Raw genomic sequence first — 57671 nt, 5'->3', positions numbered from 1 at the left:
AGCGCGTCGTGGACGTTGCGCAGTGTGCGGTCGGGGTGAGTCCGCGAGGGCGCCATCTCCTCCACGCTGCTGCTGCGCCGGCTGCGCTCCGGGTCGAACAAGAATGCCACCTACACCGCCTTCCGCGAGGTCGGACGGGCCATCCGTACCATCCAGCTGCTGCGCTACCTCTCCGACGCCTCGCTGCGCCGCAGAGTGACGGCGGCGACGAACAAGGTGGAGGCGTTCAACAACTTCTCGAAGTGGGTCGGCTTCGGCAACGGCGGCGTGCTCGCCGACAACGATCCCCTCGAGCAGGAGAAGGCCGCGAAGTTCAACGCCCTGCTGGCCAACGCGATCATCTCCCACAACGCGCTGGGCATCGCCGAGATCGTCCGCCGGCTGCAGGGCGAAGGAGAGAAGGTCGACCCGGAGGACCTGGCGCAGGTCTCGCCGTACCTGACCGAGCACATCCGCCGCTTCGGCGGATACTCCACCCACGAGCTCGCCGACGAACCCGACGCCTACGACCCGCACCTGGACGTCGACTTCACCCCGATCTGCGGCGACGGCCCGCCGACCGACGGATTCAGCCAGGCCGCGCGTGAGCCGGCCAAGGGCCGGGTGCCGAGCGGGCCGGGCGCGTGTCGGCGAGCACCTCACGGTGCCGTGGCACCGCGTCCGAGGGCTGATCGCGGGAACCGGGTTGAGGTCACAGCAATCGGTCGACCAGCCCGTCGATGTAGTCCGGGGTGAGCGGGCCCATGCCGAACAAGACGCGGATATACATCGGGGCCAGGATGTGGTCCAGCACGTCGAACGCGTCGGGTGCGTGCTCGCCACGGTCGCGGGCGCGATCGAGCATGGACTGCAGTTGCCGCATGCGTTCGGCGCGGAGGTCGTCACCAGCCTGCAGGCCCTGCTGACCGTTGCTCGACAGGGCGACGGCTAGGTGCAGCACCGCCGGGCCGTCGGGTCCGGTGATCTCGCGGGCCACGTTGGCCGCGTAAGTGCGCAGGTCGCCGGCCAGGCTCCCGGTGTCGGGCATCGGCGACTGCGTGTTGAGGCGGGTGAGCGCCACGTCGGTGAGCAGGGTTTCCAGGCTGCCCCACCGGCGGTAGATGCTGCTGTCGGCTACGCCTGCGCGGGCTGCGACGTCGCCGACGGTGAAGTTGCCGTAGCCGCGCTCGCTGATCAGGTCGGTGACGGCCTGGTGCACCTGCGCGCCGACGCGGGCGCTGCGCCCGCCGGGCCGCCGGGCTCGCTGTCGCTCGTTCATACCCCCCACCTTAACGCAGTCAAGACTTGCGTTTGTAGGGCGAGCCTCCTTACAGTCTCCTAACGCAGTCGCTGACTGCTTTAGAGCGCTCAGGTGTATCGCCGCCCGCGTCGACCGTGGCCGGGCGCAACTACCGATTTAGGGGGATCCCCATGGCTGCATCGCATGCGACCGTAGGCAGTCGATCAAACCGGGCCGTGCTGCTCGCGGTGACCTGTCTAGGCCAATTCATGGTCCTGCTCGACAACACGATTGTTGGAGCGGCGCTGCCCGATATGCAGCACCGGCTGCACACTCAGCTGACCGGTCTGCAGTGGATCGTCGACGCGTACGTACTGCTGGTCGCCATGCTGCTGCTGTCCGGCGGTGTCTTCGCCGACCGGTTCGGCCGCAAGCGGGTGTACCTGACCGGCGTGGCGGTATTCACCGCCGCGTCGCTGCTGTGCAGCCTCGCGCCCTCGGTCGGCTGGCTGGTCGCCGGCCGGGTGCTGCAGGGCATCGGGGCCGCGGCGCTGAGCCCTGCCTCGCTCGCCCTGCTCGCCGCCGCCTATCCCGTGCCGCAAGAACGAATCAAGGCGATCGGGCTGTGGGCCGGATTCAGCGGAATCGGTCTGGCCGCAGGCCCCGTGGCCGGCGGCGTGCTGACAGAAGCCTTCGGCTGGCCCGCCATCTTCCTGGTCAATCTACCCATCGGCGTGGTCCTTCTGCTGGTCGGCCTGCGCTACCTCGGCGAGTCCCGCAATCCGAGCGCCCCCGCGATCGACATCCCGGGCACGGTGTTGTCCGTTCTGGCGGTGGGGGTACTGACCTACGGGCTGATCGAGGGTGGTGCCCGCGGCTGGACCTCACCGGTCATCCTGGGCAGCTTCGCCGCCGCGGTGATCCTCCTCGCCGCCTTCGTCGCCGTCGAAGCGCGTCGCTCCGCACCGATGCTGCCGCTGCGGCTGTTCCGGCAGCGCCTGTTCACCGTGTCCAACACCGCCATGGTCGTGGTGGGGTTCGCGCTCATGGGCTCGTCGTTCTTCTTCTCCCAGTTCTTTGTCTACGTCCAGGGCAGCTCGATCCTGCGAGCCGGTCTGCAGACCCTGCCGGTATCCCTCGCCATGGTGATCGTCAGCCCGTACGCGGGCCGGCTCGCCGCCCGGTACGGCTTCCGAATCGTGGTTACCACCGGCCTGGCCCTGGCCGGCCTGGGCCTGCTGGCGCTCGGTATGGTGCACGCCGACACCGGCTACGGGAACGTGTGGTGGCGGCTGGGACTCGCCGGCATCGGCTTCGCCCTGGCCATGTCCCCACTGACAGGCGCCGCCATCCAAGCAGTCAGCCCGCAGGAAGGCGGCCTCGCATCAGGCATCAGCAGCACCACCCGGCAGATCGGCGCGGTGCTCGGCGTGGCGGTACTCGGAGCCATCGTCCGCACCCGGCAATCCGGCGGCGCCTCCTTCGAGACCGGCCTCAACAGCGCCTTCCTCGCTGCCGGCACCGTCACTTTGGCCACCGCCGTGTTCACCGGCCTGTGGCTGGCGAGTTCCAAGCCCGCGGAAGGCCCCGCGGCGCCGCAACGTTCCACCGAGCCAGATGCGGTCACCACCTCGAACGAGGCATCCGCGAACAGCCGTTGACAATAACAACCGCCTTGGCCGGGAGAAGCGGCTGCGCGCCGAGGGCGTCGACATCGCCATGCCGCTGCCGAGGACCCCTGGGCGAACGCTACTTCCAGGTCACCGACCCCAGCGGCGTGATCGTCCAGTTCATCGAGTGGGTCACCCCGCCCAGCCCCGAGAACACTCTCGCCGCCGTGTTGCGCCGAATGCGGCAGACAGATGCGAACCCTCCAGCGCCGCGGCCAGGACTGGTACTGCTGGAACTGCGGACCACAGCCCGAGCCGTGTGCTGTCTGCGGAAACACCCGCCGGATTGCGTCACGCGACCGGGCCGGGCGGCCACGATGCGACAAGTGCCCGGACACCGACGGACGCGACCCCATCGCAGTGATCGGCGCCCTGATCGCCGAACTGGACCCGCAGGCCGGACAGGAGATGATCGCCGACGCGGTCCGCCGATCGGCACCCCGCCCTTCCTACCAGCAGAAACTCGCCTGGACCCTGGAAACCAACCCCGCCTTGCTGACCGGGGACGGCCACCTCGCACCCCACCGCGCGATCCTCCGGTTGATCGACCTGCTGCACGAGGCCGACGTCGCCGGGATCGTCCGGCCGTCCTGCCCCGGCTGCCACAGAGTCGTACGCATCGACAAGCCCCTCAACGGGCAGCGGGTCTGCCGCACCTGCATCGCCCACTCCCGTATCGAGGAACGCTCACGCTGCGGAGCCCACCGCGACCCGGCCACCCGCGACGACCACGGCCGACCGCTGTGTCCGAACTGTCTGGTCAACGACCCGGCGAACCTGGAGCTCTGCATCAACTGCGGCAGACGAAAGGTCGTGAGCACACGCACGCCGGACGGTCCGCTCTGCTCAAGCTGCCCCGCCCTCACCATCACGACCTGCAGCATCTGCGGCCAGAAGAAGCCCTGCGGCACCTCCCGCACCACAGGCAGGCCATGGTGCCCGGACTGTCAGCGCCGCTCGGCATCATGCTCGGCCTGCGGAGGATTCGCGGCGATCGTCTCCGGCACCTTCGCCGAGCCTCTTTGCGCGGACTGCACCACATCCGAGGTCTGGCACACCTGTCCCACCTGCACCGATCCCGACTACCCGCACCCCGGCCAGTGCGCTCGCTGCCTCATCAACCGACGCCTCAACGAACTGCTGGGTCCCCCGTCCGATGCCCTTCACCCCGGCCTCGAAGCCCTCCGGTACAACATCGCCACCACCGAACACCCCGTCACCGCCAGGCGATGGCTGAACAAGCCGTCCGTCTCCCCAGTCCTGTCCGACCTCGCGGCCGGCCGACGAGCCCTGACCCACGAGGCCCTCGACGAACTGCCCGACAACCCGCCCCTCGCCCACCTCCGCCAAGTCCTCGTCGGTGCCCTGCCCGAGCGCGACGAGTACATGGTCCGCCTCGAACGCTTCCTCACCAGCCTTCTCGCAGACCAGCAGGACCCCGAACAACACAAACTCCTGCACCGGTACACGATCTGGCACCTGGTCCGGCGGCTTCGCCGACGCAACAACGGCCGCCCATCACCTCGCAGCAGTTCATATCCGCACGTCAACGCACCCACGCGGCCGTCGCCTTCCTGACCTGGCTGACGGCCCACGACCTCGCACTGGAGACCTGTCGGCAGGCCGATCTCGACCGGTGGCTCACCGACGACTCCGCCGCCTACCGCCAGACGGCCGGGCACTTCATCCGCTGGGCTCGCACCAACAAGCTCACCACCGTCCACGTCCCCGCCGTCCGCTGGAACGGCCCCACGCAGCCACTCGACGACGAACACCGCTGGAACGTCGCACGCCAGCTCCTGCACGACGACACCCTCAAGCCCGAAGACCGCCTCGCCGGGCTGCTTCTCCTCCTCTATGCCCAAGGCCCATCGGCGATCCACCGGTTGATCACCGAGGACGTCGAGGTCGGCGCTCAGGAAGTACGTCTCCACCTTGGCAACGCACCCGTCCACCTGCTCGAGCCCGTCGCCGAACTGGCCCGAGCAGTCGCTGCGAACCGCAAGGGCCACGCAACCATCGGCGCTCTGACGCCGTCTCCATGGCTCTTCCCCGGCGGCCAGCCCGGACGCCCGATCAGCACCACACAGTTGACCCAGCGCCTGAACCAGCTCGGGATCCGGCCCAACCAGGCCCGCAGCACCGCGCTCATCCAGCTTGCCACCGAGATTCCCGCCGCGATCCTCGCCCGCACCCTGGGCATCCACACCGACGTCGCCGTCGCCTGGCAACGACTCTCCGCCGGCGACTGGGCCAACTACGCCGCCGAGGTCAGCCGCCGAACCAAAGGACCTTGATCACGGCGGGCATGTCAGACCCCTCTGACATGCTCCCTCTCATGTCGCACGAACCCGCCCTCGACCTTGTCCAGATCACCGACCCACACAACGTCACCCCGGAACTCCGGCAAGAGCTGATCGACTGCTGGATCGCTGTCACCAACGCGGGCGGCGCCGCCGGATTCCCCTTCCCTCCTGTCGCTGATCACGACGTCACACCTGTCGCGGACAAGCTCCTCGGCCGACTCGACCCGCAGCAGAGTCGACTCCTCGTCGCCAAGGCCGACGGCGTCCTCGCCGGATGGGTCATCCTCAACCGCGACCCCTACCGGCTCATCGGGCACTGGGGCACCATTCACCACCTCCAGACCCACCCCGACTGGCGCGGACGAGGCATCGGCGCCGCCCTCGTCCACGAACTCCGGAAGATCGCCCGAGATGAGCTGGGGCTGGAACAGCTGCATCTCGCTGCCAGGGGAGGCGAGGGGCTGGAGGACTTCTACGGACGGCTCGGATGGCGCGAGACCGGTCGCTGGCCCGGAGCCCTCCGGCTCGCACCCGACGACACCCGCGACGAGGTCCTCATGGTCCTCGCCCCACTCTGATCACAGAGGCATTCAGACAGTTCCACTACCCGACGTCACCATTAGAGCCGTTCACCGCACTGCAGATCGACTACTTGATGGACTTGCTGGACAGCGAGGAGACCCAAGCGGTCGAGGCGCTGATCCGCACCGTGGCCGAGCAGGGCGGACGGACGCTGACCAGCGTGGCTCGTCCGGGCGCCGGCCTCCAGGCGGGGGGCAGCGCGTGAGCGCGGGAGGGCGCGGCGGGCGCCAGGCGGCCATGCCCCCGAGCGACTTGCAGCCTCCGGAGCGGTTGCTGGAAACATCGGGGGGCACCGCAGTGCGCGTCATCGAGGAGTCAGGTGCCCGCTCGCGGGTGTTCGACTTCGCCGACATCCACGACCCCAACGGGAAGCGGGTCGTGATCGACGAAGGGCTGCAACGCTGGTTCGCCTCCGCCTTTGCGGAACGCACCTCGACACGTTCAGGCGTGAAACGGATGAGGGGCGCAGAGGGGATCTACGCGGTGCTGTCCTGGCTGGCCCGTTATTTCGCCGCCCAGAGTCCGGCTGTCCGGGGACCGGGCGACGTCACCGCGGCGCACGTGCGGGCGCTGTGGGCACACACGGAAGGGCGCAACGCCATCTCGCAGGTCAGTCACCTCCATCGTCTCCGGCAGTTGTGGCGCGATGATGACCAGCTGTCGAAGGAGGTGCGAGATGCTCTGTACGGCGAGCGGCTGCCCGAGGTGACGGAGGTTTCTGACGTCCCGGCGTACGACGACAACGCCATGCAGCGGATCACGGTTGCCCTGCGGCATGACATTCGGATGGCGCGGGATCGCATCCGGGCCGGCCAGGACCTCCTGGTCCGCTACCGGTCCGGGCAGGTGGGTTCCGGGCATCCAGAGCACAAGCTCGGCATGTTGCTGGACTCTTTTGACCACACGGGCGATCTTCCACGCACCCCCGGGGGCACCTTGGTGAAGGTGGTGTGGGCGCTCGGCGGTGCCCAGGAGATTACTCGACGGTTGTGCCTGACCTCGCGGGAGTTGACGGCGTTCTGCCTGTTGTTGACGGCATTGACCGCGGAGAACTTCGGCACGGTGGCGGCCTGGCCCGCTGCGCATTACCGGCCGGATGGCGGAGTCGAGGGGGTTCCCCAGGTCGCGCTGATCGAGGCGTCCAAGCCCCGGCGCGGCCCGGAGCGTGAGCACATGGTGACACCCGTGGAGGATGTGCCGGAAGAGCTGGCGGTTCTGCTGGTCGCCGATGACCCAGAGCCCCGGCTGTTTCGCTCACCGCTGCGGGTCTATCAGCTGCTGCTGGAGCTGACTCAGCTCGCTCGACACCACGGTGAGCACGGCTTGGCCCTCGCCGGATTCCGGGCGACGCAGGCATCAGGAGCGAAACGATGGACGCGTGGGGCCGATGCCAAGAATATCGCTCGCTGGTCCGCTCAACACGGGTTTCCAACTGAGGAGCCCACGAAGGAAGGGGTCGAGCCGGTAGAGGCCAGGCGGTTGCGGCAAACCGGCATCGAGCGCAAGCGGCGCCCAGTGGCACACACCCGCGCCACCATGAACGACCACTACCTCGCCCGCAGCGAGGACGTCGCCATCCAGTCCCGCGTCGTCGTCGCGGACGCACTGCGCTCCCAGGTGGCCGCCGCCCGCAAGCGACGCAGCATTGCTGTGCTGCCGGCCACGCTGGTTGCTCGGGCGGCCTCCGATCTGGAGGGTGCTGCCCGTGACGCCGACCTGGATCATGCGGTCCTTCAACGCCTGGTCTCCGGTGAGCAGGACACCGTGCTGACTGGGTGTACCGACCACCTCAGCCGTCCGGGGGCCGTCCCGGGCGAACCTTGCGCAGAATCGTTCCTGGCCTGCCTGGGGTGCGAAAACGCGCGTGCCCTGCCGCACCAACTTCCTCTGCAAATAGCGGCCTTGGACCACATGACCGCCTTGAGAGTTCACGCAGACGCGGCGACGTGGAGAGCGCGATACGCGGTGCACCACGAACGACTTGAGGATTTGGTGGGCCAGTACCACAAGTCCGAGCTGGACCAGGCGCGGCAGCGTCTCACAGAGCAGCAGTCAGAAATGATCAATGCCCTGATGGCCGGCCGGATGGATCTGCGATGACCACCTTCCATAATGCTGCGGCCACCTTGCCGTCGCTGCTGCGCGATCTCGCGGACAGAGTAGTGCTCCACGCCCAGTCCCTGCGGCATGGAGCCGACCGCGCGGCACTGTCGCGGGTCAAGGATCCCACCTGGTCGCTGGCGGAAGCCCAACCGGACCAGCACACCCAGCCGATCATGCTCCACTGGTCGACGTACCCCGCCGTGCTGGAATGTGACTTCAAGGTCTTCACCCTGGCGACACTTGATAGTCCTTACCCCCCGCCCTGAGCCGGCGCACCGTGATTGGCCAGGCGAGCACGTCCACGGTGCACCTGTGGTTCAAACGCCTTCGCGTTTTCGCGACCTGGCTACATCATCGCGGCATCGATCGGCTCTACGAAGTGACCGACCGCGATCTCGACCTGTACCTGGATCACGTCCTGTCCATACAGGCCAGTACGAACACGCGCCGTCAACTCCTTGGCGCCGTACGCGCCGTGTGGGCCTATGCACCGCAGCTGCCGCCAGAATGCCGTATGTCCGCCGCAGAGCCCTGGCAGGGACGCACCCCGGGCAAGCTCGCTGAGGACATCCAGACCGGCCACGGCAACAAGACCGTACGGATCGCCGCGGACACGATGACCCCTCTGTTGGACTGGGCCCTGCGGATCGTCGAAGACATCGGCCCGGATGTCCGCGACGCCTGGCGAGAATTCCGTCAGCTGTACACGGGAACCCACCCCGGTCAGGCCCGGTTCGCCGGGCTGCCGCGAACCGAACGCCTGAACCTCTTCCTCCGGGATGCACACCACACAGGCGTCGCACTGCCAGGTGACCCCGACAACCCCGGCGCGATCGACTTCAAGTACCTGGCCTGTCTCCTCGGACTTCCAGCGCTGTCCAATTCTCTGTCCTGCGGCGATCGTTCGATTGCCGAAGCCTCCGACGTTTCGGTGGACAAGGACTTCTTTATCGGCAGTGTCACTGGCCAGGTCGACGGGCGCCCGTGGAGAGACAAGCCGATCACCGTGTCCGAACTATCCAACCTTGTCTGGGTGGTGACCGCAGCATGCTTCGTCATCGTGTCCTATCTATCGGGTATGCGGCTCGGGGAGGTGGCCAATCTCCGCCGCGGCTGCCGTGCGGAAGATCCCGATTCCGGAGAATTGCTGTTGCTCGGACACCGCGGCGAAGGCCACGACCGCACCGCCGCGGAGTCACAAAGGCCGGCCAGCCGTCCCTGGGCCGTCGTCTATCCAGTGCATCAGGCAATCGACCTGCTGGAGTCGCTCCACGAAACCGACTCACTCTTCCCCACCCGCCTGCCCGCAACCGGCGGCCGCAAGAGTCGAGCGGGCGCCCTCACCTGGGACTCCACCAAGACCAACCGTGAACTGCAGCGGCTCCAGGACTGGGTGAACTCCACCTTCACCCCCGCCGATGGCGGCTCCGCGATCCCCCCGGATCCCATCAAGCACCTGCATGCGTCGCGTTTCCGCCGCACGCTCGCGTACTTCATCGTGCGCCGCCCCCGTGGCCTCATCGCCGCTGCCCTGTAGTACGGCCATCTCAAGACGAAGGTCACTCTGAATTACGCCGCCCAAGGCGACGATTCCTGGCTGGATGACGTCGCGGTGGAGCGACTGGAGATGGTCCTCGAACAATCTGAGGACGACTGGACCCGTCTGGAGGAGGACCACGAGCACGTCAGCGGGCCAGCCGCCGCCGAGTACCGACGCCGATCGGCAGGCGCCGCGGCCTTCCTCGGCCGCACCGTATGTGCGCAGGCCAGTGTCAGGCGACTCCTTGAGCAAAGCGACACCGACATCCACCACGGCGAAGCCATGACCTGCGTCCATCGTGCCGAAACCGCTGCTTGCCGCAAGGAGAAGCTGCTGCTGGGGCTGCCCGCCGACGACGGGCCCGACGAATCGCTGTGCCGCAGCACCTGCGCCAACCTCGCCTACACCGACCGGGACATCGCTGAACACCGCATGCGATTGACCGTTCTGGAAACCGAAGCCCGTGATCCGATGACTCCACGTCCGCGCCGGGACCGAGCTGCCGCACAAGCGGCGCAGATCTGCGCGGTGATCGAGCAGCACGAGACGTCGCGTCCGGAGCTCACGCACATGGAAGGCGGTCAGGTCGCATGACGCGAAAGAACCGAGACCGGGTAACGGAACGCGAGGAAATACGCGCCGCCGCAGAACGCCTTCTGGCTGGGACACCCCTGCGTTCGCCCGCCGGAAAGCTCACGGGGACCGAGCTGATCGCCGAGTGCGGGCTACGGCGCGACGTCGTCTACGGCGATCACAAAGAGCTTGTGGACGAGTTCCGGGCGCGGGCCAGGGCACAGAACTTCACTCCGCAGGTCGTCCAGAGCATGGCCGAGGAGAACATCGTCCTGCGCGAAACCCTAGCGAAGATCAAGAGGGAACTCGCGGCAGAGCGAGAACGGGTTCACGCCCTTGTGCGCGCCGCCACCGAGCTGTCCCTGGAGCTAGAGCAGACCCGCGAAGAACTCGCAGCGGCTCAGCAGGTCACCCGGCTTCCGGGGGCACGAGGAACTGGGCGAGTGCACGGCTGAGGACGGCGCAACGTCCTCCGATAGCCCGCCTTCGTCTCCCTGCGGAACACACCCCGTTGGTACCTTCCCTCCGAATTTGTCTCCGATCGACTCAGGACGGGCATTGCCGCCTGGTTGGCTGGCTCGGGAGATACTCTGCCTGTTCCCCTGCGGTGAGGTTCCGGCCGACTGCCTCACAGATCTTTCTGATCGCCCGCGGTTGGTCAGGGAGATCCACGTCCCACAGACGCACCGTGCGGCTTTCCATTTCAGCCGTAGCGAGGGTGCGGCCGTCCGGGCTGAACGCCACTTCCCACACGGCGCGGGTTTGATCGGTGAGGCTGGTGCGGGTGTGGCCGGTGGCCGTGTCCCACAGCAGCACCGTACCGTCCCTGCTGCCGCCCGCCAGGGTACGACCGTCCGGACTGAACGCCAGCGGAACGCCACGGGTGATGGGGCCGGCAGGGACAGTGAGGGTGGTGCGGGTGCGGCCAGTGTCCGTGTCCCACAGCCGCACCGTACCGTCGTCAGTGCCGGTGGCCAGGGTACGACCATCTGGACTGAACACCACCGAAGTACCCCAGTTTCCTTCGTCGGTGAAGATGGTGCGGGTATGGCCGGTGTCCACATCCCACAACCGCACGCCGTCCTTATCGCCGGTGGCCAGGGTGCGGCCGTCCGGACTGAACACCACCGACCAAACGTCGCGGTTATGGGCGGTGAGGGTGGTGCGGCTGCGGCCGGTGGCTGCATCCCACAGTCCCACCGCGCCGTCGTCACTGCCGGTGGCCAGGGTACGACCGTCTGGACTGAACGCCAGCGGCACACCACGGAAGCCGTAATCGCCTGGGACGTTGAGGGTGGTGCGAGTACGGCCGGTGGCCACATCCCACAGCTCTACGGTGCCGTCCTTGTCGCCGGTGGCGAGGGTGCGGCTGTCCGGACTGAACGCTACAGACAACGGACTGCGAGAGACGGCGAGAGTGGTGCGGGTACCGCCGGTGGCCGCATCCCACATGCGCGCCCCGACCCAACTGCCGCCCGCCAGGATGCGACCATCCGGGCTGAACGCCAGCGACCACGCGCCGCCGGGGCTGGTTAGGGCAGCGCGGGTATGGCCAGTGGTCACACCCCACACCTCTACCGTAGCGCCGTCGCTGGCGGCGAGAGTGCGGCTGTCCGGACTGAACGCCATCGACCGTGACCTGCGGGCAGGGGCGGTGAGAGTAGCGAGAGCACGGCCGGTGGCCTCGTCCCACAGCCGAACCGTGCCGTCCTTATCGCTGGTGGCGAGGGTACGGCCGTCCGGACTGAAAGCCACCCCGTCCTTGTCCTTGGCGTTCCCGGTGAGGGTGGTGCGGGCGCGGCCGGTGGCCACATCCCACAGCCGCACCGCTTCGTCCTCGTTGCTGGTGGCGAGGGTACGCCCGTCCGGGCTGAACGCCATCGACAGTGCGTTCCGAGGGTTGCCGGTGAGGGTGGTACGGGTGCGGCCGGTGGCCACATCCCACAACCGCACCGCGACGTCGTTGCCGCCGCTGCCGGTGGCGAGGGTGCGACCGTCCGGGCTGAACGCCACAGGCGACTGGCTGCCGGTGAGGGTGGTGCGGGTGCGGCCGGTGGCCACATCCCACACCCGCACCGTGCTGTTGACGCCGCCGCCCGCCAGGGTGCGACCATCCGGGCTGAACGCGACCGACAACACGAAATCGCCGGTCTGGTTGGCGAAGAAGGTTCGGGTGACAACTCCCGCATTCACATTCCACAGCTTTACCGTGCCGTCTTGGTAGCCGACGGCGAGGGTACGGCCGTTCGGACTGAATGCCACCGAGTACACGCTGTTCTCAGCGCCGTCGGTGCCGTCGGTGTGGTCGTTGAGGGTGGTGCGGGTGCGGCCGGTGGCCGCGTTCCACAACCACACCGTGCCGTCGTCACTGCCGCCGGCCAGGGTGCGACCGTCCGGACTGAACGCTGTCTGCTGAATGTCAATGTCGGTGGGGTGTGCGGTGATGCGGTGTTTGAGGGGGATAGCGGCGGCTGCGTAGAGGCTTTGGCTGGCTTCCTCTGTGTGGCTGGTGCGATAGGCCTCGATAGCGAGCAGGGAAGCTAGGTCGGGGTTCGTGCCGATGAGAGCGCTGGACTGGGCGGCGAGCTGTCGGGACAGAGCCCGTTGTTGTGCCTCGACGGCGGTCTGGCGTTGCCAGAAGGCCAGACCGGCGGCGATGAGGGCTCCGATGAGCGCGCCGACCAGGATGATGTTGAGGCGTCTCGTGCGGCGCAGAGCGGCTTGTTGGCTCCGCCGACTGGCGTCGACGAACTCCGTGACATCGCTGGGTAGTCCGCGCTTCCGGGACCAGTCCTCTCCCTCGGCAAGGTCGGTGCCGTGCAGTAGGTCGTCAGGGTCGTGGTGTTCACGCCAACGGGCGCGCTGTCCCTCGGCGCGGTGGAGCCAGGTGTGGAACTTGTGGTCCAGGGCCACCCACTCGCGTAGATCGCCCCAATCCCTGATGAGGATGTCGTGGATGAGTTCGGCGACCACACCGACGGGGGGAGGCCCGGGGTCGCGCGCGTGAGTGGTGATGATCCGGTGGCCAACGAGCGCGTCCAGTACTGCATCAGCAGTGTCGCCAGCGGCTGGATCCGCTTGGTCGGTCGTATCCGTGGCGAGGTCGCGCAGCGTGTCGAGGGGAACTTGCTGACGAGTAGCAGGGACTTGGCGAGCGGGATCGGCAGGGTGTACCAGGGCAGTGAGGATGCGGCGGGCGGTGGCCCGATGGCTTGAGGGCAGTTTGTTGACGGCGTCGTTGGACCATCTGGTGAGGGCTCCGGTGATCTGACCGACGCGTTCGTAGGCGGCATGAGTGAGAAGACCATCAGTGCAGCGTTCGGGCTCACACAATTGCTGCAGGGTCAGTTGCAGAGGCGTGAGCAGGGTGGCGGGCGCTGTTCCGGTGGCGGCCCGTGGATCGGCAGCCAGGACGTCGCGGATGATGCGCTCGGTCAGTCCTGCTTCGATCCGTAGGCCGACGGCTCGGGCGGGTCCGGTGATGATGGCGCGCAGGTCTTTTCTGCTCAACGTGGCGGGCACGTTGAGCAGGCCGGGAGCGGCGGCCTCCAGGAGTTCCGGGGCTCGGGCGGCGAGGTGCGGATAGAAGTCATCCCGCATGATCAGGATGACCGTGGCCGCCACCGGGGCCTTGACCAGTGACGTCAACTGTTCGAACACCGTCTCCGGGGTGTGGTCGGTCGAGTCCGTTTCGCCCTGCTGTCTTGTCTGCGTGGGCTGAGAGCTTCCGGAGCGGGCGAGGAGCTCTTCGAATTGGTCGATGACGAGCAGGAGACGCTCACAGGCTGGGTTGGCCGCCAAGCGGTGCTGCACGGCGGTGACAAGGCCGTCGGTGGCGGCGCCGGCCAGGCCCTGCCGTTCCAGCTCGACCGCCAGGTCCTCTCCGGGGCGGGGAACCAGGATGGTTTGCCACCGGTCGCTGCCCGGCAGCTCTGCGAGTCCAGGGAGTTCAGGCAGAACGCCGGCTTGGATCAGTGAGGACTTGCCCGAGCCTGACGGGCCCAGGAGCAGTAGGGTGCGGCGCTGCCCGGCCAGCGAAGCCACTACGGCGTTCTTGGCAGTGTCGCGGCCGTGGAACCAGGCCGTGTGCTCGGCAGTGAGGGGCTCTAGGCCCCGGTACGGGCACACCTCGCGCACGGTCAGGTCAGGCCACACCCGACGCAGGATCTGCGTCGGAGTCGCGTAAGCGATGTCCTGGCCTCGCAGGTGCTCGTCGGGCGCGGTGATGGCGGTGACCATGCCGATCACCAGACCAGTGACGTCGTCGACGACCGGCCCACCGCTGAATCCCCGGGTTAGATCGTTGGCCGCGGTCAGCTGTAACAACAGTCTTTCACCGTTGTCATCAGCCACATAGTGATCGCCATGCTCGCCGTCACCGCCCTTGGACAAGAGGTCGCCGGACAGTGCGTAGCCGAAGTGTCCCGCGGGTGGGGCTTGGTTGGGAAACCCGAAGCAGCGCACCCGGTGCCCCTGACACCCGGCAGCGGACCCCAATCCCAGGCCATGCACCGCTGACGGTGCGTCCCGCAGTCGGATCACCGCGACATCATCGCCTTCTGGGGCCCGCCACGGCTCGGCCAGCACCTCTCCTTCGGCCTGCGGAGCCCCCGCCGCCTGCGGAAACCCGAGCCGTACGATGTCGCCAGGCCCGAACCCGGCATCCCGCACCACATGCGCGCAGGTGAACACCATGCCTTCAGCGATCAGGAATGCCGCTCCGGCCACCTCGCCCTTGGTCGACAACACCTGTGCAACCGCTGCCTGCATTTTGCGGCTGGGCTCATGGCTGGGATGTAAAGCTGCAATATCCTCCGACACCCCGCGAGTCCTCCTCGTTCCGCGGAATCAGCGGGCCTCGTTGTCGGACTCGCGCTGCCAGGCCACAGTCACCTTCAGGTGGCAACTCGCCTCACTTCGGGCAATCACCGCACCCGCCTGAGTTGCGATGTCCACCCCGAACTCGATCTCCACCGAGTCCGGTCCCGCCTCCCGCAACTGTTGCACCGCCAACCGAGCCATCTCCGTGACCGGACGCAGAGCTGCCTGCATACTCAGCGGAAGCTCACGAATCGCGTCGCCGACTCGCCCAGCTTTCACCGGCCCCTCGGACACGTCCGGCGCTTCGACCAAGATCGAGCTGCCATCTTCCAGTGCAAGACGTGCAAGACTGCGCACTAGCCCACCCTTCCCCGTTGAAATCCAGCTGTCCCAAGGCTATCTGGTCGCGCATCAGATAATGCGCGGCTTGGAACAACCTGCACAGCCCCTTCCTGCGGCGCATAGTCGCACCGTCGAAGACGGTGCGAACCGCAGGTGATGTGCCCGATCAGGGGCAAAGGAGGGATCGGGGCCGACAGGACTGTGACGTTCTCTCCCAAATGACGCGGCCGTTCGAGGAGACGGGCGTTGTGCGCCTCCAGTTCGGCATTGCGCAGGTCAGGTCCAGATCTGGTAGGAGGCGCCGGCCCAGATTCACGACCGTGATCTTGCCGTCGGCGAGCTCGTGCAGCCCGTGCATCAGCCGCTCGAACGCCTCCATCAGCGCGCGGTCGATTTCCGTGAGCGCACTCTGCCGCCAGCGGAGAGCCGGTCGAAGGTGTGCCGGATGCGCAGCCGTGTCTCGTCGTTCACGTCGGCCTCGCGCCTCCCTTGGTGTCGTCCATGGTGAAGTCCCGGTAGACCTGGTCGTGGACTCCGGCCAGTGCGTTCTCAACCTTGGACAAACCAAGTACTACAGCGGCAGACCACGTGACTGGTGATCGATTGTGTCGTCGAGCGATCACGCTGATGAGCGTGACCGAGGAGCAAGCCGGTAGGTGCGGAGCTGAGTTGGTGGCTTTTCTGGGCGGGTCAATCCCTTGTTGGCGCGGCCTGAGCCGCGGGAGATGTTCGCGGAACTGTTCGAGGGGCTGGTGTCGGTTGTGCGGCGGAAGAACGTGTGGACGATCCCGTCGGCGCGGCCATGTCACACCTTCGCGGATCCAGAAACCAGCCTGACGTCCTGGCCCCGAAGGGAAGATCCTGACCGACCGGCTCTAGGGCGTGTATCGGAAGTCCGTGGGGACGCCCCCCCGACCTGGCGTTTCGCGTGATGGTGACATCCTTGGCCGGTGTTCTCATCCGATCATGCGGGCGCCGTGTTCTTCGATGTCGATGGCACCCTCGTCCCAGGCACGAGTTCGTCGGTCTTTCTGGCTGGCTTCCTTGGCCATCGGGACGAGTTGGCCAAAGCCGAGGACGCCTACGCCTCCGGTGCCCTGGACAATCGGCAAGTCTCCGAGCTGGATGCCGCAGGCTGGGCAGGGGTTCCCGAAAACCAGGTCTCTGGCTGGCTCGACGGGCTTCCCTTGGTCTCGGGCATCACAGAGACCGTGGCCTGGTGCCGACGGAACGGGTTGGTGCCCGTGCTGGCAACCCTCGCCTGGTCGCCGGTCGGCAGCTACCTGACTGACCGCTTCGGCTTCCACGCGTTCAGCGGACCTCGGCTGGAGACCACCGACGGCCGGTTCACGGGCCGGGTCGCCCGTCACTTCGACGAGTACGACAAACGAGATTTCGCCCTCACGCAGGTGCGAGAGTTCGGGTTGACTCCCCGCTCGTGCGGGGCCGTCGGAGACAGTCGCTCCGACCTCCCACTGTTCGCATCCGTCGGGTTGAGCGTGGCGTTCAACGCCTCAGCAGGAGCCCGGGCGGCAGCGACCGTCACGGTGGACGACGACGACCTGCGAAACGTGCTTCCCGTCTTGAGTCGCTTGGTCACAACCACTCGTTGATGGCCGCGACAAGGACGGTCGCCTCGTAACGAACCGCGAGCTTGTCGTATCTCGTAGCCACGGCCCGGTGTCTTTTGAGGCGATTGATGCCGCACTCAACCGCGTGCCGAGCCTTGTAGTCCTCCGGGTCGAACTTCGGCGGACGGCCGCCGCGGGAGCCCAGCTTCTTTCGGTTGCGGGCCTGGTCAGCCTTGTCCGGGATGGTGCAGCGGATGCCACGTCTGCGTAGGTAGGCGCGGTTCTTCCGGGAAGCGTACGCCTTGTCGGCGCGCACCCGCCTGGGACGCGTGCGCGGTCTGCCTGGCCCCGGTCGGGGCACCCTGATGCGGCCCAGGACGACCTCGAATTGCGGGGAGTCCCCGCGCTGCCCGGCGGTGATCACGATGGACATGGGCTTCTGCCCCTGCTCGACGGCCAGGTGCAGCTTGGTGGTCAGACCGCCGCGCGAGCGCCCGAGGCCATGGTCGTCGGGCTCGATGGCGACGCCGCCGGGCGGCTCCTTCTGCAGGTCCCCCTTTTCCGCGCTCCGGCGGCGTGCTGGTGAGCCCGGCAGACGGTGGAGTCGATGTTGAGGTCCCAGGTGATCAGATCCCTCGCATCGGCCCGGGCCTGGAGCTGAGTGAAGATGCGATGCCAGGTGCCGTTGCGCTGCCAGCGGCGGAACAGGTCGTACGCCCGGCCCCACGGCCCGTACACGGTGGGCATGTCCCGCCATGGGATACCAGTACGGACCCGGAACCGTATGCCGTCGATCAGTTGCCGCCTGGTCCATATCGATGGCCGGCCGGGCTTCTTGCCTTTCGGCAACAACGGCTCCAGCACGGCCCACTGCGCGTCCGTTAGATCTCCACGTGCCACAAACCAAGATCATCTCATGTCCAAGATCCACTTTCGATACACGCCCTAGGTGCAATACCGGTGATTTAGGTCTTTTCCGGGAGGTCGGGGCTGGTTTGGTGGGTCCGACGAGGGTGATGACTGGGGTGTCCAGCCTGGGCTGGTTGTTGTGTTCGGTGCGTTTGAGGGCCCAGTTGGACATCTTGCGTTTGATGACACGGGGATTGGAGCGTAACCGCCTTGGTTCCAGGAGCCGTTGACCGATTTCAAGCAGAGTCTGTGCGAGGGCCCGCGTGAGTCGGGAGGGGGGAAAAACCCGCCTGGGCGGTGACCTGGCGGCGGACAACGCGCACGGCGCGCGTGAAAGAGATCCGGTCCGGATCGTGTCCCTCCTGTCGTGCGGCTCCGTGCATGAGGTCCCGCACGGCATGGTGAACGAGGAGGAACGCGAAGATCTCCTGCTCGGCCCCGGCCGGGTGCTGGGAGCGCAAGACCAGCCGTGGCCCGCCCAGGTGGGTCTTGATCTCGTCCAGCGTGGTCTCGATCTCCCAGCGTTCGGCGTAGAGCGCGGCAAGTTCCGCCGCCGGCGCAGTGTCCGGGTCGAGGAGGGTGGTGACCAGCCGGTAGACGGTGCCGTCCTTCCCGCGTGGGCCAAGGGTGTACTCGATGACGCGGACCCGGGCCGGGTCGGCCCGCCGGTTCTTGTCACGGGCGGCGACGATCTCCGACAGGTAGGAACCATCGGGCAGCGACTTCACCACAGGCAGCACCGCGTTGCTCTTGACCCGCCAGAGCAGGTCGGCGCCGGTTGCCGCGGCGGCCCGCCACAGGTCGAATCCGAGGAACCCGCGGTCGGCCATCAGCAGCATCCCCCCGGCCAACGACGAGAACAGGCGCCCGGCCAGCACGGTCTCGTGCACCGCCAGCGGACCGACCTCGGCAGCAAAGACCGCATGAGTGCCGCACTCGACCAGAGCCGCAACCCTGGCCTGCGGATACGCACTCCTGCCCTGACCACGACCCGTCCCCGGACGCCCGAAAGACCCGGCATTCACCACCGTGTCCGGCAGATCGAACGTCGTCCCGTCCACAGCAACCAACCGCAGCCCCCGAAACCACGCGCCACGCGACCCCGGGACCGCCACCGGCCGACACACCCGGGCGAACAACGCCTTCAACACCTCCGGCCCCAGCCGCAGCCGCGCCCGCCCAATCGCTCCGCTCGTAGGCACCCGCCACCCCTTTGCCCAGCGGCCCTGGCGCTCCAGACCCTGCGTGAGAAGACGCCCGACCTCCTCATACCCCTGCCCCGAAAACAGGCACATCGCCAGCACGAAATACACCACCACCCGAGCCGGAAGCAGCCGCTGGCGCTGCTCAACACGCCCGCACTCCGCCACCACCTCGTCCACCAGATCCGGCGTAAACGTGCGCGTTAACACTCCGAGAGCGATGCGATCCGAAAACCGCTCGCCCCCGACCGACTTCACCTGTCCCGGCCTTGGCACACTCAACACAACGAACCGACACCCTCAAAGTCACCGGTATTGGCCCTAGGTGGAGATCGCCCGATGCCTCAAGGCGTGCCACCATCTCCGCCCGCGCGGCGGCGCAGTCCGCCGTCACAGGTTCCGCATGCCGTGCCGCGGGAGGTGGAACCGGGCGCCCTGCTGCACGGGCGCCGGTCTTCTCCGGGCGGCCGACTGCGGCGCGCGGCCGGCTCACGCTGCTCCTCTCCACTCGGCAGCGCAGGTCAGCGGCCCGGTGCTCGGTGGTTGCCGGAGGCCACGGTGATCCCGGGCCGGGCGAGGACGATCTTGCGGGGGCCGCCGTACAGGGGGTGGTGGGTGAGGTGCGCGCCGAGGGGAAAGGCGCGGTCCAGCACCAGCCCGCCCACCACGCAGTGTCTGGTCTCCTCGGCTAGGGCGCGGGGCGGGGTACTGCTGGAACTCGTCGGAGTTGGCGAGCAGGTGCCAGCGGCCCGGCCTACTCGCGCGGGGCTTCGCGGAGTTTGGTGTTGGTGTGCTCGTGCCACGGCCCCGCGCTGGCGGTGCCTTCAGCGACCGGGGAGCACCGGCGATTCTCACGACTTCTACGATCACCGGGAACGGGCACGCGGCCGCCCTTCCGTGCACTGAGGCCTGCCCTGAGAGGCAACGGCTCAGAGCCGTACGACCTCCCCAGCGATGCCCCAGGCCCGGCTTCCTCACCCTCCACCGACGTCGGTGCCGCGCGGAACCCTGACAGCTGACATTCGGGATGATCGGCGGCAGGCAGAGGGATGGCCGATGAAGTCGGTTCCGGACAAGGCACCCGTCCAGTCCACCCGCACTGGCGCACCCCGCCCATCCATCCTCGCTCCCGGTGTGCGGTCGCTGCAGCGACTGCAAGGGGCTGCGGGTAACGCGGCGGTCTCCCGCCTGGTCGCCCAGCGCTACGCCGCCCCGGTAAAACCGGCCCCCGCTCAGGCGCCGGGGTTCCGGGCAGTGAAGGCGGATGTGGCGGCGAAGAAGCGGCGGATCGCGGTCCATGCCCCCGCCACGGCCGAGTCGAAGTCGGCGCAGGACGCGGCGGTGGCTCCGCCCGACGACAAGGAGGCTCAGGGCAAGGCGGCGAACGCGGAGAAGATGAATGCCGCGAAGCCGGGCGAGTTCAACAAGCAGGCGTTCATCGACGCGGTGAACAAGGCGATCGATGCGCAGGCCCCGAAGAACCTCGACGACGCCGACAAGTTCTCCAAGTCCGGTAAGGCGGACAAGATCAAGGGTGAGGTCGACGGGAAGGTCAAGGACGGGAAGGAGTCCTCGGCCAAGGACATCGACACGGCGACGAAGGCCCCGCCCGATACGTCGGCGGCCAAGGACAAGCCCGTCACTCCGATGACCCCGGATCAGGCGCCGGGCAATCCCGGTGCTCCGTCCGTGGCGGATGCCGTGCCCGCTCAACAGCCCGCCTCCGTGACGGACTTCTCCGAGGGGCCGGCAGCCAACAACCAGGCGATGGCGGACGCGGAGGTCACCGAGGACCAGCTCGCCAAGGGCAACGAGCCCGAGTTCGACCAGGCGCTCTCGGCGAAGAAGACCGCCGAGACCGATTCCGCGAAGGCTCCCGCCAAGGGCAGGGCGGCCGAGGCCCAGCAGCTGAGTACCGCGAAGGCCGGGGCGGCGGCCTCCGGGGCGCAGGCCATGAACGCGCTGACCGCGACCCGGGCTTCGGCGGGCAAACAGGTCGACGGCGGCAAGGGCGAGACGAAGTCGAAGGACGAGAAGAAGCGCGCCGAGGTCACGGCGAAGCTCCAGAATGTCTACGACGGGACGAAGAAGGACGTCGAGGAGACCTTGTCCGGGCTGGACAAGAAGGTCGATGGCAAGTTCACCTCGGGCGAGAAGGCGGCCCGGGACGCGTTCACCGCCGACCACAAGCGCCGGATGAAGGCGTACAAGGACAAGCGGTATTCGGGGTGGACGGGCAAGGCCCGCTGGGTCAAGGACAAGTTCGCGGGTCTGCCCAAGGAGGCCAACGACCTCTATCAGGAGGCCCGCAAGCTCTACGTCTCCCAGATGCAGGGCGTCATCTCGTCCGTGGCCGACATCATCGGCGCCGAGCTCGGCAGGGCCAAGGCCCGTATCGCGAAGGGGCGGGCGGAGCTGAAGGCCGAGGTCGACAAGCTCCCCGCCGACCTGCGTCAGTTCGGCGAGGACGCGGCGAAGGACTTCGCGGGGAAGTTCGACGATCTCGAAGCCACGGTGAACGAGAAGTCCGAGCAACTCGTCCAGGATCTCGCCACGAAGTACACAGCGGCGCTGAACAAGGTCGACGAGGAGATCAAGAAGCTCCAGGAAGCCAACAAGGGGCTGATCGACAAGGCGAAGGACGCGATCGTCGGCGTCATCAAGACCATCAATGAGCTGAAGAACCTCCTGCTCGGAATCCTGGCCAAGGCCGCCTCCGCGATCATGAAGATCATCAAGGACCCCATCGGGTTCCTCGGCAACCTCGTCAAGGCGGTCGGCGCCGGGCTCAACCTCTTCATCACCAACGTCGCCGAGCACCTCAAGACCGGTGTCGTGTCCTGGCTGCTGGGCACCGCGGTCAAGGCGGGTCTCGCACTCCCGCAGAAGTTCGACCTCAAGGGCATCATCCAGCTCATCGGCTCCCTCCTCGGCCTGACCTGGGCCAACATCCGCGCCCGCATCACCCGCAAGGGCATCCCCGACCAGGCCATGACCGCCGTCGAGTCCGCCGTCCCCGTCGCGAAGACACTCGCCACCGAGGGCCCCGCCGGCGCCGTCAAGGAAATCGAGTCCGAGGCCGGCGACCTCAAGGCCACCATCCTCGAAAAGCTCACCAGCTACCTGATCCCCACCGTCATCATCGCCGGGATCACCTGGATCATCTCCCTCCTCAACCCCGCCTCCGCCTTCGTCCGCGCGGTCAAGGGAATCATCGACATCGTCACGTTCATCGTGAACCAGGGCGCCCAGATCGTCGAATTCGTCAACGCCGTCCTCGACGCGGTCATCGCCATCGCCAACGGCGGCTCGGCAGGCGTCCCCAAAATGGTCGAGGCCGCCCTCGCCACCAGCATCCCGCTCCTGATCGGCTTCTTGGCTTCGCTGTTGGGCATCGGCAGCCTCGCCAGCAAAGTCAAATCCGTCTTCCACACCGTATCCAAACCCGTCAACCGCGCCATCGACAAAATCATCGACTTCATCGCCAAGAAGGGCAAAGCCCTCTGGAACAAGCTCAAGAAGAAGAACGATGACGCGACGACGAAACCCTCATCACGCGACGGCAAGAACGTACCCGGCCGCCCGGAAAAGGGAGAAAAGCAGCAACGGAAGCCGGTCACGGTCGACTTCACGATGCGGGGCGAATCTCATCGGCTGACGCTCACACCCTCTCGCCGGCTGATGATGGCCTCGCTGAATCCCAAGGAAGTCCTTGACAAGGTCTACAAGACCATGGAGGTGGCCACCGACTCGGAGCAGATCGCTCTGCTTTCAGAGATCCAGGTGAAGGCGCTGAGCGTGCTGAATTCCCGTGGTGGTGCGGCGGAGCGAGGGATGAGGGAATTCGCCGATCTCTGCGAGGAGTACGGCGAGAGGTTCGACAGGAGCGACATCGAACCGGACCTGGAGGAGCAGGGGGCGGGTTCCCGCGAGCCGGTGAAGCGACCCAAGGCGAGGGACCGGGTGAGTTCGGAGAGGCTGCGTAAGCTGGCGGACAAACACAAGGGCAAGAACTGTGTCGCCATCCTCAAAGTCGACTCGCGGGAGTACGAGGGGTGGAGTTTCGGTCGGTCTGCCAGTGACCTCGACTCGCGCGCGGTGAAGGACATACATACTCATTCGCCCGGTCATGCTCTGGGGTGCGCCGAAGTTCACTGCATCAGCCAGGCGTACCGGGCGGAGTTCCGGGAAAAGACCAACAAGTTGCCCGTCGAGAACACTGGCATAGAGATGGTGCACGCCGACAGGTACGAGCAAGGGGACAGAGGCTGGTATGGGAAGGCGTATCCGGCCTGTCCTAGTTGCGACCCCATGCTGCAGGGTCTCAAGGTGACCACGACGAACTGATGATTGCCTATTCGTGCGTGCTGGAGGGTGAGAATGAAGGCCGAACTCAGGCTACTGATCGACGGGTTGACCGGGTCGGACGAGGAAGAAGCTTGGAAGGCGCTGGAGGGGCTTGAGGTGGCGCTCACCCCACAGGGTCTCGTCTTCGAAAAGGATTCACCCGAATGTATTCCCATGATGCTCGAACTGGCTCTGAAAGAAAACACCGTGATTCAGGCCGATCTGATGCGGTACCTGGGCGAATCGTATCGATCCGCGGTGTGGACCTGGCGCAGAGTGCGGGATGAGGACGACGCCGAAAGAAGATACGTGTATGACGAGAAGGTCGCGTGGGAGGAGTCCGTTTCCGCCAGTTACGAGGATGCTCTACCCCGGGTTTTGACACTGGCACGCCTGGCCGGAGACATCAGGCTCCAGGGGGCCTGTGTTCTTCTACTGGGCGGGGCGGTCGACCAGGGAAAGGCCCTGGTTCCCGTACTCCAGGAGCTCTATGGCCAGGTGGGCGAGGAGCCGCTGAAGATCGATGTCATCGAAGCAGTGGCCAACCTGGGGGTCGGGCCCCGCAGCGATGAGGCGATGAGGCCGTCCGTCGCGGAGTGGCTGAGGCTCGGGCTGGCCGATCCCGCTGCTGGCGTACGGCTCGGTACCGCACTCAGCCTGCTGGCCCGCGTGGGCGCCGAGGAGCACGACATGCTTCGGGAAGCTGTCGTGGACTCGGTGCACCGGGGCACGTCGGCCCTGGAGAGCGCGATGTGGATGTTCGGGAGGCCCGTCGGATGGGCGCTCGATCGGAGACTTCGGCGATGAGCGGACCCCGGCAGCCGGAGCCTCGTACTCGGCGCATCTCGTACCCGCGCACTCCGCACCCTCACGCCCCTCTTGGACCGTCGCCCTTGAGTCGGGCCGGTAGCCCTCCGGCCCCCATCGGCCCTCAACTCCCTTACACCCGATGCCGTTCGCCTCAGACCAGCGGAGGCTTCACCGACATCAGCAGGTGCCGGTGGGTCTCCGTGCTCGACTCGTGCGTGATCACGGCCCGCTGGCCCAGATGGCCAGGAGCAATCCACCGTCTGACCATCGAGCGCGTCACGTAGGACAGCGAGCGCGCCCTGCTCCGCCTCGGCGACCGGCCGATTCAGTTGGCTACGCCGTATGCGCTCTTGCGGGACCTTGTTGCGTCCCGGGGCACCGGCACCTTGATTCGGCATGGGAGTGACTGGCTCTTCCCCGGCGGGAGCGCGGGCCAGCCCATCCATGAGTCACGGCTGCGGTGGCGGTTGACCGCGATCGGCGTCGCGTCCGGTCAGGGCCGACACACCGCGTCGTTCGCACTCGCCCAGGAGGTGCCGCCCGGGCTCCTGCCCAAGATGCTCGGGGGGCACATCAGCATGGCCGTCGCCTGGCAGCGAGCGAGCCGCGCGAGCGGCGGGGACTGGACGGGATACGGCGCTGACTTCGCCGCCCGGTTCACCATCCGCGCTTGGTCCAAGGCGACGGACGCCCGCAGCTTAGCCTGAATCCACCGGCTGTCCCGGGTCCTGGTAGATAGAGAAATGAAGAGAGGTGCCTGCTGACCTGCGAAGATGGGAGTTACCACACCACCATCACGCACTATCAGCAAGGCACCTCGTAGATGAAAGTTTCCCACACCCCGGCGGCGGTCTCTGCTGCGTTCGATGACCGGAATCTGATCGCGTATGCGGGGCTGGTCCCGGTGATGCGGCTGGCCGAGCGGTGCGGTCTTTCGCGCCTGACGGCGCAGAAGGTGAAGCTGACCGGGGCGGGCAACGGCGCGGGTGCGGCGGCGGACGCCAAGGTCACCAGCATCGTGGGCGGTATGGCCGCAGGCGCGGACAGCATCGACGACCTTCACCTGCTGCGGCACGGTGCGATGCCGGCCGTGTTCGACGGTATCCGTGCCCCGTCCACGCTGGGCACGTTCCTGCGCGCGTTCACCCACGGCCATGCGCTCCAACTCCACGCCGTGCACCGCAGGTTCCTCGGCGCGCTGGCCGCACACACGCCGCTGCTGCCGGGCGCCGGTGTGACGGCGTTCATCGATGTCGACTCCACCCACAAGCGCGTCTACGGCCGCACCAAGCAGGGCGCGGAGTACGGCCGGTTCAAAGGGATACGCACCCTGCACCCGCTGCTCGCCACGATCTGCACCCCGCACTCCCGGCCGGTGATCGCCGCGGTCCGGATGCGCCGCGGCAAGGCAGCAGACGCCCGCGGCGCCCCGAAACTCGTGAGCGAGGCCCTGGCCACCGCCGTCGAGGCGGGCTGCACCGGCATGCGGATCCTGCGGGCGGACTCCCAGTTCTACAACGCCGGTGTGATCGCAGCCTGCCGCCGGGCCGGAGCCCGCTTCTCCATCACCACTGGCATGAACCCGTCCATCAAACGGGCCGTCCTCAGCATCCCCAACGATGCCTGGCAGAAGATCAGTTACCCGAACGCGGTGGAAGATCCAGACACCGGTGATCTCATCTCGGACGCCGAGGTCGCCGAGATCCCCGCATACACCGCGTTCGCCAGCCGCAAGAAGAGTGAGCGCGTCACGGCCCGGCTGATCGTGCGCCGGGTCCGTGACCTGGCCAAACCCGCCGTCGTGGGAGAACAGGGCGAGCTGTTTCCCGTCTGGCGCTACCACCCCTTCTTCACCGACAACCCCGCCGGGACACTCCAGGCCGAACGGGAACACCGCCACCACGCGGTGGTGGAACAGGTCATCGCGGACAGCAAAGCCGGCGCTCTGGTCCACCTGCCCTCCGGGCACTTCCACGCCAACTCGGCCTGGCTCACGCTGTGGGCGATGGCCTACAACCTGCTGCGGGCCGTCGGAGCACACGCCTCGGCCTTCCACGCGAAGGCAACCACCGCCACACTCCGGGCCCACCTGGTCCACGTCCCGGCCCGGATCGCCCGCTCTGCACGGCGCATCACCCTGCACCTGCCCCACAACTGGCCCTGGCAGCAAGCCTGGACGCATATGTTCGCCATCACGCACGGCCCACCGGGACTGATCTGACACCCCTGTCCACCCCGCCCTCAAGGCCCGACCGGAACCGAACCCGTGGAAAAGCTGGGCAGACCAGCAGATACCACCTGCCCCAAACCGAGCACCGACCCGGCACCAGCTCAGAAAACCGTTAGCCCTTCAGTTGTAGTTCAGGGCGAGTTCGAGGTTGCGGCGTCTGCGGTGGTGTTCGTTGGCGATGGCCTGGTGCTGCCGTCTCCAGTGTGACCAGTGCAGGCCGTGCGCAACTCTGCCGTTGCGCGGTGGGGCTGGTGGGTGGACGAGGGTGAGGAGCTTGCGGATCTCGGCCGCGGTGTAGGGGCTGAGTCGCGCGGGACGGGTGGTGTCCTGACGTTCCCCTTTTTCGTTCCGGGTGCTGTTTCGTCTTCGTTGGCGGCGGTCTGCCGCGGGGGTACGGGGGTGTGGGAGTCGTCTGAGGCGTGGGCGGCCTGGACTGCCAGGAAGGCGGCGGCCAGCATGGAGAGTGTGATGTGGCGGTACCAGCCGTGCCAGTGGCGTACTTCGTAGTCGGCCAGTCCGCACTCGTGCTTGGCGAGTTTGATCGCGTCCTCCACCCTCCAGCGCGCGCCGGCGACCTGGGCCAGGTGCTGTGGCGGGGTACCGGCGGGCCCCCAGGCCAGGTAGTAGTCGCGTTTGTCGGGATGCTCCGGACGGCGACGGGCGATCATCCAGCGGCTGGACCAGGGCTGCCCTGGTGCCGCGGCGCCTATGGGTTCCTCCGGGTCGATGACCGGGCGGATCCACCACTGCCACCAGCGGGAGCCGGTCCGGCTGGGGCCTGCCTCGATCAGCTGCCACTCGCTCTCGTCCGCCGCGGCGGCCAGCTTGTCGATCCGCCGCCAGCCGGGTCGGGGCAGCACTGTCTGGGCGCTGGAGACGTTGACCACGTAGGGCAGGTGACGGCGCTCGGCGAAGGAGCGGAATCCACCGTCACGGCCGTAGACCTCGTCAGCGGCCAGCCAGGTGCCCTCAGGGAGCAGGGGACGGATCCGGTCGATCATCTTCTCGGCGAGGCGGGGCTTGGTGGCGAACCCGACGGTCTCGGGCACCTGCGCGGTCACACGCCGCTCACGGTCGTCGGCCCACGTGCGGGGCAGGTAGATCTCCCGGTCGACCAGCGCCGCCCCACGGCTGGTGGCCCAGGCCGCGAACACACCGATCTGGCAGGGGAAGACACCGCCGAGGCTGCCGGAGAACTGCCGGGCGACACCGACGGACGTCTCACCCTTCTTCGCGAACCCGGTCTCATCGATGACCAGCACCCCGCCCGCCCCGTCGGCCAGCCCCTCCAGCGTGTAACGGCAGACCCGCTCGCTCAGCTCGTCAACGTTCCACCTCGCCCGGTCGAGCAGGTGCTGCTGTCCGTCGGGACGCCGCCAGCCGGCGTACTCCGCCAACTGCCAGCCGTTCTTCCGGGAGACCGGACCCAACAACCCACGCACGCACGCCGTAGGCCGCCGTCGCAGATCCGCCCGCGGGAAGACATCAGCAATCTGCAGCAATAGCTCCTGCAACTGGGCATCCCACGCAGTGACTTGGGCCACCTCAGCCGACCAATTCTCCATGACCGGCAATTACCCGACGCATCTGATCACCGAACTACAACTGAAGGGGTTAGTACTCCAGCTGTAGATCGTGATCTTGCTGGTGGGGCTGGTCCGAGAAACGGGTGCGTCCACCGTTGATCACCGTGAGGTACGTGGACTGACGACGAGATGGTGGCCGCTGGCCACAGCGCAGATCCCGCATGTCGCTGACAAGGGGTCCGGACCTGCCCTCGGACCGGACCCCTCAGCGCGTGCTACTCCTCGCTAGGCCGCTTGGCCCGCCGGGTGGAAGTTGATGCGTTCACTGATGACGGGGAAGCCAGCCTTGGCAAAGTTCGCGGCCATGGGGAAGTTGCCCTGGTCCGTCGCTCCGCTGACGAACTCCGCGCCCTGCTCGACGAGGAGGTGGGTGCACTCCGCAAGGAGGTCGTAGGCGTAGCCGCGACCGCGCTGTTCCGGGACGACTCCGATGAAGCCGATGGTCGGGCCGGAGGGGTTGTGGGCCGGGATGTGGATGCCGGCCAGGTCGCCCTCCGGCGTGTGCGCGATCTGCCACCACTCCCGTGGGGAGGGGCACCAGTGGAAGAAGTCGAGTTCCTCCTGGGCGGCCTGGTCGAGGCCGCCCCCCTCGATGGCCCTGAGCGCGTGGGCGTCCAGGGTGACGGAGTGGATGCGGCGCAACGCGTCGAAGAACACGGTGTCGTCGGGTTCGGCGCTGAAGCGCAGGCGTCCGGGCCGCTCGGGCAGACCTCGCTCCGGGGTCCAGCGGTACAGGAAGCGTTCCACCAGGAGTTCGTACCCTGCGGCTCGTGCGGCGGCGAAGCGCGCCCCGGCGGCGGCGCGCAGGTGGGTCTTTTCCCGCCAGCCGCCGGGCAGGTTGATCTCCAGTTCGACCTGCCAGGGAGCGGAGCGCAGGAGTTCGGCCCCGGCCTCCTCCTCGCCCTCGGCCACGTCGAACCAGTTGATGTTGACGGGCTCCGAGTCGTCGGGGCCGCCCCACCACGCGCCGCGTGCGACGACCTCGCCGTCGCGCAGGGCGACGCGCTTCCAGTCGGGGCGGAACTGGGTACGCCGATGGCCTTCACGGGCGCCCAGGGGGTCGGGGAGTGCTTCGAAGAGATGAGCGTCGCTCGCGGAGAGCGCGCGGATGACCGGATCGGTCATGGATTCCTCCGGGATACAGGCTGCTTGGAGCGCTCCCGGTCAGAACTCACGAACCACGCCGGGACAGCGGAAGAGGGAGCGCTGGAAAGGTGTGAACCGCACGGCACTCGCCTCCTTCCATCCATCTCAGGGCGTGAAGCCACACACTAAGTGATCTACCGCGGGCCCGTCCACAGATTTCCTTACGCCCTGACCCGCGATTGATGTGGTCAAGCGTTCCCGTGGCGGTTGAGTTCGAGCGCCGTGCCATGCACCGGATTCCCCGGACCATGCACGACCCAGCGGGACTTCGCCAGCGTTCACCAGCCCAGCAGATCAATGGACCTCCGGCCGAGCCAGTCCGCGAACGACACAGCTCGGCGGTCCAGGTTCAGTGGCAGGACCTGGTTGCAGGTGGCCCGGGCGTCGAACCACATCGCACCCAGGTGCGGGCCAGTGACAATGAGGCCACCGGGATCATCGGTGTGTGAAGACAGAAGATCAGTCGGTGGCCGCAGGTCACAGCATAGATCCTGCCCGCTGGCAGGAAGCGTTCGAGGTCCTGATGGGCCGTATCGCGGGCCGGTTCGCGCGGGTGGAACCACGGCGCCGGGCACGGGCGTTCGTGCTCGGGTTGTTGTCGGACCTGCCGCGCAAGAACTGCTGGACGCTCGCCGAGCATGCCGGGGACGCGACCCCGCACGGTCTGGCACCTGCTGTCGAGGGCCAGGTGGGACGCGGACGCGGTACGTGAAGACATCCGCGGCTTCGTCGTCGAGCACCTGCACCACGAGGATGCGGTGCTGGTCGTGGATGAGACCGGCGACCTGAAGAAGGGCACGCACACGGTGGGCGTGCAGCGCCAGTACACCGGCACCGCCGGACGCATCGAGAACAGCCAGGTCGCCGTCTACCTCGCGTACTCCACCCCGCTCGGACACGCGGCCATCGACCGGGAGCTGTATCTCCCGCGCTCCTGGACCGAGGACACCGCCCGCTGCCGGGCCGCCGGAATCCCCGACAGCGTCGCCTTCGCCACGAAACCCGCCCTCGCCGCCCGCATGATCGGACGCGCACTGGACGCCGGCGTCTGCGCGTCCTGGGTAGCCGGTGATGAGGTCTACGGAGGCAACCCGCACTTGCGGACCGCGCTGGAACAACGGCAGGTCGGCTATGTACTCGCCGTCGCCTGTGACCACCAGATCACCACCCGGGCAGGCACGTTCCGCGCCGATGCCCTGGTCAAGAAGCTGCCGAAGAGGGCCTGGCAGAAACTCTCCTCCGGAGCCGGAGCCAAGGGGCACCGCTTCTACGACTGGGCCCTGGCCGACCTCGCCGACGACCGCCCCGGCCACCACCAGCTGCTCGTCCGCCGCAACCGGCGCACCGGCGAACTCGCCTTCTACCGCTGCTACTCAGCCACCCAGGTGCCGCTGTCCACCCTGGTGCGGGTCGCCGGACGCCGATGGACCGTCGAGGAGACCTTCCAGTCCGGCAAGGGCCTGGCCGGACTGGACGAACACCAGGTCCGGCGCTGGGCGTCCTGGCACCGCTGGGTCACCCTCGCGATGCTCGCCCATGCCTTCCTCGCCGTCGTCCGCGCCGACGAACACGCGCGTCACCCGAAGCCGGAGGGGCTGATACCGCTCACCTGCAACGAGATCCAGCGCCTGTTCATCGCGCTCGTCGTCCGGCTCGTCCACGGCGCGACTCACCGGCTCGACTGGTCCCACTGGCGACGCCGCCACCAGGCCCGATCCCAGGCCAGCCACTACCAGCGACAAGCCGCCCAGATATGAAGATCGCGATCTACAGCTGGAGTATTAGAAGATCCTTTTCAATCCAAGGCGGTGGATTCAGGCTTAGTCCGGAAAAGTGCAAGTGGCCTCACGGAACTCCTTGCCCGATGTGCCGGGCCACGATAGTTGGCACTAATCGGGCTGTGTGACCTGGGGCTCCCAACAGCCTGGCCACGCTAGTTGGCACCGTCTGGCCAAGATTCTTGACATCTGTAATGAATTGCCACGTTTGTTGGCACCGGCGCCATGGTTCAGCGCGGCAGCGAGGCCGGCGCGCATGGGTTGCAACGGCGACAGTCTCGTCGCTTGGTTCCTTGCCGCTTTCACGTGACCTTCGGCGATTTCTACAGGCCATCCAGTCGCCTGGTCACTGTGTCGAGTGTCGGCCAAGGAGGACCCTCGCGCAGCAAGCGCAGGAATTCCTCTCCGAATCGCCTCCCATTCGGAAACTGGTCGCCAAGCTCCCAACGCCACGCGGCGACCATCGCGATAACGAGCTGCCGACACTCGTCCAGCAACCCTTGGTCAACGCTTGGGTAGTGCTCGCAGACCGCCTCGGGAACATGGGCGAGATCGAACTCGACGGGTCCACGGCAGCACGTCTCAAGGTCGATGAACAACGGGCCGTTCTTCGTGCTGAGCACATTGCCTGGATGCGGCTCGCCGTGGAGTAGCTGCTCCACGGCGCTGCGGTCGTCGATTGCTCGTCGCAGGCTTGCTAGCCTGCCGCTGAGGAATAAGCGGTCCGCGTCGGTGAGCTCCGGCGAGCGATCCGGGTCGGCGACAACTTCTTCCGCCTCCGTGATCCGGTCCGTGAACCTCGGGCTCGGCACATCGACCTTGCGCATGCCGGCGTGCAGCTGCTCCAGCGCCTTGGCGTAGTCGACTGGTGAGGTGTGAGGTGTCACGGGCTCGTAGTAGGTCCACAGCGTCACTGCGAAGCCATCGCGCGTGTACACACGCGGGTCCGCCCGAGGCTCCAAGGGACACACCGGGCATCCGATCTCGGTGAGCCGCTGAGCGAGATCGACTTCGAACTGTGCAACCTCTTGTCCCACAGGGGCGACCCGGGCAAAGACGTCGCATGGCGTCAGCCGCAGTGCCAGCTTGTTCGAGTTGTGGAGAGCGATTGCATCGTTGGCTGGCAGGTCGAGCGATGCGGCGACCGAAGTCGCAGCCGCGATCGCACGCGTGACGTCGGTCATATCCACCCTCGAATCTTGGCATAGATGAGCGAGGGCGATGCCAACCAGCGTGGCCAGGTGCCAACTATCGTGGCTCGGCACACCCGAGCACTTCGCGACCGCGGCCGCGAGGTCGAAGTCGAGCACCTTCACGTCCATCTGCCGCGCGTACTCAAGACGCCCGACAGCACCCGCACCGCCGACCCCGAGCAGGAGACCGCCCGATGATCCGTTGCATGTTCCGCCGCTGCGGCCACGCACCCGGCGCCCTCACCCCGAGGACAGGTCGTCGGCAACGCGTTCCGCGCGATGCTTGCCGCCGTACGCGACCCGGAGCCCTGGACGCCCGGCCGCGCCCAGGACGTCGCGGTCCGGGTCGGCCCGTTCATCGAGCGCGCGCATACGCGCCCGGGTGACGACCACGGCCCCGACCTGATCGCCGTCGCGCTGATCCACCCCGAGACCCCGCACGCTGCGGCCTACGCCCACCGCTACACAAGCAAGGGCTGGCTGCGCTGCGAGACGGCCACGATCCTCGGTGTCTGGCAGTCGGCCTACGCGATGCTCACCCACGCCGCGGCCGGCCTGGACCTCCCCGTTGACGTTGGCATGGCCCCGGCGAACTGCGGCGTCCACGTCGAAGCCCGCCACAGCGGCGGCACCGGCTACACGCTGCTCCGCCTTGGTCCTTACACCCAGGCCCGGCACGCCGAACACGACGCTGCCCGCCTCAACACCGCGCTGGAGGACCGGGCGGACACCGTCGTGCCCGGGTTCACGGTGCGGGCGGTGGGCGCGCTGTTCGACGTCAGCGACCACGAGAGCTACAGCGACCCGTACGAGGCCGACGCCACCGCGCTCCTGGCCGCCGCCGTCGAAGGAGTGAGCGCGTGACCGACCATGGGACGGTGCCCGCAACCCGGGCGCCCTGACCCACAGCTCTCCACCACCGAAGCCCTGTCCCCGGCACGCGCCAGAGACAGGGCTTTTTCTGTTTTGGGAGGATTCTGATGTTCTGTCTGCCTGCCGTTTCCAATGGAAACGGCCGCCGGTTGACGCAAGCGCTGTGCTCATGACCCTTCGTCAGATCGCAAACGGGGACCGGCGTTTCCATTGGAAACGGCATTCCCCGTGGGAGGCAGGCCCCTGACTGCCCTTGCTCGGGCTGTGCGAGGGTTCCAGCGTTTCCGTTGGAAACGGCTAGTCTCTGGCCGTACGTTCATGTCGTCCTGGAGAATTTATGGCTGCCAACCTTCCAAGGCCCAAGCGCACGAGCACCAAGCAGGCACCCGAGGCTCTGTCCAAGGAAGCGGCGTTCTACCGGGGCGGCAAGGACCGCAGCGGCGACACCGTCGAACTCCACCCCAAGGACCTCTGCCCCAACCCGTTCAACCGGCACCGTCACGTTGGCTGACGGGTGGGATGATCTTCGGGTTGATCATGGTGGAGGGGGTTGTCCGTGGGCAGTACGCCGCCGTCGTACAAGGGGCACCGGTACCCGGTCGAGGTGATCTCCCACTGCGTGTGGCTGTACTTCCGCTTCCCGTTGTCATTCCGTGAGGTGGAGGAGCTGATGCTGCAGCGCGGCATCATCGTCTCCTACGAGACGGTCCGCCGCTGGTGTCTGAAGTTCGGACAGGCTTATGCCGACGGACTGCGCCGCCGTCGGCCACGGCCCGGGGACAAGTGGCACCTGGACGAGGTCTTCATCAAGGTCAACGGCGAGCTGAAGTATCTGTGGCGGGCCGTCGACCAGAATGGCAACGTCCTCGACATCCTCGTCCAGAATCGGCGGGACAAGACCGCGGCAAGACGCTTCTTCCACCGTCTGATAAAGAAGACCCGTACGGTGCCGAGGGTGGTCGTCACCGACAAGCTCCGCTCCTACAGCGCGGCGCACCGCGAGGTCATGCCCTCGGTGGAACACCGCTCCCACAAGGGCCTGAACAACCGGGCGGAGAACTCCCACCAGCCCACGCGGCAGCGTGAACGCGCGATGAAGGGATTCCGTTCCGTAGGCGGGGCCCAGCGGTTCCTGTCCGCGTTCAGCGGCATCTCGCCCCACTTCCGCCCTCACCGCCACCTGATGACAGCCTCCGACCACCGAGCCGAGATGACCGTCCGCTTCGCGATCTGGGACCAGATCACCCAAGCTGCCAGCCGGCCCACCACAGCCTGACCACAGGCCCGGACCGCAAGCCCACCATGCCCCAACACGCCGTCAGGCACCGACATACTCAACAACTTGACAGCGCCCGTCATAGTGATGCAACGTGCGGACGCTCACGCTGGCCAGTTCGGCCACGCGTCCCACGGTCCAGTGATCCTCCACGGCACCGACTATGCAGCCTGACGCCACGTGAGGGTCAAGAGCCTCACTCACGGCAGCAAGAGAGTCGAGCGCGAAGCAGCGGTCCGAGCCGGACGTCGCCGTCCCGCTCATCCAGGAGAACGGGTCGACCATCCAGCAGATCGACAGGGCCGTTGCGGTCCGGCTCCCGAAGCAGGAGTAGCCGCCGCATCGCAACGAAGCGCCGAGGGCCGGTTTCCCGAGTTCGGGACGCCGGCCCTCTTGGTTCCTCGCCCGGCGCTTACCCGCGTAGTTTGAGTGAGAACACCTCGGAGCCCGACACCTTGGAGCCCGGCGCGTGGACGCGAAACACGACCATCCTGCCCTCGATCAGGCGGTTGCCTGGCCCAGCCTGCGCATGTGGGCTCGGTGGGAAGGCAAGAGCGTCGGTCTCGTGTCGCTGGCTCCCACACGCGGTGCGCAGGCGGAGCAGGTGTTGATGCCGTGCGACGCGGCGCTGCTTACACGGCTCGGCAGGATCGCGCTCGGCAGCAGTCGGGCCAGCTTGTACGTCACACGCCTGACAGACGAAAGCGCCGACCGACGGCTGGTGCTGTGTCCAAGAGGCTCAGCAGGCGCGGTCCGGGGCCACGGAACAGCCTCGTCACTGACAGACGCGCTGTACGGCAAGACACGGTCGGCAATGCTCGAGGCGGGCCAGATACGGAGGGCCGCGGGGAACCCGGCAGAGGGTGCGCAATGGAGCTTACTGGCGCGGCAACTGCTGATGGCGAAGCGGTCGGTCCGCCGCGGGCGCAGTGTGCGGACCATGCCGGGCGTTCTTCCGCCAGTGTCGCGCGGGGGCGACGAGTTGGATCGAGTGCATGGTTGCAGCTCATGGAGGAAATTTCATCCTGATTTCGCTGGTCACGGGCCTGGTGTGAGCTTGTAGTGGGGTACTCGTGCTGGCCAGGACATGATCGGCAGAGGGAGATCGTCTGTCACCTCTGCACTTCGCTGTTCGCCAGGACGAGTAGGGCCCGCAGGAGGGTGGTCGCGTGGCGGGTGTTCATACGGACCTTGCTGAGGAATCGCCAGGTCTTCAGGTTTGCGAAGCCGTGCTCGACGGCGGCGCGTTCACGGCTGAGCAGGCGGTTGGCCTCCTTCTCGGCGTCGGTGAGCCGGTGGTTGCGGGTGGCCTTGCGGCCGGTGATGATCACCGGGTTGTCAGGGTCGTCGTCCAGGCCGACGAAGCCGAGGTCGGCCAGGGCCCCGAGTTTGGCCTCGCGGAGATGCTCGGTGAGCTTGCTGTGGCGGGCGGTGGTGATCTCGCTGGACCGCCCGGGCTTGGCCGCGGAGATCCAGATCAGGTTGCCCTTCTCGTCGGTGAGCGCAAGAAACAGCAGGCCATGGGACTTGTGTTTCCCGCTGTAGTTCTTGCGGTTCTCTGTCCCGGTGCGGCGGCGGGTGCGCACGAGAGTGCCGTCCAGCAGGACGACCACCCCGCCATCGTCGGCGATCTTCTTCAGGGCCCGGTCCAGGCGCGGGGCGCGGGCAGAGAGCAGGCCGATCACTTCGATCACCCATCGGCGCACGGTCGAGGCGGAGACGTCGTTGCCGCCGGCCATGTCCAGAAGGCGCTGGTCATGACGGAGAACGGCGAGCGCGATGATCGCTTGGGTTCCCGGGGTGACCTTGCGCCAGCGGGTGCCCAGCCTCTTGCGCTGCTTGCGTATCAGGTCGGCGACGAGGTCGATGGTCGACTTCGACACCGGAAGGCGAACCTGGTAGACAGCATCCTGAGAGCCCTCGGCGGGCTGGTTGTTCTTCACAAAACACGCCAACTCCCGCCGGGGGCCCTCGCGTTGTGGCAGGAATCGGCCACTTTGCGGCCGGATGCCGGGCTGGTGTCAGCGCGGTCCGTAGCGGCCTGACGGGGTGCGGTGCAGCCAGCCCCGGTCCGCGAGCCGCCTCAGCTTGCCCCGCATCGCCTCGGTCTGCGCGGGCAGCACGCCCAGCCCCAGCTTCTCGCACACCTCTCGGGTCTTGACCGGCCCGTCGGACGCACCCGCGACCACCTGCACAATCCGCTGATAGTCGGCGGGCAGCACCTCTTCGCTCATCCCCTCGACGCGGTGCGGCACGAGCAGCATCCCGCCGGCTCCCGACGCTTGCGTCGCCGGCGGATCCGGCTCCACCGGATCGGGCTCCACCACCGGATCGTCCCGCCTGCCGCCGTCCGTCGCCTCGGCGTACTGGCCGAACACCACCTCCGCGGCCTCCAGCCGGGCCACCTCGACATCGATCTCGGCGAGCTCCTTACGCAGCCGCTCGGCGCGGTCGGCCAGCAGGACCCGCCGTTCCACCGTCCATGTCAGTACATCCACCATGAACTTCCCCTCCCCGGGCCGGATCTTCCTGCCGGACCCTACGAGGAGACAACCGCCCGTACGGCGACTTCCGCGAACGAGGCCCGTGGCAATCGATCACCGTACGTCCAGCAGTCCGGGCGTCATCGCGACCCAGAAGGGATGTGAACAGATGTAACCGGACGTCAAGTTCAGGGCAGCCAGCCGGTGCAAGTCCGGTCCCGGGAGACGCCAGGGTCCCCGGTAGCTGACTCCCGGCGTCGTTTGAGAGGGCGGCGTCGAAGTGGGGTGACATGCGTCCTTCGGGGGCGTGCGACCGACCAGTCCGCAACATGAAGTGAAGCTTGCAGCGTCGTTAATTCCAGCTCGCCCTGCGGGGCGGGCCAAGGAGGTGCCGAGCCCGTGATGATCTGGCGAAGGCCATGGAAGGCGTCCGGGAACCTGGAGCGGGTGCCGAAGAACCTCCCGGCGTAAGGAGCGTGGAATGGTCGGAAGGTTGTCCTGGGAACTGGAGAGGGCCTACTCGGCCCCGGATGTGCGGTCCGGGAGCGTGGCCCGCCTATAACCGGCCGAACCGGGAAGTGGCGGGCTGCCGAGAGGCAGTCGGAGGGGGTCGTAGTAGTGCTGATCGGCGGGACAACACAACCCGTCAGGAGCGAAGGGCCCCTGCTTCATCGATGCGTGACACGAACAGGGAGGTGCCCGGATGAGTGCCGAAACGGCTAGATCCATCCGCCGGGAGGAAGGCCCCGCAGGACCGGGCGGCCGGCCTCTGGACAAGGTCCGAGCCTTGCAGTGGACGCTCTACCGCTGTGCCGAGCAAGAACCCGAACGACGGTTCCATGCCCTGTATTGCCACGTCCACCGCATGGACGTCTTGTGGCGGGCATGGTCGGTCGTGTGTGCGAACCGGGGCGCGCCGGGCGTGGACGGCGTGTCCGTCGACGCGGTGGCCGCCGCCGGGGTGGAGGTGTTCCTGAAGGACCTGTCGGAGCGGTTGCGGACGCATACGTATCGTCCGTCGGTGCTGCGGCGGGTCCAGATTCCCAAGCCGGGGCGGCCGGGAGAATTCCGGCCGCTCTCGATTCCCACCGTGGCGGACCGGGTGGTGATGACGGCCGCGAAGCTGGTTCTCGAACCTGTCTTCGAGGCCGGGTTCACCGACGCGAGCTATGGGTTCCGGCCCAGGAGGTCCGCGATCGACGCGTGCGAGGCAGTGCGCGTGGCTGCGAACCAAGGGCGGGAGTGGGTGTTGGAGGCCGATATCCGCGACTGCTTCGGGACGATTGATCATGACGCACTCGTCGCTCAGTTGGCGAGGCGTGTGGTCGACCGGTCGGTGCTGAAGCTGATCCGGGCGTGGTTGCGGATGGGAGTGCTGGAGGGCGGGGTTACCTCCCCGACCGGGGCGGGAACCCCACAGGGCTCACCGATTTCCCCCTTGCTCGCCAATATCGCCCTGCATGTCCTCGACGAGGCATGGCGAGAACACGGGCGAAGGCTGGGGGAGTTGGTGCGCTACTGCGATGACTTCGTGGTCCTGTCACCGACCAGGGAACGCGCCGAGCAGGCGCGTGAACTGGCGGCGCATGTGCTGGGTGGTCTCGGGATGCGGTTGCACCCCGAGAAGACCGGCATCGTCTGCCTTCGTGAAGGCGGGCAGGGCTTCGATTTCCTCGGCTTCCATCACCGCAAGGTGGAGTCGTGGAAGCGGCGGGGCAGATTCTACCTGCAACGCTGGCCCTCGGCCAGGGCGTTGGGGGTGCTGCGGGACAAGGTCCGTGCCGCTACCTCCAGTTCCCGGACCGAACGGCCGGTGGCCGCCGTGGTGGCCGACCTCAACCCCGTCCTGCGGGGTTGGGCGGCGTACTTCCGCAACGGGAACTCCGGACGGAAGTTCAACGTGGTCGACGGCTACGTCCACGAGCGGCTGGCGATCTTTGCCAGCCGAAAACACGGCCTCAAGGGTCGGAACTGGACCACCCACTACACCTATGAGTGGACCACCCGGCTCGGGGTCTACCGTCTGACCGGGAACGTACGCGGGGTGGCAGCGCATGCCCAGCGGTGAACGATGTCGGAAAGCCGTGTGCGGGAGAACCGCATGCACGGTTTGAAGCGGCGGGGGCTGGAAACGGAGCGGAAGCCACCGCGCCAGTCCCCGACCCTACTGCTACCGATCATGTTCCAGACCAGCCCGAGTACCCCGCCATCGACTCACGCCAGCCCCGTGACCTGCGAAATCAGGATGGAAATTGATCATGGGGCAACGGGGGCAAGCAGACGTGCAACAGGCATGTTGCACCGCAGCGGAGTGCTCACCGCACCAGGATCTGAGTAAGGTGCGGCTCTTTTGAAGTGACGGTCGGGGGCAATCGTCATCGATGCCGACACCCGGCTCGTCGTCGTGGCCGGCCCCTGCCCGCAACCACAACGACTGCACGGTGTGGGTGGAATCCGGTGCGAAGGCCGCCGTCGGCCGCACCATGACGGTCGCCGACGGCGGCACGACGTTCCCGGGAACGCCCATCTGCGTGGCCCCGATCTCCGGGATGCCCGTCGCGGGAGCGGCGTGCTCGGTGTAGCCGTACCCGTAACTCGGCGGGACAAGGGGAAGGTGAGGGCGCGAAGATCCCATGGAGGTATGAGAGTTGACCTTCACGCCGCCTGCACACATACTGACGTTCAGTGCAATGTCACATTGCAACTGCATCCTGAGTGCATCAGTGATGCCTATGAACGACGCCTCTGAACAGGGAGAACTACCCTCATGTCTCGTATCGCTCTGCTCGCCACCGCGGCCGTGGGCCTGGCCTTATTCGGCGCGGCCCCGGCCACCGCCGCACACGCCCCCACCACCACTGCCACCACCGTGACGTGCGGTCCGTCCGCCCTCCGGGTGGGCTTGTCGACCAAGGTGTGCGCCGAAGTCACCGGCAACAGCGTTCAGCTGTACGGCCAGATAAGCCTGCTGGGCCCGCCCAGCCCGGGCTCCACGCTCCCGGTCAAGGACCTGACCACGACCCTCACCGGCAACGCCGTCGGCGGCACCTCCCTCGGCCACCTGGTGCAGCCGGTCCGTTTCCAAGCCGCGACCACCCAGGTCCGTGGCGTCGGCGGCACCGTCCCCTGCGGCTCGACCGTCCACGCCGAGTTCACCTCATCCGCCCTCGGCTATCCCTCCAGCCCGGTGACCCTGGACGTTCCGGTCACCTGCTGACGAACGTCCGACACAATGAGCAGGCTGCGCGGCCGGAACCGGACGCGGAGCCTGCCCGCGGCAGCGAGGGCGGTTACTTCAGGCAGCCCTTGAATTCCCCGGTCTCCCACGCTGTGCGGCAGATGGCCCGCCACTGGGAGAAGGTCCGCCAGGGGGGCGGCCCGAAGATGAGGTGACCCCGGCGGTGTGGAAACTCTGACAATTGGATCTTGCAGATCCGAGGAAGGGTGTCCTGGTGGGACGGAAGTCTCCGTATCCGGCGGAGTTCAGGAACGATGCCGTCGCGCTGTACCGCGCGGCGGGCGGGAAGCGCACGTATGCGGCGGTCGCGGCGGATGTCGGGGTGACCGGCGAGACGCCCGCGGCGGCACCGTCGCCGGAGTGATCTTCCACGCGGACAGGGGCTCGCGGATCTCCCTGCCCCCGACGGCCGAGTGCCCCGACGCCTCCGAGGCTGATGGAAGGGGGCCGGATTCCCAAACGTGGGAATCCGGCCCCCTTCGTGTGCCCGCAGCGCAGCATTCGCACGACAACGTCAGGCGTCGTCGTAGAGAACCCGCATCACCTCCGTTGTTCAGGTCGGGTCGCCTGACAGCCGGGGAAGTGCCATCCGTTGGCCTGCTCCTGCTGGACGAAGGCGGACACCATGGTGAGGTTCATGGGCGGGAGAGTGCACACGCCGACGGCCTACCGTCGCGGGCTGGCGGGACGGCCCGCCTGGCGGGCTGCCTCGGTAAAGATCTGGCGATGGCCTCCCGCCCGGCGGGAAGCACCCACGATCAGGCTTTTGTGCAGGTCACGGGCGAGGTTCCATGGCCGGATGCTCAGTCAGAAGAAGATCGGCCCGAGAGGGTGGCCGTACTACTGCAACGGCGTGATGGTCGGCGACGGATACCGCCCTGCGGGCGTACCGCTGCGCGACGCGCAGGATCAGGCTGGTGTCCCGCCCGGGTTCTGGACGGGCCGGGGCCTGGCCGCGGTCGGCCTGACGGTCGGGGACGTGGTGACCGAGCGGCAGGCCGAACTGCTCCTTGGAGAGGGCCGGCACCCGGACGCCGACCGGATCGAGCGCGAGCTCCTGGAGGAGGGCAAGAGCCCGGCGAAGGCGAGGCGGGCGACGGTGCTGGGCAGGCCCATCGAGCACAACAAGTCGCCGGAGACCGAGAAGGCGAAGGAGCAGTTGCCCTGGCTGGCCATGGACCTGACGTTCCGGGCTCCGTCGACGGCACAGATCGCGTGGGCGCTGGGTGATTACGAGACCCGCCTGGTGGAGCTGCGCCAGGACATCGCCCGGGACAAGGCGCTGGCGTGGCTGGAGGGGTCGGTCGCACAGATCCGGTGGGGGAGCGGTGGCAAGCACCGCGAGCCGGTCCGGGACGGGTTGATCGTCGCGGTGTTCCGGCACTACGAGTCGAGAGCAGTCGACTCGAAGCCGCTCCTCCATGACCATGCGGTGGTGTCGATCCGCGCCCGGCGGCCGGACGCCAAGGGAACGTGGGGGAACCTGTCGGCGGACTCGATGCTGGAGCACATTGTCGCCGCCGGCACCCTGTACTCCCTCTACTTCATGGAGGAAGTGTCCGCCCGGCTCGGGTGGGCGTGGGAGCCGCGCGAGGTAACGCCTGGTAAGCGCCCGGTCATGGAGATCGCGGGCATCGACCAGCGGCTCATCGGCTGGCAGTCCACCCGCCGTCAGCAGATCGAGGACGCGATGTCCGTCCTGGTGGCCGACTACGAAGAGACGCAGGGGCACCCGCCAGGGGAGAAGGCCGCCTACGCGCTGGACCAGCAGGCGGGCGACCGGACGCGCCCACCGAAGCGCCCGGACGCGCCCACCGAAGCGCAAGGAGATGCGGTCGCTGTCCGAGCTACGCGACGGCTGGCGGGCCTCGGCGATCCGGGCGTTCGACGCCTGCACCGTCTACCGGCTCGCACAGCGGGCGCGGGCGGCAGCCGCGGCGGTGTGGGCGCGGGTGCGGCCGGTGGTCGACGTCGCCCTGGCGGCCGTCGACGTCGCCGCCGTGGTCTACGTGATGCGCGGCGCGTTCAAGCCCAGGCACCTGCTCGCCGAAGCCCGCCGCCACCTCACCTACGTCCTGCGCGGCTGACCCCACCAGCCCGGCCTGGACGAGACGATCGTGCAGACCGTCATCGACGACTACACCCGCCCCGTCGGCCGCCGCATGATGACCGCCGACCTGCGCGCCCTGTACCCGCGCGACACCGAGGACCAGGCCGTGCTGCGCCCGCTGACCCGCAAACGGACCGCCCCGCCGTACGAGCGGGCCCGTCTGGCCGCCGGTGCGCTGAGGGCCCGGGTCCACGCGGTGCGCCGCGCTGACCGCCTGGGCTCCCGCACCCGGCCGCACACTGTCGCCGTGCCCGCCATCCCAAGGTCCCGCCCGCGGCCGACCCGTACAGACCGGAAGGCTGGCCGCGTCCCGGAGCAGGCGACCGACGTCGCCGCGATGGATCAGACCCGCCGGACGTTCGAGGCCGCCGCCAAGATCGCCGCCAAGCTCCAGGACGGCGTACGGGAACGCGCCGTCGCCCACGGCCCCCGACCACAGCCCACCTCGCCGACGGCCCCGCCGACGCACACCCAGCAGCCCGGCGCTCAGCCCGCGCCGGGCCGGACCACAGGAGGAGTCGTATGAGCACCCCGGAACAACCCAGCTTCGAGGACGCCCTCGCCCGCGCCCGCGAAGCCTCCAAGGAACTGGCCGCCGTGCTCGATGAGCCGCCGTGGGAGCCGATCTGGAAGCGGCCCCGGAAGCCGAAGTCGAAGGCGGAGAAGAAGCAGGAACTGCGCAAGCAGCGACGGCGACTCCAGGACGCCGGACGCCGCCGCTTCGCCGTCGGACAGTCGCGCCGGCCCCGGTCCCGGCAGAACCGCATCGGCAACGCGGCCGCGCGCCGTGACGCCCGCGCTCTGTCCCGGGTGCGGCACTCCACCGCCTGGCTGTGGTGACGATGCCGCGCATCGTTCACCCGGTGCACCGCACGATGTTCTGCATCCGGCACGCGATGCACGACATCGCGTGCGAAACATCCGATGCACGCCACCCGGTGGACTCCACTCCGGTGCGCACCCGATGACGATGCCCGGCACTCCCGTGCGCACCACGATGTCCCGCACCCGCACCGATGCGCACCACCCGACGATGCCCGGCACTCTCGCGCGCACCACGGTGCGCCGCACTCGATGTTGCGCACCGCACCGGTGCGCACCCCGCCAGCCGGACCTTGACCAGGTGCGGCCGGGCGCGCGTCGTTCCTAGACCAGGTTCGCCACCCGGCGGGTCTGTACAGCGAACGGTGGGACTCGGTTGATTGTTTCTACCGGCGTCCGGCAGTGAGCCGGCCGTCGAAGGTGATGTCGAAGGCTTGGAGTGCGGCTTTCCAGCGCATGGTCCAGCGCTTGCTTCCGGTGCCCTTGGGGTCCAGGCTCATCACCGCGAGGTAGACGCACTTGAGCGCGGCCTGTTCAGTGGGGAAGTGCCCGCGGGCCCTCACGGCCTTGCGGATACGGGCGTTGACGGACTCGATCGCGTTGGTGGTGCACACGATTTTCCGGATCTCAATATCGAACTGGAGGAAGGGGACGAACTCGGCCCAGGCGCTTTCCCACAGCCGCACGATCGCCGGGTATTTCCTTCCCCAGGCCTCACTGAACTCCATGAAGCGTTCCAGGGCGGCGTCCTCGGTCGGCGCGGTGTAGATGGGCTTGAGCGCCTTCGCGATCTTCTCCCAGTCCTGCCTGGCCGCGTAACGGAAGCTGTTCCGCAGGAGGTGAACCACGCACGTTTGCACGATCGTCGCAGGCCAGACCGTGTTGACCGCGTCCGGAAGACCGGTCAGGCCGTCGCAGACCAGCATCAGCACATCACGGGCGCCCCGGTTCTTGATCTCGGTGAGGACCTGCAGCCAGTACTTGGCGCCCTCGCCGCCGTCGCCGACCCACAGGCCCAGGATGTCCCGATGCCCCTCCGCCGTCACGGCCAAGGCCATGTAGACGGGCCGGTTGGCGACCTGCCCATCCCTGACCTTCACGTTCACGCAGTCGATGAAGACGACCGGATAAACGCTGTCCAGGGGACGGTTCTGCCATTCGGTCATGCCGGCCATCACGCTGTCGGTGATCGTGGAGACGGTGGTCTTGGAGACCTCCGTGCCGTAGACCTCGGCCAGGTGGGCGGAGATCTCGCCGTGGGTAAGGCCCTTCGCGGACAGGGACAGGACCATCTCGTCCACGCCGCCCAGGCGCCGCTGGCGCTTCTTGACCAGCTGCGGTTCGAACGTGCCCGCCCGGTCCCGCGGCACCGTGATCTCCACCGGGCCGACCTCGGTGGTCACGGTCTTGGACCGGTGGCCGTTGCGGTAATTCTCCCGGCCGCCCTCGACCCGTTCACCGGGCTCGTGTCCGAGGTGGTCGGTCAGCTCACCCTCCAGCGCGGACTCCAGCACCTTGCGCGTCAGCTCCGCCAGAAGGCCGCCCTCGCCGGTCAGCTTCACTCCGCCGGCCTGGGCCCGGGCCACCAGTTCGGCAACCAGACTGTCATCCACAGCATCCAGCGCACCCACGGCGGCCTCCCCGGCCTTGATGTCACTCATCACGTCAGTCATCAACTGTCGCTTCCAGCTCGGGAGTTACACCGGATACCGTACAGACCCTCGTTCCTAGACCAGGTTCGCCACCCGGCACGTTTCCCCTTGACAGGGTGGCTTCGTTCACTTCTGGCGACAGCATTTGTCGGTGAGTTTGAGCGGCAGTTGGCGATCACTGACCCTCTGTATGTTCACGAGTTTTAGCAGTTCTGCCGTGTTGTTGCGTGCGGCAATGGCGTAGCGCTCGGGGCAAGCGCTGCGATCATGAACTTGCCACGTATCGACCCTCGATAGGGTGCTCGCATGGCTGAGAACTGGAGCTCGACAGACCTCGGGATCATGCGGTTTCCTTCAGGTGTCCTGGTGCGTGGCCGGGGTTTGCGTCACCCCCTGCCCTCAGGACCGACGCCATCCTTCGCGATCTATCTGCTTGGTAAGCAGCCTCCACTGACCGAGTGGGAAGCTCGATGGTTGCCGTGGCCTGACTTTCGGCTTCCCAGGGACCGCCAGCAAGCTCGAAATGTGTTGAAGGAGGCGTTGACCCGGGCGGGGAACGAACGCGTTGAGGTCGCCTGCGGAGGCGGGCGCGGACGGACAGGAACAGCCCTGGCATGCATGGCTGTCCTTGATGGAGTTCCGGCAGACCAAGCCGTGGCGTTCGTTCGTCAGCACTACCACCACCGCGCTGTGGAGACACCCTGGCAACGACGCTTCGTACTGCGCTTCGACTACGCATAGAAAGCTCGGGCCAATCCGCGCTGTACGGGCGCGGCCCGCCGTCGCGAGGGCGGCGGGCCGTCGAGACGGAACCCGCAGGAGTCAGCTGGCCGCGGCAGGTTCTACGGTTCGAGCCCGGGTGCTGGCGAGGCGGTAGACATCCCACCTCGCTAAGGCGTCAAGCGGCAGCAGCGAGTTCTTCCGTCGGGGGCTGGTGTGGGGATGCTTTCGATTCGTCGTAGGGCTGGTGGTGCTGGAGGCAGAAGAACAGCATGCCCATGAAGCGGTTGAAGAGGTTGCGTTGTGCGGCGGTGTGGCGGTCTCCGGTTTTCCGGCGGCGGTCGTAGTGGGCTCTGGCCACCTGGCCTCCGCGGCGGGGCTGGTTCCCGTGCCACGCGACTCCGGGCGTCGCACCAGCAACATGCACCGGCCCAAGCGCTTCAGTCGGCGCCTGCGCAGGGTCTTCTACATGTCTGCCCAGACGAGCATCATCCGCGAGGGGCCGAACCGGGACTTCTACCTCAAGAAGCGCGGCGAGGGCTGCAAGCACGTCCAGGCCGTCATCGCTCTGGCCCGCCGACGGGCGAGCGTGTTGTGGGCGCTGCTGCGTGACAACCGGGTCTTCACCTCCGCCCCGCCGGTCACGCCGACGGCTTGACTTCATCATTGAGACTCCTCGCGTGCGGGCCGCCTCGCTGGTCGTGGCGGCCTCAAGAGCGAGTCTCGGAGCGCGGGCCTGTGGACAGAGTCCGGCGCTGACGGGGGAGAAATCTCCTCCCACCGGTGTGACTTTGCGCGGTAGTTGGCCACTTTGATTTCTAGTGCCGGATCAGGCAACGTTTGCCCTGTTGTGATGTGACGCGCCGTCCGGGTGCTGTGGTGGACGGAGCGTGGGCGTCATTCTGTCCGGGTGGCAGAACGAGTGCGTGTCCGAGAGATCGATGACGATGAGGGGCGGCGGCTGCTGCGGATTATCCGCAGAGGCACCGGGTCGGTGGTGACCTGGCGGCGGGCCCAGATGGTGCTGCTCTCCGCGCAGGGCATGCCTGTGGCGAAGATCGCTGAGGTGTCGTTCACCAGCGACGACCGGGTCCGGGACGTGATCCACAACTTCAATGCCGACGGCTTCGACTCTCTCTATCCGAAGTACTCCGGTGGTCGGCCGAAGACGTTCACGCTGCCGGAGCGCCGTGAGATCAAGAAGATTGCGAAGTCCAAGCCCACCGAGCACGACCTGCCGTTCTCGACCTGGAGCCTGTCCAAGCTGGCGGACTTCCTGGTCGCCGAGGGGGTGGTCGACGACATCAGCCACGAGGGCCTGCGCATCCTGCTCCGCGAGGAGGGAGTCTCCTTTCAACGCCTGAAGACCTGGAAGACCTCCCGCGATCCGGACTACGCGGCCAAGAAAGCGCGCGTCGAGCACCTGTACGCCATCGCCGACGGCGAAGTCATACCCGAGGACGGCGAACCCGAAGTCATCTTCTGCATGGACGAGTTCGGGCCGCTCAACCTGATGCCCCACCCGGGCCGGCAGCGGGCCGAGCGCGGCGGCAGGCACAAGGACCCAGATCGCGAACCGCGCCGACGGCGGCGAGCGACCTACAACCGTTACGGCGGGGTGCGGCACCTGTTCGCCGCTCTGGATCTTTCCAAGGACAAGCTCTACGGCCACATCAAACCGGTCAAGCGGCGCACCCAGTTCCTGGAGTTCTGCCGCTACCTGCGCAGCCTCTACCCGGCCGACGTCAGGATTTCGATCGTGGCCGACAACTTCTCCCCACACCTGACCACGAAAAGGTGTCAACGGGTCGGTATCTGGGCTGCCGCGAACAACGTCGAGATCGCCTACACACCGACCAACAGCTCCTGGCTCAACCGCATCGAGGCCCAGTTCACGGCCCTGCGTTACTTCACCCTGGACGGCACGGACCACGCCGACCACAAAGAACAGGGCAGCATGATCCGCCGCTACATCATCTGGCGAAACCGCCATGCCAACGACCAGCACCTACAAGCCGTCGTCGACAGGGCAAACGTTGCCTGATCCGGCACTAGTTGGCCAGCAACCTCCAAAGGATCAGCAGGCATGCTGAGCCGTGACACGATAGTTGGAACTTGGCCACACTGATTGGAACCGGTGCGCGTCGGCGCTGGAATCGATCTTGGGATTGAGTGCCATGGTCTTACCTCGGCATCGGTGCCGATCTTCTTGGAAGGTCCCCCTGGTGCAGGAGGAGCTTTCGCAGGGCCCCGCCACCGACGACCGACCTGAACCCGGCCGCAGGGGCAGGCTGACGAGAAGCGGACGGCTGGGAGTGTCCGACGGATAGGGTTGACTACCCGTCGATCGATCACATGTGCTGGCAGCCCGGCCGGTCGCCGGGGAGAGCGGCGGAGGCTCCAGATGCAGGAATACGTCATGACGGCCGGGACGGGGTTGCGGGTCTACCCCGAGCCTGCGGACGTGTTCGTCACCGACCAGGTCGAACTGGCAGGGCACCTGCACCCGTTGATCTCGATCGATCTCGCCGAGGTGGACCCGGCCTGGCACGGGTGGATCCACCTGGTCAGCCCGCTGGAACCGGCGGAAGGTTACCTCGGCGACCACACCGAGGCCTTCCACTCACCTCTGCAGAGAACCAACTGGCTCGGGTTCTCGATGCAGGACGACCGCTACCGCCTACTCGGCGACCTGCGCTACTTCGCGCGGGCGACGACCCCCGAGGAACTGCCCGACCCCTGGCCCGCGTTCCGTACGCGGCTCGACGAGCACTGCGAATCCGAGGGACGCAGCTACCTGGCGCACCGGGACGCCTTCCGCCGTGAGGGCATCCTGCTCATGCGTCACAACGACGGGTCCCTGCGGTATGACGGATCCAACGCCATGGCACTGCTGGAGCAGCTCGGCGGCGACGCGGACCCTCACGACAACTGGGTCCAGCCCGATCTGTTCCACGTTGAGTACGACGACGACAGCGCGTGGCCGGTCAGTCCGGCCGGAAACCCGTTCCGCTTTGTGGCGTCGGTGCCGGGCTGGCACTACCGACGCACGGGCGCCGACTCGATTCTGCTGTTCTTCGAGCCCGCCGAGCGGCTCGCGCTGCTGACGTTCGACTGGGGCTGAGGTACTGCCCAGGGGCTCGGGGAACTGCTGGCGGCAGCGGTTGGCGAGCCAGTGGTCCTCGGCGGCGTAGTCGAAGGAGAGCGATCTTCGGAAGCGGTTCCAACAAGAATGACAACTGAGCGCTTGGTTCCAAGAAGCTTGGCAAATCAGTTCCAACAAGCGTGTCACCCACGCTGAGAACGGTCAGGTCAGCACGCCTTGGCGGTTCCAACTACCATGTCACGGCTCACCTGCTGACGCGTAGCGCCTTGCGGGCAGAGCCGCACCACAGTTCGCGAGGGGCCTATGACTCGCGCCATCCCACATAGGGCACCCAGGTTCCAGACTTCTGGCTGGCCGGTTTCAGATACGCCGATAGGCGTGGGACGAGCCCTATCCGCCACTTCCTCCGTATCCGCGCGGCCGACCAGGGAATGCACCTGCTCGCACTTTTGTCCTGAAAAGACTGTTGGCGCAGTACGCGCGCTAAACGGCCGTCCCCCCTCTTCGCATATGGTGGCCTCGCCGGAACGTCCCGCTCGACTAGGGGTTCCGGGACCCGCACGGCGGGCGGAGCGGGCGGTGGTCGAAGCGAGGAGTGGATGTGGGGGGCGTGGCGGTCGGCGCGCGGTCGGAACAGGACGGTCCGGGTGAGGGGCCCGAGGAGCCGGCGGGGAAGACGAGGAGGTGGGGGAGGGCCGGAGAGTCAGCGAAGGCGCAGCGGCCGTTCTGGAAGGAACTGCCCCTGCTCATCGTGGTCGCGCTGGTGCTGGCGCTGCTGATCAAGACTTTCCTGGTGCAGGCGTTCTCGATCCCCTCGGAGTCGATGCAGAACACCCTGCAACCGGGTGACCGGGTCCTGGTCGACAAGCTGACCCCGTGGTTCGGCTCGAAGCCCGAGCGCGGCGAGGTCGTCGTCTTCCACGACCCGGGGCACTGGATGAAGGACGAGCCGACGCCCGAGCCCAACGTGGTACAGAAGGCGCTGAGCTTCATCGGGCTGATGCCGTCCGCCAACGAGAAGGACCTCATCAAGCGGGTCGTGGGCGTCGCCGGCGACACCGTCGAGTGCAAGGGCAACGGCCCGCTGAAGGTCAACGGGAAGCCGCTGAAGGAGCCCTACGTCTTCCCCGGCAACACCCCGTGCAGCACGAACCCGGAGAGCCAGTTCAAGGTCACGGTGCCCAAGGACCGGCTGTGGGTGATGGGCGACCACCGGCAGGACTCGCAGGACTCCCGCTACCACCAGGACGGGGACGACAAGGGCTTCGTCCCCGTGGACGACGTGGTGGGCCGCGCCATCGTCATCGCCTGGCCCATCGACCGCTGGGACACCCTCTCCGTCCCCGCCACCTTCGACCAGAAGGGCATCGACAAGGCGGCCGCCGCCACCCCCACCGCGGTGGCCTTCGCTGGCGCCGTCCCCCTGGTGCTGGTGCGCCGGCGCCTGCTCTCCCGCCGCAAGACCGGCGGCACGACACAGAACTGCATGACCACTGCCTGATCCTGAATCGGGTGCAGCGCCCGGACGGATCCTGGTACGCGCTGGACACGGTCCGCCTCCTCCAGCATGTCGTGGCGGCCGGGACGCTCTACACCCTCACGATGACGACGGAGGTGTGTGAGGGGCTGGCGACCGTGCCGCGGGAGGTGACGCCGGGCCTGCGCGCGGTCATGGAGCGCCGGGATCGACCAGCGGCTCATCGGCTGGCAGTCGACCCGCCGTCAGCAGATCGCGGACGCGCTGCCCGACCTCGTGGCCGGCTACGAAGAGCGGCAGGGGCACCCGCCGGGGGAGGGGGCCGACTACGCGCTGGACTACCAGGCCGCCGACCAGACGCGCCCGCCCAAGCGCACGGTGGCGCGGTCGCTGTCCGATCTGCGCGATAGCTGGAGGCGGTCGGCGATCCGGGCGTTCGGCGCCTGCACCGTCTACCGGCTCGCGGAGCGGGCGCGGGCGGCAGCCGCGGCGGTGTGGGCGCGGGTCCGGCCGACCGTCGACGTCGCCCTGGCGGCCGCCGACGTCGTCGCCGTGGTGTACGTGATGCGCGGCGCGTTCAAGCGCCGGCACCTGCTCGCCGAAGCCCGCCGCCACCTCGCCTACGTCCTGCGCGACCGCCCCCACCAGCCCGGCCTGGACGAACAGATTGTGCAGAGCGTCGTCGACGACTACACCCGCCCGGTCGGCCGCCGGATGATGACCGCCGACCTGCGCGCCCTGTACCCGCGCGACACCGAGGACCAGGCCGTGCTGCGCCCGCTGACCCGCAACCGGACCGCCTCCCCCTACGAGCGGGCCCGTCTCGCCGCCGACGCGCTGACCGCCCGGGTCCACGCGGTACGCCGCTCGGACCGCCTGGGCTCCCGCACCCGGCCGCACACCGTCGCCGTTCCTGCTGTCCCCAAGTCCCGCCCGCGGCCTTCCCGCACGGGGCGGCAGGCGTCCCGCGTTCAGGAGCAGGCGACCGACGTCGCCGCGGTGGAGCAGACCCGCCGAACGCTCGAGGCCGCCGTTGCCAAGCTCCAGGACGGCATGCGGGAGCGGACCGTCGCCCACGGCCCCCGACCTCAGCCCGCCCCGGCGACGGTCCCGCCGCACACTCAGCAGCCCGGCACCCAGCACGCACCGGGCCGGACCACAGGAGGACTCGAGTGAACACCCCGGAAGAACAACCCAGCCTTGAGGACGCCCTTGCCCGCGCCCGCGCAGCCTCCAAGGAGTTGGCCGCCGTACTCGTGTCAACGGCCATTGAGATGCCCAGGTGGGTGGTCGTTGGCTGTCCAGGCTGGTGGCCATCAGAAACCCAGGCGTGTGGCTAGTGGTGTTCCTGGGGGTGTGGGTCAGCTCAAGGGGACCACTCCCTTCCCGGCGAGGGCCTCGGCGAGGCGATGCGAGTCGCCGGTGGTGGTCACGAGGTGAGCGTGGTGCATGAGGTGGTCGGTGCTCGCGCCCGCGAGAGTCTTCGGCATGATCGTGTCGAAGCCCGAGGGGTGAATGTTGCTGGTCACGGCGATGGACCGGCGTTCGTAAGCGGCATCGATGATCCGGTAGAACGCCTCGGCGGCGTCTTCACCGACGGGTAGCAGGCCGATGTCGTCGATGACGATGAGGTCCGCGCGGCAGATCCGGGCGACGGTGCGGGCGGTGGAGCCGTCGACCTTCGACTTGCCGATGGCGGCGCTCAGCGTCTCCAGGGTGAACCAGGACACCCGCAGGTCCTTCTCGATCGCGGCCTGCGCGAGCCCCTCGGTGAAGTGTGACTTTCCTGTGCCCGACGTTATCGCTGGTTTGATTGCTGATACCGCTCAACATGGCTGGCCATGACGTTCCTTCGATCGATGTGAGGTGGCCCGAGGAACTCGTTTGCCGAGACACCCAGCTGCGTTGAGAATCGCTTCGTGAGTGATCATGTGCAGGCAGACTTTTCCGTCAAACCCACGCTTGTTGGGGAGAGGGTGCTCCTGCGCCCGTTCCTCATGGACCAGGACGCGTCCGTGCTTCGCTCGTTGCTCCAGGATCCGGAGGTGGGCCGCCTGACCGGCAGCAGCCATGGATCGGCAGATCGTGAGCCTTGGGACGAGGCCGCTGAGGAACGGATGCATGCGTGGTATGGCACCCGCCACGAGCAAGCGGACCGGCTGGACCTGGCCGTCGTCGAGCGGGCGACCGGCGCCTGCGTGGGCGAGGCGGTGCTCAACGAGTGGGACAGCGGCAATCACAGCTGCAACTTCCGGATCGCGCTGGCTGCGGCGGGCCAAGGCCGGGGGTTCGGGACCGAAGCGGCGCGGTTGATCGTCGGTTATGGCTTCGAGGGCCTCGGCCTGCACCGGATCTCGCTTGGGGTGTTCGCCTTCAACCCGCGTGCCCGACGCGCCTATGAGAAGGCGGGGTTCGTCGTGGAGGGCGTCCGACGCGACGCGCTGCTGTATGACGGTGCGTGGGTGGACGACATCGTGATGTCGATCCTCGCTCCCGAATGGGAGCGTCACCGCGGCCATCCGAAGGCTGCCCAGTGATGACGTCGTATTCTGCTGGGCAGGGCATCAGCAGGGTCCGATGACTCGGGCTTGTGGCGGTGGGGTGTCTCCGCCGCGGCGGGCGAGTTCGCGGCGGAGGTCGAGGTTCTCGCCGTGGGCCTGTTCGAGCGCGTCCCGCAGTGCCTGTACTTCTTCTCGGTGCCGCTTCTTGAGGCGGGTGATCTGGCCGGTCAGCGCGAGGACGAGGGTGCTTTGCTCGTCGGCCGGAGAGGCCGGTGCGGGGGCAAGACGGGCTTGGGCCCGGAGTCGTTCGATGCGTCCTCGCAGGTCGGGGTGGTTATAGAGGAAGGCGTGGGAGACACCGGCCTCGCGCTGGACGGCCTGGAAGGTGATCGGCTCACTGCGTTTGACCAGGGCGCGGATCGCCTTCTCTGCCGCGTCGGTCTTGGCCTGGGACTTGGCCTTCGCGGCGGCGACAAGGGTCTGGGTGAACCGCCCCGGGTTCGATAGAGATCTCAGATTGTGGTTGTGACCTGGGGTTTCGTGAGTTCCGTGTAGTAGTTGGTTTCGTACCCGACGGGTGGGATGTGCCCTATCTCTCCGTGGAGCCGGCGATGGTTGTACCAGTCGGCCCACTCGGCGGTGGCGAGCTCGACCTGGGAGAGTGTCTTCCAGGGCCGCTGGGGTTTGATCAACTCGGTTTTGTACAGGCCGATCGCGCTCTCCATCAGGGCATTGTCGTAGGCATCGCCGACCGAGCCGATGGAGGCGGCAATGTCGGCGGCGTCCAGATGCTCGGCGAGCCTGAAACTCGTGTACTGCGACCCGGCGTCCGAGTGATGGATCAACTCACCTGGCTGTATGGGGTGTTGGTCGCGGTCACGTTGCCAGATGGCCATCTCCAGGGCGTCCAGGACGAAGACGGTCTCCTTCACGGTGGCGGCCGACCAGCCGACGATCCGGCGGGAGAAGGTATCCAAGACGAACGCGACATAGACGACGCCGGACCAGGTCTTGATGTGGGTGAAGTCCGCCACCCAGCACCGGTTCGGGGCCTGGGCGACGAAGTCACGGTCGAGGCGGTCCGGGGCCCGGTCGACCTGCCCGCCGGGGAGCGTGGTGATCACGCGTTTGCCGCGGATCGCGCCCTGGATGCCGAGTTCGCGCATGAGACGCTCGACGGTGCAGCGGGCTGCGGTATGCCCCTGCCGGTTCAGCTCGCGCCAGATCTTCCGGGCCCCGTAGACACGGTAGTTGGCGGTGTGGACCTGGCTGATCAGCTCCTTGAGCTCCGCGTCCCGCACTGAACGTGTTGACGGAGCGGCCTGTCGTTTCTTGTTGGCGTAGTCGGTTGAAGGGGCGATCTTGCAGTCGTGCTCGGTGAGCGTCCTGCAGATCGGCTCGACGCCGCCGAAGCGGTCCCGGTGCTCGTCGATGAACGCTACGAGCGTGTGTGTGGCCGGTCGAGCTCGGCCGCAAAGAAACTCGCCGCGGCCTTCAGGATCTCATTCGCCCGCTTGAGTTCGGCATTCTCCTTCTTCAACGCCTTGAGCTGAGCGGACTCCTCCGTCGTCGTCCCCGGCCGCGTGCCTGCGTCGATCTCGTGCTGCTTCAGCCAGTTCCGCAGTGTTTCGCGGGACCCGATACCGAGCTTCTCGGTCACCGCCTGCAGAGCGGCCGTCTCGTTCGGGTAGTCGTCGCGCACCTCGGCGACCATGCGCACCGCGCGGCGGCGGAGCTCAAGCGGGTAACGGGAAGGTCGTGCCATGACTCGATCCTTTCATGAAATCGAGTCTCCATTCGAGCCGGGGCGGTTCAGTGTGGCCTCTGCGACGGCGAGGAGTGGGCCGTAGGCGAAGGGCAACCCGGTATCGCCAACCCGAGCCAACAGCACCAGCGTATTTGCGAGATTGGGTTCATGGACCCTCGGGTTGTGCTCTGTCAACTCTCTGAAGAGTCTCACCGATTTCCTGACCGTGCGAATGGCTTCTGGGTGGCGCCATCGTGCGGAAGCGGGCAATGAGTCCCTCGGTCATGTCCATGGAGAAGGACGCCGGGGCTCCGATCACGGTGGTGCCGCTGGTCATCAGCAGCAAGCCCGGGACGAGGTAGGCAATGTAGTCGGAGCGGTCCGTGCCGCCGTCGCCGATGCCCGCGCTCATTGCCGGGGTACTCGGCAAAGTGCTCAGCCGGGTACACGTGAACGTGCTCGGCATGGCGAAGACGGTTGGGCGGCGGGAGGCACAGGTCGGTGGTTCGCGAATTCGGGTGACATGTCTCGATTCCGTCGGCATCATCGGTCAGTTGCTCTGCCACGTCCGACTTTGGGGGTACGCCACGTCCATCCACCAAGAACTTCGAGCCTGGTCGCTGCCGTGGTCCGCCGCTGACCCTCGCCGGAACGCCTTCGAATGGGACGACGACGACGAGGGGGCCCGGCTCACGGCGCTGGTCGCCCCGATGACACCTCCTGCCGATGTCGACCGGATGGAGAACTTCCGCTTCATACGCGAGGTGACCGCGTTACTGGCGTCGCGCTACGGCCGCTGGGCCTGCGGTTGGGACTGGTCGACCCATAACGGTGGACCTGTTGCCGCCTGGTGCTGCGACGCGCACTCGGTCGGAGAGGCGGAGGAGACCGCCGCGCGAATCGTGGCTGCTCTTCTGGAGTGGCGTGACTGGCTGGAGGACATGGCCGAGCGATTCGAGCGGCTTGCCCCGTTGCCCGACGCGGATGCCGGGGACCGCAGCTGGCATCTGGAGCGTGCGGTGACCCGTTTGGTTTCCACGGTCGTGGACCGCACGCACGCCGAGTCGGCCTGGTACGGGCTCTGCGACACGACGCTGACCTGGTTCCTGTCCTCCACTGGCCTAGGACCGGAGGAGGCGGAGAAGGCAGTCGAAGCAGCGATCGGCGGCCGGTTCAAGAGCTGGGTCGAGCCCGCCTTGACGGTGGTCGACGCGGTGGGAGAGGACCTGGCGGTCCGCCTCACGGGTCGTGGGTTCTACCGTGAGCGATGATGCGCTGGCTGTGTGGTGTCAGGTCAGGGAGGAGGTCGACTGGTCCTCGGCTGCGACGGCGGCCCCGTTGCCTGTGCGGCCGGTCGTCGACGGACTAGCCCGTTGGTTCGACGGCCCGGTGCGATACCGCGACCCGGACCGCGCCGGCCGGCTGCTCGCCGCGATGGCCTTCTCCCGCGCCGCGGCCGGACAGGGAGAACCGCTCACCCCGACCCTGCTCGACAACTGGCAGAAGCTGGTCCTCGGCGTACCCGACGTGCGCTTGCGTCAGGGCGAGGCGTTTGCCAAGGGCGGCCGGGAACGTTACGGGCTGACGCCGCACACCTGGCGGGACTTCGCCGCCTGCCTGTATCAGAGCGCCGACCCGACGGTCCCCCTCGCCGCCCGCGCGGCCAGGGCGTACCTCGACATCGCCTTCTTTCACCCTTACCCGGACGGCAACGCCCGCCTGGCGCTGCTGACCCTGGCTCACATCCTGGAGGCGGAGGGCGTACGCCTGGACGAAGTGGGGCCGCTGCAGACCACCCGCTACGCGGACGACCCAGCCGGTGCCCTTGACCTCGCGGTTTTGGTCTCTGTGCTGATCCGTGCCACCCACCGGCGGGCAACCACAGCCGCGCACTGAGAGAAGCCGTCGCCACCGCGGACGGGTGAGCGCATTCAGCTGTACACGGCTGAGCACTTTCCTGTGTACGCCGACACTCGTTACATCTCCGAAGATGTAGGCCGGTGGCGGGGTGGTGCGACGGGGTGTGTACGTGGCTGTCTGCTGGCGATCGAGCGTGGTTCAGGTGGTGGTGTCGGGGGTTGTTTCGGGTTTCGTGTGGAGGATGTCGCGGGCCTGTTCTGCGGCGCGGGCGATGCTTTCGGAGACGAAGTCGAGGAAGCGGGCGATGTTCTCGAGGCGGGCGCCGGCTGGGGTGTCGGGGCCGAGGATGCTGATGCCCTGCCGTGAGGTTTCGACGAGTTGGGCGGTGGAGCGGGCGCTGGCCATCATCGCCTCGTACCAGACGTCGTCGTCGACGATGTAGCGCTCGCGGCGGCGTTCGTCGCGTTCTCTGCGGACCATTCCCTGGCTCTCGAGGAACGTGATTGCTTTGGAGATGGACGCCGGGCTGACCTGGAGGTGCTGGGCGAGTTCGGCTGCGGTGAGGCTGCCGGTGTCGGTGAGGGTGAGGCAGGCCATCACCCGGGACATCATCAGGGGTGCGCCGGAAGCCATGATGACGGTGGTGAACACTTCCTCGTACTCGCGCACGGCTTCGGCGTCGCGTCCGTAGGGCTGCGGGGGTGACTGCGCCTCGCGGGGTGCGGCCTTCCTGCGGCGGTGGGCGCGGTGTTCGGTGGCGCGGTGGGCCACTTCGGCGCGGTAGGCGGTGGGGCCGCCGTTGCGCATCACCTCGCGCGTGATCGTCGAGGTGGGGCGGTCCAGACGTCGGGCGATCTCGGCGTAGGCGAGGCCGTCGGCCAGTCCCAGTGCGATCTGCTGGCGTTCTTGCTGGGTGAGCCTGCCTCCCGGCATCGCGGTCTCCTTCGTGGCCTGGGTGTGGCCCTGTGGTGGCTGGGGTGCCGACTATAGCGTTCACTCTCAATTCATTGCAACACGCTACACGTGGAGGCGTTGCGTTATGTGCGAGGTCATTGCATCAACTTTTCCATATCTACCTGCACTGATGGGATTTTGACGCAACGAATCTGTTGTCAGATCTGTGAATGCAACGTAGCTTTTCCTCTATCGGAAAGAGCGGGCCGAAGGGGCGCGCGATACCGGAGAAGGAGAGCATGATGCAGAAGTTCGACACCCCCGCCGCCGTCCAGGCCGTCCTTGACATCCCCGCGGGACGCATCCAGTTCATCGCCGCCGACCGCACCGACACCACCGTCGAGGTCCTGCCCGCCAACGCCGCCAAGAGCCGCGACGTCAAGGCCGCCGAACAGACCGAAGTCACCTACGCCGACGGCGTCCTGCGGATCCAGACTTCGCAAGCGAAGAACCGGATCCTTGGCAACTCCGGATCCGTCGAGGTCACCGTCCAACTGCCCGCCGGCTCCCGTGTCGAGGCCAAGGCGGCCGCCGCCGAGTTCCGCGGCGTGGGACGGTTCGGCGATGTCGCCTTCGATGGCGGCTACGGCTCGGTCAAGCTGGATGAGGCCACCAGCGCCCGCCTCACCGGACTCGACGCCCACATCGCGGTCGGCCGCCTGAACGGTCCCGGCGAGATCAGCACACAGCGGGGCAACGTGAACATCACCGAGGCCGTGCGCGGGCAGCTCACGCTGAACACCCAGCAGGGCGACATCACCGTCGGTGCGGCTCGCGGCGTCTCCGCCTCCCTGGACGCCGGCACCGGCCACGGCCGGATCGACAACGCGCTGAAGAACAGCGACGGCACGCCCGGTCTGACCATCAAGGCGACCACCTCCCAGGGTGACATCGCCGCCCGCAGCCTCTGAACCTCGCAGTCTT

Annotated in this window: 45 protein-coding genes and 9 pseudogenes (1 of these 54 only partly in view); 35 read left to right on the top strand and 19 right to left on the bottom strand. The window is 67.4% G+C overall.

Translation table 11 applies throughout. The annotated features are described in order from the left end of the window. A pseudogene (locus NRF20_RS01440) lies at positions 1-92 on the bottom strand (SAM-dependent methyltransferase); its annotated part reaches 414 nt to the left of the window's first position; the annotation flags it as partial. On the opposite strand from NRF20_RS01440, the gene NRF20_RS01435 reads away from it, so the two are divergent. Next, on the top strand, positions 55-735 hold the full coding sequence (locus NRF20_RS01435; protein WP_398634790.1) for a Tn3 family transposase: 681 nt from the start codon (positions 55-57) through the stop codon (positions 733-735). The pseudogene NRF20_RS01440 and the gene NRF20_RS01435 overlap by 38 nt on opposite strands. Here NRF20_RS01435 and NRF20_RS01430 read toward each other — a convergent pair. Next, on the bottom strand, positions 692-1258 hold the full coding sequence (locus NRF20_RS01430) for a TetR/AcrR family transcriptional regulator (protein ID WP_398634786.1): 567 nt from the start codon (positions 1256-1258) through the stop codon (positions 692-694). The two genes, NRF20_RS01435 and NRF20_RS01430, sit on opposite strands and share 44 nt — an antisense overlap. Before the next feature lie 152 nt (positions 1259-1410). On the opposite strand from NRF20_RS01430, the gene NRF20_RS01425 reads away from it, so the two are divergent. The 10 genes from NRF20_RS01425 (at position 1411) to NRF20_RS01380 (ending at position 10448) form a co-directional block, all read left to right on the top strand. Continuing rightward, on the top strand, positions 1411-2880 hold the full coding sequence (locus NRF20_RS01425; RefSeq protein ID WP_398634785.1) for an MFS transporter: 1470 nt from the start codon (positions 1411-1413) through the stop codon (positions 2878-2880). 369 nt (positions 2881-3249) lie between these two features. After that, the gene (locus NRF20_RS01420) at positions 3250-4467 is read left to right on the top strand and encodes a hypothetical protein (RefSeq protein WP_398634784.1); all 1218 of its coding nucleotides are present in this window, start codon (positions 3250-3252) and stop codon (positions 4465-4467) included. A gap of 308 nt (positions 4468-4775) precedes the next feature. Then, positions 4776-5186: a hypothetical protein gene (locus NRF20_RS01415; RefSeq protein ID WP_398634783.1), complete on the top strand. Its 411-nt coding sequence runs from the start codon at positions 4776-4778 to the stop codon at positions 5184-5186. Between the two features lie 41 nt (positions 5187-5227). Further along, positions 5228-5773 (top strand): GNAT family N-acetyltransferase, encoded by a 546-nt coding sequence (locus NRF20_RS01410; protein WP_398634782.1) that lies wholly within the window; start codon positions 5228-5230, stop codon positions 5771-5773. Positions 5774-5850: 77 nt separating this feature from the next. After that, on the top strand, positions 5851-5982 hold the full coding sequence (locus NRF20_RS01405) for a hypothetical protein (RefSeq protein ID WP_398634781.1): 132 nt from the start codon (positions 5851-5853) through the stop codon (positions 5980-5982). Between the two features lie 92 nt (positions 5983-6074). Then, positions 6075-7877, top strand: a complete 1803-nt coding sequence (locus NRF20_RS01400; protein WP_413751812.1) for a hypothetical protein — start codon at positions 6075-6077, stop codon at positions 7875-7877. Continuing rightward, positions 7874-8146 (top strand): hypothetical protein, encoded by a 273-nt coding sequence (locus NRF20_RS01395; protein ID WP_398634779.1) that lies wholly within the window; start codon positions 7874-7876, stop codon positions 8144-8146. Before NRF20_RS01400 ends, NRF20_RS01395 begins: the two co-directional genes overlap by 4 nt. Before the next feature lie 11 nt (positions 8147-8157). Then, on the top strand, positions 8158-9417 hold the full coding sequence (locus NRF20_RS01390) for a hypothetical protein (RefSeq protein ID WP_398634778.1): 1260 nt from the start codon (positions 8158-8160) through the stop codon (positions 9415-9417). A 75-nt stretch (positions 9418-9492) separates the two neighbouring features. Further along, complete coding sequence (locus NRF20_RS01385) at positions 9493-10014, top strand: hypothetical protein (protein WP_398634777.1); 522 nt, start codon at positions 9493-9495, stop codon at positions 10012-10014. Continuing rightward, on the top strand, positions 10011-10448 hold the full coding sequence (locus NRF20_RS01380; protein ID WP_398634776.1) for a hypothetical protein: 438 nt from the start codon (positions 10011-10013) through the stop codon (positions 10446-10448). The genes NRF20_RS01385 and NRF20_RS01380 overlap by 4 nt, the downstream gene beginning before the upstream one ends. A 91-nt stretch (positions 10449-10539) precedes the next feature. Here the strand turns inward: NRF20_RS01380 and NRF20_RS01375 are convergent, their stop codons facing one another. Together NRF20_RS01375 and NRF20_RS01370 are read right to left on the bottom strand one after the other, a co-directional pair. Then, on the bottom strand, positions 10540-14814 hold the full coding sequence (locus NRF20_RS01375; RefSeq protein ID WP_398634775.1) for a trypsin-like peptidase domain-containing protein: 4275 nt from the start codon (positions 14812-14814) through the stop codon (positions 10540-10542). 27 nt (positions 14815-14841) lie between these two features. Continuing rightward, positions 14842-15171 carry a CU044_2847 family protein gene (locus tag NRF20_RS01370; protein ID WP_398634774.1) on the bottom strand — a complete coding sequence of 110 codons (330 nt, stop codon included), beginning with the start codon at positions 15169-15171 and terminating at the stop codon, positions 14842-14844. Positions 15172-16106: 935 nt separating this feature from the next. Here NRF20_RS01370 and NRF20_RS01365 point away from each other — a divergent pair. Beyond that, complete coding sequence (locus tag NRF20_RS01365) at positions 16107-16769, top strand: HAD family hydrolase (protein ID WP_413751811.1); 663 nt, start codon at positions 16107-16109, stop codon at positions 16767-16769. Here NRF20_RS01365 and NRF20_RS01360 read toward each other — a convergent pair. The 3 genes from NRF20_RS01360 to NRF20_RS01350 form a co-directional block, all read right to left on the bottom strand. Beyond that, a protein-coding gene (locus tag NRF20_RS01360) for an IS5 family transposase (protein ID WP_413751810.1) occupies positions 16753-17627 on the bottom strand; the annotation gives its coding sequence in 2 pieces (ribosomal slippage) (positions 16753-17270 and positions 17270-17627; 876 coding nt in all). The genes NRF20_RS01365 and NRF20_RS01360 overlap by 17 nt on opposite strands. Positions 17628-17872: 245 nt before the next feature. Next, positions 17873-19114, bottom strand: coding sequence for an IS4 family transposase (locus NRF20_RS01355; protein WP_413754506.1), 1242 nt, complete (start codon positions 19112-19114; stop codon positions 17873-17875). Positions 19115-19359: 245 nt separating this feature from the next. Continuing rightward, positions 19360-19506 (bottom strand): hypothetical protein, encoded by a 147-nt coding sequence (locus NRF20_RS01350; RefSeq protein WP_413751809.1) that lies wholly within the window; start codon positions 19504-19506, stop codon positions 19360-19362. 388 nt (positions 19507-19894) lie between these two features. Here NRF20_RS01350 and NRF20_RS01345 point away from each other — a divergent pair, with 388 nt between their 5' ends. From NRF20_RS01345 to NRF20_RS01335, 3 genes are all read left to right on the top strand, one after another. Then, entirely contained in the window at positions 19895-23185 is a 3291-nt protein-coding gene (locus NRF20_RS01345) for a hypothetical protein (RefSeq protein ID WP_413751808.1), read from the top strand. Between the two features lie 33 nt (positions 23186-23218). Beyond that, positions 23219-23992 (top strand): hypothetical protein, encoded by a 774-nt coding sequence (locus tag NRF20_RS01340; protein ID WP_398635247.1) that lies wholly within the window; start codon positions 23219-23221, stop codon positions 23990-23992. An 826-nt stretch (positions 23993-24818) separates the two neighbouring features. Next, the gene (locus NRF20_RS01335) at positions 24819-26216 is read left to right on the top strand and encodes an IS1380 family transposase (RefSeq protein ID WP_413751807.1); all 1398 of its coding nucleotides are present in this window, start codon (positions 24819-24821) and stop codon (positions 26214-26216) included. Positions 26217-26356: 140 nt separating this feature from the next. Here the strand turns inward: NRF20_RS01335 and NRF20_RS01330 are convergent, their stop codons facing one another. Both NRF20_RS01330 and NRF20_RS01325 read right to left on the bottom strand, forming a co-directional pair. Next, positions 26357-27790, bottom strand: coding sequence for an IS701 family transposase (locus tag NRF20_RS01330; protein WP_413751806.1), 1434 nt, complete (start codon positions 27788-27790; stop codon positions 26357-26359). A gap of 246 nt (positions 27791-28036) precedes the next feature. Continuing rightward, complete coding sequence (locus NRF20_RS01325) at positions 28037-28936, bottom strand: GNAT family N-acetyltransferase (RefSeq protein ID WP_398635248.1); 900 nt, start codon at positions 28934-28936, stop codon at positions 28037-28039. A gap of 544 nt (positions 28937-29480) precedes the next feature. Here NRF20_RS01325 and NRF20_RS01320 point away from each other — a divergent pair. Then, a pseudogene (locus tag NRF20_RS01320) lies at positions 29481-30714 on the top strand (IS701 family transposase). 344 nt (positions 30715-31058) lie between these two features. Here the strand turns inward: NRF20_RS01320 and NRF20_RS01315 are convergent. Further along, positions 31059-31919: a phosphotransferase gene (locus NRF20_RS01315; protein ID WP_398635251.1), complete on the bottom strand. Its 861-nt coding sequence runs from the start codon at positions 31917-31919 to the stop codon at positions 31059-31061. Between the two features lie 288 nt (positions 31920-32207). Between NRF20_RS01315 and NRF20_RS01310 the strand changes: the two genes are divergently transcribed. The 3 genes from NRF20_RS01310 to NRF20_RS01300 all read left to right on the top strand — a co-directional run bounded on the left by NRF20_RS01310 (position 32208) and on the right by NRF20_RS01300 (position 34077). Further along, positions 32208-32792, top strand: a complete 585-nt coding sequence (locus NRF20_RS01310; RefSeq protein ID WP_398635249.1) for a hypothetical protein — start codon at positions 32208-32210, stop codon at positions 32790-32792. A gap of 346 nt (positions 32793-33138) precedes the next feature. Then, a complete protein-coding gene (locus NRF20_RS01305) occupies positions 33139-33312 on the top strand; it encodes a hypothetical protein (RefSeq protein ID WP_398635250.1) in 174 nt (57 codons plus the stop codon). 45 nt (positions 33313-33357) lie between these two features. Further along, the gene (locus tag NRF20_RS01300; RefSeq protein WP_413751805.1) at positions 33358-34077 is read left to right on the top strand and encodes an IS6 family transposase; all 720 of its coding nucleotides are present in this window, start codon (positions 33358-33360) and stop codon (positions 34075-34077) included. Between the two features lie 1112 nt (positions 34078-35189). Here the strand turns inward: NRF20_RS01300 and NRF20_RS01295 are convergent. Both NRF20_RS01295 and NRF20_RS01290 read right to left on the bottom strand, forming a co-directional pair. Further along, positions 35190-36020, bottom strand: coding sequence for a transposase family protein (locus NRF20_RS01295; protein WP_413751804.1), 831 nt, complete (start codon positions 36018-36020; stop codon positions 35190-35192). Between the two features lie 78 nt (positions 36021-36098). After that, positions 36099-36578, bottom strand: a complete 480-nt coding sequence (locus NRF20_RS01290) for a hypothetical protein (protein ID WP_413751749.1) — start codon at positions 36576-36578, stop codon at positions 36099-36101. 685 nt (positions 36579-37263) lie between these two features. Between NRF20_RS01290 and ltrA the strand changes: the two genes are divergently transcribed. The 6 genes and pseudogenes from ltrA (at position 37264) to NRF20_RS01260 (ending at position 42748) form a co-directional block, all read left to right on the top strand. Then, positions 37264-38628 carry a group II intron reverse transcriptase/maturase gene (ltrA, locus tag NRF20_RS01285; protein ID WP_413751803.1) on the top strand — a complete coding sequence of 455 codons (1365 nt, stop codon included), beginning with the start codon at positions 37264-37266 and terminating at the stop codon, positions 38626-38628. Positions 38629-38931: 303 nt separating this feature from the next. Next, positions 38932-39094: pseudogene (locus NRF20_RS01280) on the top strand (IS5/IS1182 family transposase); the annotation flags it as partial. Positions 39095-39327: 233 nt separating this feature from the next. Next, positions 39328-39777 (top strand): hypothetical protein, encoded by a 450-nt coding sequence (locus NRF20_RS01275; protein ID WP_413751802.1) that lies wholly within the window; start codon positions 39328-39330, stop codon positions 39775-39777. 235 nt (positions 39778-40012) lie between these two features. After that, positions 40013-40135: pseudogene (locus tag NRF20_RS01270) on the top strand (IS3 family transposase); the annotation flags it as partial. Between the two features lie 519 nt (positions 40136-40654). Next, positions 40655-42434, top strand: a pseudogene (mobF, locus tag NRF20_RS01265) (MobF family relaxase). Next, positions 42431-42748, top strand: a complete 318-nt coding sequence (locus NRF20_RS01260; RefSeq protein ID WP_413751801.1) for a hypothetical protein — start codon at positions 42431-42433, stop codon at positions 42746-42748. The pseudogene mobF and the gene NRF20_RS01260 overlap by 4 nt, the downstream one beginning before the upstream one ends. A gap of 368 nt (positions 42749-43116) precedes the next feature. On the opposite strand, the gene NRF20_RS01255 is transcribed toward NRF20_RS01260, so the two are convergent. Continuing rightward, a complete protein-coding gene (locus NRF20_RS01255) occupies positions 43117-44391 on the bottom strand; it encodes an IS256 family transposase (RefSeq protein WP_398635399.1) in 1275 nt (424 codons plus the stop codon). Between the two features lie 297 nt (positions 44392-44688). Between NRF20_RS01255 and NRF20_RS01250 the strand changes: the two genes are divergently transcribed. Next, positions 44689-45123: a protein-tyrosine phosphatase family protein gene (locus NRF20_RS01250; protein WP_398635233.1), complete on the top strand. Its 435-nt coding sequence runs from the start codon at positions 44689-44691 to the stop codon at positions 45121-45123. 157 nt (positions 45124-45280) lie between these two features. On the opposite strand, the gene NRF20_RS01245 is transcribed toward NRF20_RS01250, so the two are convergent. Next, complete coding sequence (locus tag NRF20_RS01245) at positions 45281-45463, bottom strand: hypothetical protein (RefSeq protein ID WP_413754703.1); 183 nt, start codon at positions 45461-45463, stop codon at positions 45281-45283. Between NRF20_RS01245 and NRF20_RS01240 the strand changes: the two are divergent. The 5 genes and pseudogenes from NRF20_RS01240 to NRF20_RS01220 all read left to right on the top strand — a co-directional run. Beyond that, positions 45455-45760 (top strand): annotated as a pseudogene (locus tag NRF20_RS01240) (transposase); the annotation flags it as partial. The gene NRF20_RS01245 and the pseudogene NRF20_RS01240 sit on opposite strands and share 9 nt — an antisense overlap. A 252-nt stretch (positions 45761-46012) precedes the next feature. Next, the gene (locus NRF20_RS01235) at positions 46013-47146 is read left to right on the top strand and encodes an IS630 family transposase (RefSeq protein WP_413751800.1); all 1134 of its coding nucleotides are present in this window, start codon (positions 46013-46015) and stop codon (positions 47144-47146) included. Between the two features lie 375 nt (positions 47147-47521). Next, complete coding sequence (locus tag NRF20_RS01230; protein WP_398635344.1) at positions 47522-48226, top strand: hypothetical protein; 705 nt, start codon at positions 47522-47524, stop codon at positions 48224-48226. Positions 48227-48809: 583 nt separating this feature from the next. Next, positions 48810-49709, top strand: a complete 900-nt coding sequence (lepB, locus tag NRF20_RS01225) for a signal peptidase I (protein WP_413751799.1) — start codon at positions 48810-48812, stop codon at positions 49707-49709. Further along, positions 49691-50861, top strand: a pseudogene (locus NRF20_RS01220) (relaxase domain-containing protein); the annotation flags it as partial. The gene lepB and the pseudogene NRF20_RS01220, both read left to right, overlap by 19 nt. Before the next feature lie 185 nt (positions 50862-51046). On the opposite strand, the pseudogene NRF20_RS01215 reads toward NRF20_RS01220, so the two are convergent. Further along, positions 51047-51481, bottom strand: a pseudogene (locus NRF20_RS01215) (ATP-binding protein); the annotation flags it as partial. Between the two features lie 123 nt (positions 51482-51604). On the opposite strand from NRF20_RS01215, the gene NRF20_RS01210 reads away from it, so the two are divergent. Continuing rightward, on the top strand, positions 51605-52222 hold the full coding sequence (locus tag NRF20_RS01210; protein WP_398635275.1) for a GNAT family N-acetyltransferase: 618 nt from the start codon (positions 51605-51607) through the stop codon (positions 52220-52222). Between the two features lie 27 nt (positions 52223-52249). On the opposite strand, the gene NRF20_RS01205 is transcribed toward NRF20_RS01210, so the two are convergent. The 3 genes and pseudogenes from NRF20_RS01205 to NRF20_RS01195 all read right to left on the bottom strand — a co-directional run. Next, positions 52250-52606 carry a DUF6262 family protein gene (locus NRF20_RS01205; RefSeq protein ID WP_413754505.1) on the bottom strand — a complete coding sequence of 119 codons (357 nt, stop codon included), beginning with the start codon at positions 52604-52606 and terminating at the stop codon, positions 52250-52252. A 92-nt stretch (positions 52607-52698) separates the two neighbouring features. Further along, positions 52699-53951, bottom strand: a protein-coding gene (locus NRF20_RS01200; RefSeq protein ID WP_413751798.1) for an IS3 family transposase whose coding sequence is annotated in 2 segments (ribosomal slippage) — positions 52699-53669 and positions 53669-53951 — 1254 coding nt in all. Because the reading frame shifts where the segments join, the coding sequence is not laid out codon by codon here. Between the two features lie 181 nt (positions 53952-54132). After that, positions 54133-54345, bottom strand: a pseudogene (locus NRF20_RS01195) (ABC transporter permease); the annotation flags it as partial. Positions 54346-54397: 52 nt separating this feature from the next. Here NRF20_RS01195 and NRF20_RS01190 point away from each other — a divergent pair. Continuing rightward, positions 54398-55204, top strand: a complete 807-nt coding sequence (locus tag NRF20_RS01190; protein WP_413751797.1) for a hypothetical protein — start codon at positions 54398-54400, stop codon at positions 55202-55204. Then, entirely contained in the window at positions 55194-55829 is a 636-nt protein-coding gene (locus NRF20_RS01185; RefSeq protein WP_398633579.1) for a Fic family protein, read from the top strand. Before NRF20_RS01190 ends, NRF20_RS01185 begins: the two co-directional genes overlap by 11 nt. Before the next feature lie 162 nt (positions 55830-55991). Here NRF20_RS01185 and NRF20_RS01180 read toward each other — a convergent pair whose 3' ends face one another. After that, positions 55992-56726 carry a helix-turn-helix domain-containing protein gene (locus NRF20_RS01180; protein ID WP_413751796.1) on the bottom strand — a complete coding sequence of 245 codons (735 nt, stop codon included), beginning with the start codon at positions 56724-56726 and terminating at the stop codon, positions 55992-55994. A 263-nt stretch (positions 56727-56989) separates the two neighbouring features. Between NRF20_RS01180 and NRF20_RS01175 the strand changes: the two genes are divergently transcribed. Next, the gene (locus NRF20_RS01175; RefSeq protein ID WP_413754504.1) at positions 56990-57658 is read left to right on the top strand and encodes a DUF4097 family beta strand repeat-containing protein; all 669 of its coding nucleotides are present in this window, start codon (positions 56990-56992) and stop codon (positions 57656-57658) included. Positions 57659-57671: the final 13 nt, after the last annotated feature.

It is taken from the genome of Streptomyces sp. R-74717 (genome assembly GCF_047305335.1).
Lineage (GTDB): Bacteria > Actinomycetota > Actinomycetes > Streptomycetales > Streptomycetaceae > Streptomyces > Streptomyces atratus.
The sequence above is the reverse complement of the archived record's forward strand: the minus strand, read 5'-3'. Positions and strand labels throughout refer to the sequence as shown.

Bases quoted from the DNA above. Each gene is read 5' to 3' on its own strand.
- NRF20_RS01175 (WP_413754504.1), top strand. From the start codon at position 56,990: ATGCAGAAGTTCGACACCCCCGCCGCCGTCCAGGCCGTCCTTGACATC.
- NRF20_RS01255 (WP_398635399.1), bottom strand. From the start codon at position 44,391: ATGAGTGACATCAAGGCCGGGGAGGCCGCCGTGGGTGCGCTGGATGCT.
- NRF20_RS01405 (WP_398634781.1), top strand. From the start codon at position 5,851: ATGGACTTGCTGGACAGCGAGGAGACCCAAGCGGTCGAGGCGCTGATC.
- NRF20_RS01275 (WP_413751802.1), top strand. From the start codon at position 39,328: ATGTCTCGTATCGCTCTGCTCGCCACCGCGGCCGTGGGCCTGGCCTTA.
- NRF20_RS01310 (WP_398635249.1), top strand. From the start codon at position 32,208: ATGCTTGCCGCCGTACGCGACCCGGAGCCCTGGACGCCCGGCCGCGCC.
- NRF20_RS01395 (WP_398634779.1), top strand. From the start codon at position 7,874: ATGACCACCTTCCATAATGCTGCGGCCACCTTGCCGTCGCTGCTGCGC.
- NRF20_RS01340 (WP_398635247.1), top strand. From the start codon at position 23,219: ATGAAGGCCGAACTCAGGCTACTGATCGACGGGTTGACCGGGTCGGAC.
- NRF20_RS01430 (WP_398634786.1), bottom strand. From the start codon at position 1,258: ATGAACGAGCGACAGCGAGCCCGGCGGCCCGGCGGGCGCAGCGCCCGC.
- NRF20_RS01325 (WP_398635248.1), bottom strand. From the start codon at position 28,936: ATGACCGATCCGGTCATCCGCGCGCTCTCCGCGAGCGACGCTCATCTC.
- NRF20_RS01425 (WP_398634785.1), top strand. From the start codon at position 1,411: ATGGCTGCATCGCATGCGACCGTAGGCAGTCGATCAAACCGGGCCGTG.
- NRF20_RS01335 (WP_413751807.1), top strand. From the start codon at position 24,819: ATGAAAGTTTCCCACACCCCGGCGGCGGTCTCTGCTGCGTTCGATGAC.
- NRF20_RS01380 (WP_398634776.1), top strand. From the start codon at position 10,011: ATGACGCGAAAGAACCGAGACCGGGTAACGGAACGCGAGGAAATACGC.
- NRF20_RS01410 (WP_398634782.1), top strand. From the start codon at position 5,228: ATGTCGCACGAACCCGCCCTCGACCTTGTCCAGATCACCGACCCACAC.
- NRF20_RS01260 (WP_413751801.1), top strand. From the start codon at position 42,431: ATGAGCACCCCGGAACAACCCAGCTTCGAGGACGCCCTCGCCCGCGCC.
- NRF20_RS01305 (WP_398635250.1), top strand. From the start codon at position 33,139: ATGGCTGCCAACCTTCCAAGGCCCAAGCGCACGAGCACCAAGCAGGCA.
- NRF20_RS01190 (WP_413751797.1), top strand. From the start codon at position 54,398: ATGGCGAAGACGGTTGGGCGGCGGGAGGCACAGGTCGGTGGTTCGCGA.
- NRF20_RS01345 (WP_413751808.1), top strand. From the start codon at position 19,895: ATGAAGTCGGTTCCGGACAAGGCACCCGTCCAGTCCACCCGCACTGGC.
- NRF20_RS01315 (WP_398635251.1), bottom strand. From the start codon at position 31,919: ATGACCGACGTCACGCGTGCGATCGCGGCTGCGACTTCGGTCGCCGCA.
- NRF20_RS01180 (WP_413751796.1), bottom strand. From the start codon at position 56,726: ATGCCGGGAGGCAGGCTCACCCAGCAAGAACGCCAGCAGATCGCACTG.
- NRF20_RS01290 (WP_413751749.1), bottom strand. From the start codon at position 36,578: ATGGTGGATGTACTGACATGGACGGTGGAACGGCGGGTCCTGCTGGCC.
- NRF20_RS01330 (WP_413751806.1), bottom strand. From the start codon at position 27,790: ATGGAGAATTGGTCGGCTGAGGTGGCCCAAGTCACTGCGTGGGATGCC.
- NRF20_RS01250 (WP_398635233.1), top strand. From the start codon at position 44,689: ATGGCTGAGAACTGGAGCTCGACAGACCTCGGGATCATGCGGTTTCCT.
- ltrA (WP_413751803.1), top strand. From the start codon at position 37,264: ATGAGTGCCGAAACGGCTAGATCCATCCGCCGGGAGGAAGGCCCCGCA.
- NRF20_RS01230 (WP_398635344.1), top strand. From the start codon at position 47,522: ATGACGGCCGGGACGGGGTTGCGGGTCTACCCCGAGCCTGCGGACGTG.